General features: G+C 40.2%; 50 protein-coding genes and 1 riboswitch. Of the genes, 16 read left to right on the forward strand and 34 right to left on the reverse strand.

Features of this window, described 5'->3' with window-relative positions; translation table 11 throughout:
* Positions 1–174: 174 nt before the first annotated feature.
* The 3 genes from yfkAB (at position 175) to H9649_RS15085 (ending at position 2,393) form a co-directional block, all read left to right on the forward strand.
* On the forward strand, positions 175–1,314 hold the full coding sequence (gene yfkAB / locus H9649_RS15075; RefSeq protein ID WP_225229926.1) for a radical SAM/CxCxxxxC motif protein YfkAB: 1,140 nt from the start codon (positions 175–177) through the stop codon (positions 1,312–1,314).
* A 68-nt stretch (positions 1,315–1,382) separates the two neighbouring features.
* On the forward strand, positions 1,383–2,096 hold the full coding sequence (locus H9649_RS15080; protein ID WP_191695723.1) for a YwaF family protein: 714 nt from the start codon (positions 1,383–1,385) through the stop codon (positions 2,094–2,096).
* A gap of 120 nt (positions 2,097–2,216) precedes the next feature.
* Positions 2,217–2,393 carry a hypothetical protein gene (locus H9649_RS15085; RefSeq protein ID WP_191695724.1) on the forward strand — a complete coding sequence of 59 codons (177 nt, stop codon included), beginning with the start codon at positions 2,217–2,219 and terminating at the stop codon, positions 2,391–2,393.
* A 59-nt stretch (positions 2,394–2,452) separates the two neighbouring features.
* Here the strand turns inward: H9649_RS15085 and ribH are convergent, their stop codons facing one another.
* Genes ribH through ribD form a run of 4 tightly spaced genes read right to left on the reverse strand, consistent with a single transcriptional unit; the run spans position 2,453 to position 5,880 of the window.
* On the reverse strand, positions 2,453–2,920 hold the full coding sequence (gene ribH, locus H9649_RS15090; RefSeq protein WP_191695725.1) for a 6,7-dimethyl-8-ribityllumazine synthase: 468 nt from the start codon (positions 2,918–2,920) through the stop codon (positions 2,453–2,455).
* 13 nt (positions 2,921–2,933) lie between these two features.
* Positions 2,934–4,127, reverse strand: coding sequence for a bifunctional 3,4-dihydroxy-2-butanone-4-phosphate synthase/GTP cyclohydrolase II (locus tag H9649_RS15095; RefSeq protein WP_191695726.1), 1,194 nt, complete (start codon positions 4,125–4,127; stop codon positions 2,934–2,936).
* 13 nt (positions 4,128–4,140) lie between these two features.
* On the reverse strand, positions 4,141–4,791 hold the full coding sequence (gene ribE / locus H9649_RS15100; RefSeq protein ID WP_191695727.1) for a riboflavin synthase: 651 nt from the start codon (positions 4,789–4,791) through the stop codon (positions 4,141–4,143).
* Positions 4,792–5,880: a bifunctional diaminohydroxyphosphoribosylaminopyrimidine deaminase/5-amino-6-(5-phosphoribosylamino)uracil reductase RibD gene (gene ribD, locus H9649_RS15105; protein ID WP_191695728.1), complete on the reverse strand. Its 1,089-nt coding sequence runs from the start codon at positions 5,878–5,880 to the stop codon at positions 4,792–4,794.
* Positions 5,881–5,939: 59 nt separating this feature from the next.
* Positions 5,940–6,087: riboswitch (FMN riboswitch) on the reverse strand.
* Between the two features lie 428 nt (positions 6,088–6,515).
* Between ribD and mvk the strand changes: the two genes are divergently transcribed.
* From mvk to H9649_RS15135, 6 genes are all read left to right on the forward strand, one after another.
* Entirely contained in the window at positions 6,516–7,466 is a 951-nt protein-coding gene (gene mvk, locus H9649_RS15110; RefSeq protein ID WP_191695729.1) for a mevalonate kinase, read from the forward strand.
* Positions 7,467–7,501: 35 nt separating this feature from the next.
* Entirely contained in the window at positions 7,502–8,482 is a 981-nt protein-coding gene (gene mvaD, locus H9649_RS15115; protein ID WP_191695730.1) for a diphosphomevalonate decarboxylase, read from the forward strand.
* Between the two features lie 18 nt (positions 8,483–8,500).
* A complete protein-coding gene (locus H9649_RS15120) occupies positions 8,501–9,625 on the forward strand; it encodes a phosphomevalonate kinase (protein ID WP_191695731.1) in 1,125 nt (374 codons plus the stop codon).
* Positions 9,618–10,652, forward strand: coding sequence for a type 2 isopentenyl-diphosphate Delta-isomerase (gene fni / locus H9649_RS15125; RefSeq protein WP_191695732.1), 1,035 nt, complete (start codon positions 9,618–9,620; stop codon positions 10,650–10,652). Before H9649_RS15120 ends, fni begins: the two co-directional genes overlap by 8 nt.
* A gap of 137 nt (positions 10,653–10,789) precedes the next feature.
* Positions 10,790–11,572 carry an LAGLIDADG family homing endonuclease gene (locus H9649_RS15130; protein ID WP_191695733.1) on the forward strand — a complete coding sequence of 261 codons (783 nt, stop codon included), beginning with the start codon at positions 10,790–10,792 and terminating at the stop codon, positions 11,570–11,572.
* Between the two features lie 11 nt (positions 11,573–11,583).
* A complete protein-coding gene (locus H9649_RS15135) occupies positions 11,584–11,964 on the forward strand; it encodes an rRNA methyltransferase (RefSeq protein WP_191695734.1) in 381 nt (126 codons plus the stop codon).
* Positions 11,965–12,098: 134 nt separating this feature from the next.
* On the opposite strand, the gene H9649_RS15140 is transcribed toward H9649_RS15135, so the two are convergent.
* The 3 genes from H9649_RS15140 to parE form a co-directional block, all read right to left on the reverse strand.
* Complete coding sequence (locus H9649_RS15140; RefSeq protein WP_191695735.1) at positions 12,099–13,334, reverse strand: MFS transporter; 1,236 nt, start codon at positions 13,332–13,334, stop codon at positions 12,099–12,101.
* A 142-nt stretch (positions 13,335–13,476) separates the two neighbouring features.
* A complete protein-coding gene (parC, locus tag H9649_RS15145) occupies positions 13,477–15,906 on the reverse strand; it encodes a DNA topoisomerase IV subunit A (RefSeq protein WP_191695736.1) in 2,430 nt (809 codons plus the stop codon).
* Positions 15,903–17,873, reverse strand: a complete 1,971-nt coding sequence (gene parE / locus H9649_RS15150; protein WP_191695737.1) for a DNA topoisomerase IV subunit B — start codon at positions 17,871–17,873, stop codon at positions 15,903–15,905. Before parE ends, parC begins: the two co-directional genes overlap by 4 nt.
* A 272-nt stretch (positions 17,874–18,145) precedes the next feature.
* Between parE and plsY the strand changes: the two genes are divergently transcribed.
* The 3 genes from plsY (at position 18,146) to H9649_RS15165 (ending at position 20,641) form a co-directional block, all read left to right on the forward strand.
* The gene (gene plsY, locus H9649_RS15155) at positions 18,146–18,748 is read left to right on the forward strand and encodes a glycerol-3-phosphate 1-O-acyltransferase PlsY (RefSeq protein ID WP_191695738.1); all 603 of its coding nucleotides are present in this window, start codon (positions 18,146–18,148) and stop codon (positions 18,746–18,748) included.
* Positions 18,749–18,773: 25 nt separating this feature from the next.
* Entirely contained in the window at positions 18,774–19,067 is a 294-nt protein-coding gene (locus H9649_RS15160) for a HesB/YadR/YfhF family protein (RefSeq protein WP_191695739.1), read from the forward strand.
* Between the two features lie 203 nt (positions 19,068–19,270).
* Positions 19,271–20,641: a C40 family peptidase gene (locus tag H9649_RS15165; protein WP_191695740.1), complete on the forward strand. Its 1,371-nt coding sequence runs from the start codon at positions 19,271–19,273 to the stop codon at positions 20,639–20,641.
* Between the two features lie 44 nt (positions 20,642–20,685).
* Here the strand turns inward: H9649_RS15165 and H9649_RS15170 are convergent, their stop codons facing one another.
* The 4 genes from H9649_RS15170 to H9649_RS15185 form a co-directional block, all read right to left on the reverse strand.
* On the reverse strand, positions 20,686–22,068 hold the full coding sequence (locus tag H9649_RS15170) for a Mur ligase family protein (protein ID WP_191695741.1): 1,383 nt from the start codon (positions 22,066–22,068) through the stop codon (positions 20,686–20,688).
* A 16-nt stretch (positions 22,069–22,084) separates the two neighbouring features.
* Entirely contained in the window at positions 22,085–23,416 is a 1,332-nt protein-coding gene (locus tag H9649_RS15175) for a YheC/YheD family protein (protein WP_191695742.1), read from the reverse strand.
* Positions 23,417–23,424: 8 nt separating this feature from the next.
* Positions 23,425–23,862 (reverse strand): hypothetical protein, encoded by a 438-nt coding sequence (locus H9649_RS15180; RefSeq protein ID WP_191695743.1) that lies wholly within the window; start codon positions 23,860–23,862, stop codon positions 23,425–23,427.
* 111 nt (positions 23,863–23,973) lie between these two features.
* Positions 23,974–25,374 carry a Mur ligase family protein gene (locus H9649_RS15185; RefSeq protein WP_318241705.1) on the reverse strand — a complete coding sequence of 467 codons (1,401 nt, stop codon included), beginning with the start codon at positions 25,372–25,374 and terminating at the stop codon, positions 23,974–23,976.
* A 168-nt stretch (positions 25,375–25,542) separates the two neighbouring features.
* Here H9649_RS15185 and H9649_RS15190 point away from each other — a divergent pair, with 168 nt between their 5' ends.
* Positions 25,543–26,763: an ATP-grasp domain-containing protein gene (locus H9649_RS15190; protein ID WP_225229927.1), complete on the forward strand. Its 1,221-nt coding sequence runs from the start codon at positions 25,543–25,545 to the stop codon at positions 26,761–26,763.
* 36 nt (positions 26,764–26,799) lie between these two features.
* Here the strand turns inward: H9649_RS15190 and H9649_RS15195 are convergent, their stop codons facing one another.
* The 9 genes from H9649_RS15195 to H9649_RS15230 all read right to left on the reverse strand — a co-directional run bounded on the left by H9649_RS15195 (position 26,800) and on the right by H9649_RS15230 (position 37,165).
* Positions 26,800–28,965, reverse strand: a complete 2,166-nt coding sequence (locus H9649_RS15195) for a YheC/YheD family protein (RefSeq protein WP_191695746.1) — start codon at positions 28,963–28,965, stop codon at positions 26,800–26,802.
* Between the two features lie 92 nt (positions 28,966–29,057).
* Positions 29,058–29,468 (reverse strand): CotY/CotZ family spore coat protein, encoded by a 411-nt coding sequence (locus H9649_RS15200; RefSeq protein WP_191695747.1) that lies wholly within the window; start codon positions 29,466–29,468, stop codon positions 29,058–29,060.
* Positions 29,469–29,499: 31 nt separating this feature from the next.
* Positions 29,500–30,720, reverse strand: coding sequence for an ATP-grasp domain-containing protein (locus tag H9649_RS15205; protein WP_191695748.1), 1,221 nt, complete (start codon positions 30,718–30,720; stop codon positions 29,500–29,502).
* A gap of 189 nt (positions 30,721–30,909) precedes the next feature.
* Positions 30,910–31,254 (reverse strand): hypothetical protein, encoded by a 345-nt coding sequence (locus H9649_RS15210; protein ID WP_191695749.1) that lies wholly within the window; start codon positions 31,252–31,254, stop codon positions 30,910–30,912.
* Positions 31,254–31,679: an acyl-CoA thioesterase gene (locus H9649_RS15215; protein ID WP_191695750.1), complete on the reverse strand. Its 426-nt coding sequence runs from the start codon at positions 31,677–31,679 to the stop codon at positions 31,254–31,256. Before H9649_RS15215 ends, H9649_RS15210 begins: the two co-directional genes overlap by 1 nt.
* A gap of 153 nt (positions 31,680–31,832) precedes the next feature.
* Entirely contained in the window at positions 31,833–34,547 is a 2,715-nt protein-coding gene (gene acnA / locus H9649_RS15220; protein WP_191695751.1) for an aconitate hydratase AcnA, read from the reverse strand.
* A gap of 142 nt (positions 34,548–34,689) precedes the next feature.
* Positions 34,690–35,019 (reverse strand): D-arabinono-1,4-lactone oxidase, encoded by a 330-nt coding sequence (locus tag H9649_RS17995; protein ID WP_404828777.1) that lies wholly within the window; start codon positions 35,017–35,019, stop codon positions 34,690–34,692.
* A complete protein-coding gene (locus H9649_RS15225) occupies positions 35,016–36,005 on the reverse strand; it encodes an FAD-binding protein (protein WP_263614431.1) in 990 nt (329 codons plus the stop codon). Before H9649_RS15225 ends, H9649_RS17995 begins: the two co-directional genes overlap by 4 nt.
* Positions 35,993–37,165, reverse strand: coding sequence for an alanine racemase (locus H9649_RS15230; RefSeq protein WP_191695752.1), 1,173 nt, complete (start codon positions 37,163–37,165; stop codon positions 35,993–35,995). The genes H9649_RS15225 and H9649_RS15230 overlap by 13 nt, the downstream gene beginning before the upstream one ends.
* Before the next feature lie 155 nt (positions 37,166–37,320).
* Here H9649_RS15230 and H9649_RS15235 point away from each other — a divergent pair, with 155 nt between their 5' ends.
* Both H9649_RS15235 and H9649_RS15240 read left to right on the forward strand, forming a co-directional pair.
* A complete protein-coding gene (locus H9649_RS15235; RefSeq protein ID WP_191695753.1) occupies positions 37,321–37,866 on the forward strand; it encodes a cysteine hydrolase family protein in 546 nt (181 codons plus the stop codon).
* A 112-nt stretch (positions 37,867–37,978) separates the two neighbouring features.
* Positions 37,979–38,233 (forward strand): GlsB/YeaQ/YmgE family stress response membrane protein, encoded by a 255-nt coding sequence (locus tag H9649_RS15240; protein ID WP_191695754.1) that lies wholly within the window; start codon positions 37,979–37,981, stop codon positions 38,231–38,233.
* Positions 38,234–38,277: 44 nt separating this feature from the next.
* Here the strand turns inward: H9649_RS15240 and H9649_RS15245 are convergent, their stop codons facing one another.
* From H9649_RS15245 to H9649_RS15265, 5 genes are all read right to left on the reverse strand, one after another.
* The gene (locus tag H9649_RS15245; RefSeq protein ID WP_318241706.1) at positions 38,278–38,964 is read right to left on the reverse strand and encodes a lytic transglycosylase domain-containing protein; all 687 of its coding nucleotides are present in this window, start codon (positions 38,962–38,964) and stop codon (positions 38,278–38,280) included.
* 25 nt (positions 38,965–38,989) lie between these two features.
* Complete coding sequence (locus H9649_RS15250) at positions 38,990–39,592, reverse strand: SCO family protein (protein WP_191695755.1); 603 nt, start codon at positions 39,590–39,592, stop codon at positions 38,990–38,992.
* A gap of 109 nt (positions 39,593–39,701) precedes the next feature.
* The gene (locus tag H9649_RS15255) at positions 39,702–39,830 is read right to left on the reverse strand and encodes a YvrJ family protein (protein ID WP_191695756.1); all 129 of its coding nucleotides are present in this window, start codon (positions 39,828–39,830) and stop codon (positions 39,702–39,704) included.
* A gap of 65 nt (positions 39,831–39,895) precedes the next feature.
* Positions 39,896–40,108, reverse strand: a complete 213-nt coding sequence (locus H9649_RS15260) for a DUF2922 domain-containing protein (protein ID WP_191695757.1) — start codon at positions 40,106–40,108, stop codon at positions 39,896–39,898.
* Between the two features lie 19 nt (positions 40,109–40,127).
* On the reverse strand, positions 40,128–40,346 hold the full coding sequence (locus H9649_RS15265) for a DUF1659 domain-containing protein (protein ID WP_191695758.1): 219 nt from the start codon (positions 40,344–40,346) through the stop codon (positions 40,128–40,130).
* Positions 40,347–40,432: 86 nt separating this feature from the next.
* Between H9649_RS15265 and H9649_RS15270 the strand changes: the two genes are divergently transcribed.
* Entirely contained in the window at positions 40,433–40,885 is a 453-nt protein-coding gene (locus H9649_RS15270) for a DUF2621 domain-containing protein (RefSeq protein ID WP_225229930.1), read from the forward strand.
* Positions 40,886–40,935: 50 nt separating this feature from the next.
* Here H9649_RS15270 and H9649_RS15275 read toward each other — a convergent pair whose 3' ends face one another.
* The 9 genes from H9649_RS15275 to menC all read right to left on the reverse strand — a co-directional run bounded on the left by H9649_RS15275 (position 40,936) and on the right by menC (position 50,151).
* The gene (locus H9649_RS15275) at positions 40,936–41,448 is read right to left on the reverse strand and encodes a CcdC family protein (RefSeq protein ID WP_225229931.1); all 513 of its coding nucleotides are present in this window, start codon (positions 41,446–41,448) and stop codon (positions 40,936–40,938) included.
* Entirely contained in the window at positions 41,441–41,770 is a 330-nt protein-coding gene (locus tag H9649_RS15280) for a thioredoxin family protein (RefSeq protein WP_191695759.1), read from the reverse strand. Before H9649_RS15280 ends, H9649_RS15275 begins: the two co-directional genes overlap by 8 nt.
* An 88-nt stretch (positions 41,771–41,858) precedes the next feature.
* Positions 41,859–42,569 carry a cytochrome c biogenesis CcdA family protein gene (locus H9649_RS15285; RefSeq protein ID WP_191695760.1) on the reverse strand — a complete coding sequence of 237 codons (711 nt, stop codon included), beginning with the start codon at positions 42,567–42,569 and terminating at the stop codon, positions 41,859–41,861.
* A gap of 159 nt (positions 42,570–42,728) precedes the next feature.
* The gene (locus tag H9649_RS15290; RefSeq protein WP_191695770.1) at positions 42,729–44,510 is read right to left on the reverse strand and encodes an ABC transporter ATP-binding protein; all 1,782 of its coding nucleotides are present in this window, start codon (positions 44,508–44,510) and stop codon (positions 42,729–42,731) included.
* 8 nt (positions 44,511–44,518) lie between these two features.
* Positions 44,519–46,273 carry an ABC transporter ATP-binding protein gene (locus H9649_RS15295; protein ID WP_191695761.1) on the reverse strand — a complete coding sequence of 585 codons (1,755 nt, stop codon included), beginning with the start codon at positions 46,271–46,273 and terminating at the stop codon, positions 44,519–44,521.
* Positions 46,274–46,352: 79 nt separating this feature from the next.
* Positions 46,353–46,685 (reverse strand): YolD-like family protein, encoded by a 333-nt coding sequence (locus H9649_RS15300; protein WP_191695762.1) that lies wholly within the window; start codon positions 46,683–46,685, stop codon positions 46,353–46,355.
* A gap of 15 nt (positions 46,686–46,700) precedes the next feature.
* Entirely contained in the window at positions 46,701–47,954 is a 1,254-nt protein-coding gene (locus tag H9649_RS15305) for a Y-family DNA polymerase (RefSeq protein WP_191695763.1), read from the reverse strand.
* Positions 47,955–48,119: 165 nt separating this feature from the next.
* Positions 48,120–48,923, reverse strand: coding sequence for a DUF6612 family protein (locus H9649_RS15310; RefSeq protein ID WP_191695764.1), 804 nt, complete (start codon positions 48,921–48,923; stop codon positions 48,120–48,122).
* 118 nt (positions 48,924–49,041) lie between these two features.
* Positions 49,042–50,151, reverse strand: a complete 1,110-nt coding sequence (gene menC, locus H9649_RS15315; RefSeq protein WP_191695765.1) for an o-succinylbenzoate synthase — start codon at positions 50,149–50,151, stop codon at positions 49,042–49,044.
* Positions 50,152–50,262: the final 111 nt, after the last annotated feature.

Genomic DNA, 50,262 nt, shown 5'->3' on the forward strand with positions numbered 1-50,262 from the left:
AAATCATCCGTATATTTAACCACAATAAAACACCCCAAAAGTTAGATTTTCTACTCTAACTTTTGGGGTGCACTTCATTTTCAGATAAGGTGTTTTTCATTTTGTCCTTGAATAACTCGGATTACAAGTACATACTTATTTAGTTACTTATACTTTTTAGGAGTTTTGATAAAAATGACAAAAATCGCTGAGATTATTACAAAGAACAACGAAATGACGCCATTTCATGATCCGTGGGAAGCTTATCTGGACATGAAAGAACATGGAAAAATGACGTTATCGAGTATCGAATTCACGACTACTTATTTATGTAATATGCGTTGTGAGCATTGCGCTGTAGGTTATATGTTGCAGCCTAAGGATCCCGACGCTTTACCGATTGAGCTACTAACTGCCCGATTAGATGAAATTCCACATCTGCGCACGATTAGTATTACAGGTGGAGAGCCGATGTTTTCAAAGAAATCTGTTGAGAATGTAGTACTTCCTTTATTGAAATACGCCCATCAGCGTGGAGTTAAAACACAATTGAATTCGAACTTGACGATGCCACTTGACCGGTATGAAATGATTGCACCTTACTTAGATGTATTACATATCTCGCATAACTGGGGAACAGCGGACGATTTCGTGGACGGCGGATTCGCCAATATGGAGAGACAACCACCTCGGAAACGAAGAGCAGAACAATTTGAGCGTATGATCGATAATAGCAGAGCTTTGGCTGAAATGGGGGTTATGGTTTCCGCTGAAACGATGTTGAACAAACGGACATTGCCGCATTTGAAATCGATCCATAAACAAGTTGTCGAAGAGATGAAGTGTGCTCGACATGAAATACATCCAATGTATCCAAGTGATTTTGCAAGTTCATTAGAAGTGTTGTCACTCGAGGAAACCCGTAATGCGCTACATGACATATTGGATGTTCGTGATGAACAGACTTGGATGCTCTTCGGGACATTGCCATTTTATCCATGCAGCCCAAAAGAAGAAGACACAACCTTATTAAACCGCATTTATAGCAGTAAAAATGTTTCGGTTCGAAATGATCCTGATGGACGATCACGTTTAAACGTCAATATTTTTACAGGAGATGTGATTGTCACCGATTTTGGTGACACACCACCTATGGGCAACATTTCAACTGATTCGCTTCCGAGCATGCTGGACCGTTGGTTGGAAAGCCCACTCGCCAAAACGATTAGTTGCCATTGTCCAGCTGTTCAATGTTTAGGGCCAAATCTGCTTGTCAAAGATGCTTATTATGAGGAAGTCGATTTTACAACTAGGAAATCTGTAATAAAACGCTAGGAAACGAACCCTTTATTTATTATTTCGTCTATTGTTATTGAGAGAGAAGGTTATAAGGGGTGTTGCTGATGAATGAACCATTTGTCATGTTTTCTACTGTCCATCTAGTTGCCCTCAGCGTTTTCTTAGCCGCAGTTATACTTCTGTATCGCTATCGGAAAAAGTTGAGAGTAGCACCAATCAACGCGAAACGATTTGAACGCATCGCAGCTATATCATTATTCGTCATTGATGGTTTATACTACTTATGGATGATTCAAACGGATAGATGGGGCTTGGCGTCTTCTTTACCGCTTGAGCTTTGTAGTATATCATTGTTAGCAACAATATTATTGTTATGGACGGGAAACAGGCATTTCATAGATTTTGTTTTGTTCGCAGGTATTGGCGGAGCTTTTCAAGCAATGCTTACTCCTGATTTAGATATGAATTTTCCACATTTCCGCTTTTTTCATTTTTTCTTTACACATGCAGGAATTATTCTAACTGGACTTTATTATGTTTGGGTGAGGGGCTATAAGCCAACGTTCAAAAGTGTAGTGAAAGCATTTATTATCATTAATGCGCTAGTGCCTGCTATTATGATCGTCAACTGGTTAGTAGATGGAAATTATATGTTTTTACAAATGAAGCCAGTGAATGGAAGTTTATTGGACTTTTTAGGGCCATATCCATGGTACCTACTATCACTTGAAGTAGTAGCCTTTTGCATGTTTACGTTACTTTGGTTAGTTCTTCGTCAATGGAGAATTGATAGTGCGAACGGTTCGAAAGAAAAATGAAGATTTAAGTTGCAGAGGAGCTGGAGGGAAAATCCGTGTTACTGTGTAGACAATCTCATACATTAAATGGTACGATTTAGAAACCAATAAGAAAACACTGTCCACTAAGGAGGAAAAGCAATGTCTGAACCAAAAGGGAAAATTAGTTTGAAAGATGCAGTCAAGCAACAGCTTGAAGCGAAAAAGAATAAGAATGCAACAAACAAGCCAAAAGGAAACCCAATGCAACAAGGACCTAAAATGAAAAGCCAACAATCAAAACCAGTAACACAATCAAGTAGAAAAATGGGTGTCTAATTCGTTATTGGCATCAAAAAAGGTAGAGGGGAATCAAATCCCTTCTACCTTTTTGTTTCTTAATCCATTTGTTTTAACAAGTTTGCCATTTCAATAGCAGCTATTCCAACGTCCCAACCTTTATTGCCGGCTTTCGTACCTGCCCGCTCTACAGCTTGTTCAATCGTTTCAGTCGTCAAAATACCAAATAATACTGGAATACCTTCTGTCATATTCAGTGAGGCAACACCCTTTGATACTTCACTGCAGACGTAGTCAAAGTGAGGTGTTGCTCCTCTTATCACTGTACCCAAAGTGATAATCGCATCATATTTTTTTGACGATGCCATTTTTTTTGCAACGATCGGTATTTCAAACGCACCTGGTACCCAGGCGATTTCAATATTGTTCGTTGACACCCCGTGTCTAATTAACGCATCTTGCGCTCCGCCAAGCAGTTTTCCTGTAATGAATTCATTAAATCTGGATACGACTATTCCTATTCGCAAATCCGTTCCAATTAAATGGCCTTCATACGTAACGTTCATGCCCATTTCCCCCTCATAAATTCAATAAATGACCCATCTTAATTTGCTTTGTATGCATGTATTTTTCATTAGCTTGTTGTACAGGTACTTCCAATTGTATGCGTTTTGTAATTGTAATTCCGAATGTTTGTAGACTTTTTATTTTCCGCGGGTTATTTGTTAGCAATTTTATTTGCGTACATGATAGATCTGTTAATATTTGAGCGCTCAAGTAGTACTCTCGCAAATCATCATCGAATCCTAATAAGGCGTTTGCCTCGACTGTGTCATAGCCTTGTTCTTGAAGTTTATAAGCTTTCATTTTATTGACGAGTCCGATGCCTCGTCCTTCTTGACGCATATAGAGCAAAACGCCGACTCCTGCTTCTTCTATGTGCTCGAGAGCTGCATGTAGCTGAGGACCGCAATCACAACGGCATGAACCAAAAACGTCACCTGTCAAACACTCAGAATGTATTCTGACGAGAGGGGAGTCGGCACTCTTCAAACAACCTTTTACGAAAGCAATATGCTCTTTACCCGTCAATTTTTCAACATACGTATACGCTGTGAAATCTCCAAATGCAGTCGGTAAATGAGTATCGACGATCCGTTCAATAAGTACTTCATTTTTTTTCCGGTAAGCGACTATTTGTTCGATCGTTAAAATAACTAAATCATGCTTGTTTGCGATTTTTTCAAGTGCCTCACCTGTAGCCATTGTGCCATCCGCATTCATAATTTCACAAATGACTCCAGCAGGCTGTGCACCTGATAAAATTGCCAAGTCGACAGCTGCTTCTGTATGTCCAGCACGTGTTAACACGCCGCCTTCCTTGGCCATTAAAGGGAAAATATGTCCTGGTCGTCTAAAATCTGTCGGTTTGAGTGTTTGATCTAGCATTCTTAAAATGGTTTCCGATCGTTCAAATGCGGATATTCCTGTATGCACATCTGCATGATCAATACTCACTGTAAAGGCAGTGCCATGCACATCGGTATTAGCTGAAACCATAGGAATTAACGCTAACTGATCACATTTTTGTTGATTAATCGGCACACATATTAACCCTCTGCCTTCAGTCGCCATAAAGTTAATCATTTCAGGTGTTGCAAATTCTGCCAACGCTACAAAATCGCCTTCATTTTCGCGGTTTTCGTCATCCACTACAATAATAGCTTTACCTTGTCTCAATTCTTCAATTGCTTTTTCAACAGTAGCAAACATCCCTCACACATCCTCATCCTATAAATCCATTCATAGTAAGTGACTCCATAGTCAACCCGCCATCCGAATGCGTTTTCTGTTTCATAAGTATTCGTTCTATATATTTCGCTAAAATATCACATTCAATATTTACATAGTCTCCTATACGTCTCTGTCCAATAATCGAATCAATTTGTGTAGTTGGAATAAGTGAAATCGTAAAACCTTTGTCAAATACATTAATAATTGTCAATGAAGTTCCGTCAACAGTAACTGATCCTTTCGGCACAAGATAGATAAGGAGACTATCATCGATATGGATATCCACGTAAAGTGCATTTTCTTTTTTGCGTAAATCTGCAATCTTTCCTATCGAGTCGATATGTCCTGACACAATATGTCCACCGAAGCGACCGTTAGCAGGCATAGCTCGCTCTAAATTCACAGCATTTCCACGCTTCATGTATGATAATGTCGTAGCTTTAAAAGTCTCAGGCATTATATCAGCAATGAAGTGCGTTGCCGTATACGTTGAGACTGTGAGACAGACACCGTTTACAGAAATACTATCGCCTTTGGTCACATCAGACAGTACTTTTGAGCATCCTATAACGAGTTGCATACAAGATGAGCCCCTAGTTATTGCATTCACCATTCCTATTTCTTCTACAATACCTGTAAACAATCATTGTTCACCCCCATCTGAAAAAAGAGCGTGAATTCGAATGTCGTTATCAAAGTTTTTTACATCAATGATATTCAGATATACAGATTCAGATATGAGAGAGCGTGAATTATCCATGAATAGGGAAGGGCCATTACCAATTAGCTTGGGTGCCATATACAAATACACTTCATTCGCTAAACACGCGTCGATAAAACTAGAATGGATTTGACTGCCTCCTTCAATGAGCAGTTTCATCACATTTTTTTGTCCAAGACGTTTAACAACTTCGCATAAAAAATCTACATCAGAAGGAATGCTCTCAATAGTGACGAGCGGGAATTCCTCATAGCGATGACTAGTTTCAATGGATTCATTCGTGAAAATGATGGTTTCAGCAGCTTTGTCCATAATGACATGTGCACTGGTCGGCGTCCTAAGACGCCTGTCTAAAATAACTCGTATTGGGTTCTTTCCACCATGGGGCAAACGGGTGGTGAGGAAAGGATTATCGTGAAGAATCGTATTTACACCTACAACAATTGCATCATGGGTATGGCGGAGGGTATGGACGTCCAATCTTGACTGTTCTGAAGTAATCCATTTGCTATCCCCGGTATGCGTTGCTAGACGACCGTCTAGAGTAGTGGCGGCCTTCAATGTAATATACGGTTGTTTGTTTTTACTAAAATGAAAATATGCCCGATTAATAAAATCTGCCTCTTCTTTGCACACATTTACAATCACTTCGATTCCTGCAGCTCTAAGAAGCCTTATCCCTCGACCATTGACGAGAGGATTAGGATCTGTAGATGCGATGAAAACACGGCGAATACCGCTATTGATAATAGCATTTGTACACGGCGGCGTTTTCCCGGTATGTGCACACGGCTCAAGTGTAACGTAGAGGTCAGCTTCACTTGCATGAATGCCTGCCATTACTAAAGCATGCACTTCAGCATGAGGCATTCCAGCTTGAATATGCATGCCTATCCCTACAACTTGGCCATTCTTGACACATACTGCCCCGACTAGTGGGTTTGGAGAAGTATGGCCTTCTGCTGTTTTCGCAAGGTCAACTGCCAATTTCATATAATCTTCATGATTCATCGCTTTTCCCCCTTTCTTAATTGAAAGGGCAGATAGTAAAGGGCATGGCGAATAAACACTAACAACTTCTCCCATCCAGACTTTAACTGTCGGTGCCGGAGTTACACCAGCTCCACCGTCTTCATAGTAGAAGAACGGGTCACGGACTAACGAGCTAAATGCTCGATCACCGCCGGTAAGGAATTTCACCTTGCCCCGAAGTGTTGGTTTATTATGCCGATTCAAATTTAGCATACATTCTTTCGTAAGCCAACTACGCCTCTTTAATCCATGTTCGCTAAAGTATGAATTTAAATCGTTCTTACGCGCTTTACATGATAATATAAAGTGTAAACCGTGATTTTAAGCATGCAAAACTCGAACAAATTCTCCAATCTGTAGGACAAATACAGTAAAACTAAAATGAATCGATTGAAATAATCATATTGAAAAAATCTCTTTGTTTTTGAACCAGTTATTTTGAATACAATAACGATAAGACGGGCAATCATTTTTTCATATGCTAGTAATGTATCAAAGAAGCGACGAAATAAGCCAAATAGCTGAAAAGAAGCTGTATGTGCCCTATAATGAAAAAGAATTAATTCGCATTAAATGATCTCAATCGTTAATTTTTTAAGAAGTGAGGGACACGCATGTCCAGAAGAGCAGAAGGAATAGCCCATGGAAAGGTAATCTTGATTGGGGAACATTCAGTTGTATACGATAAGCCTGCGATCGCCATCCCTTTTCATGAAGTGAATGTAAAAGCGATCGTTGGGCAAGGTGAATTGACCGATGGGAAAAACACAATATGGTTTTCAAGCAAATATTTCAACGGTGTTCTTCTCGATGCACCTGATGAGCTTTCCGGCATTAAAGCAAGTGTGGATGAAACATTTGAACTGTTGAATGTATCACCTGCCAATTTGGCTATTCATATCGAGTCAACGATTCCGTCAGGGAGAGGCCTAGGATCGAGTGCAGCGGTTGCGCATGCTGTCGTAAAAGCCATTTTCAATTATTATGATGCACCGCTAAGGAAAGATGTTCAAATGCATCTCGTCCAGATTGCAGAAACACATGCTCATGGTAATCCTAGTGGCATCGACATGGAAGCAACATGTAATAATTCTCCGATTTGGTTCCAAAAAGGTAAAGAAACAAAATCGTTAATGATTGAAAAACCGATACATATCGTGGTTGCTGATTCCGGACAATTTGGTGATACGCGTACAGCTGTAGAAAATATCCGATCCATGTATCGGAATAACTTAGCAGTTGCGCGGAAATCGATAGATCTGTTAGGGGACTATACATTTGAATGCCAACAAGCTTTAGCAGTTGGTGACTTGTCTCAAGTGGGAACGTGTCTGAATCTCGCACAACAGGAACTGTCCATACTCGGAGTAAGTGATAAAGTGTTGGACAAGCTTATTATGAACGCAAGAAACAATGGCGCGCTAGGTGCAAAATTGACTGGAGGCGGCAGAGGCGGATGTATTCTTGCACTCGCGAAAGACGAGCAGCATGCTGAAGTTTTAAGTGCTTCCTTGAAAGAAGCAGGTGCTTATCAAACCTGGAAGAGCGTAATAGCTCGTCATTAAGAAGTTCTAGAAGAGAATGAAGTGAGGGGAACAAAATGAAGGCAACTGCGCGAGCGCATACAAATATAGCATTAATTAAATACTGGGGAAAAAGAGACGAACAATTGTTCTTACCGATGAATAATAGCATTTCCATCACACTTGATCGCTTTTACACAACTACTTCAGTCACATTTAGAGATGATTTACAGGCGGATGTTTTCGTTTTAGATGGAAAAGAATTAGGTGGAGATGAACTAGGAAAGATTTCACGTTTTCTAGATCTTGTTAGACGTACTGCGAATTACCGCGGGTTTGCAATTGTAGATTCGTTAAATGACGTTCCGACTGCAGCTGGTTTTGCTTCGTCTGCATCCGGTTTTGCTGCATTAGCGGCGGCATCGACAAAAGCACTTGGATTCGACATTTCTAATGAGGGCTTATCCATACTCGCTCGACAAGGATCAGGCTCAGCTAGCCGTTCCATCTACGGAGGTTATGCAGAGTGGCATAAAGGTGTTCGACAAGACGGCACCGATTCGTTTGCAACGCAGATAATGCCTGAAAGCTTTTGGGATCTGAGTGTTCTGTCTGTCATGGTGGAGGCGAAACAGAAGAAGGTCCTTAGTAGAGAAGGAATGAGAAGGACTGTTGAAACTTCTCCATTCTATACCGGCTGGTTAGATTCATTAGAATCAGATTTGTCTTCTGCGAGAGAAGCAATACATACGCAAGACTTTGAACGACTTGGCACAGTTCTAGAACGAAATGCGATGAAAATGCACGCAACTACATTAGGCGCACAACCGCCATTCCTTTATTGGACAGGTGCAACAATTGACGTCATGCAAGCTGTGCAGGAAATGCGTGAGAATGGCATATTAGCCTATTTCACAATCGACGCTGGTCCTAATGTCAAAGTGATTTGCCAGCCTGCAGATGAGGACGTTGTAAAGATGCGACTACTGCAACTGGAATGTGTGCGCAACATCTTCCCATGCCATCCAGGCCCAGGAATTCAATACTTGAATACATAAGTGAAAGGACGTGCATACATGGACACATCTTCATATGAAATCCGTGTACCTGGTAAACTGTTTATCGCAGGAGAGTACGCTGTCCTTGAACCCGAAGGTGAATGTATCGTTGCAGCAGTTAACCGGTATGTATATGCCACTGGCAAAGTTAGTGGCCATAATCACGTAGACTTGCCGCAACTCGGTCTTTCTGCGATTACTTGGGAAGAATTGGACGGCAAGTTGCTATTCAGTGAAAATGCACCAAAGCTAAGGTTCATTCAAAATGCTATTACTTTATGCCATCAATATGTTAGTGCTGCGGGCTTGAAATCTGTCCCGTTCACGTTATCGATTAGAAGTGAACTGGATGATGTATCAGGCAAAAAATATGGACTCGGCTCTAGTGCGGCGGTCGTAGTAGCTGTAATTGCTTCAGTTTTACATTGCCACAAAGAGGTTGGTGTAAAGCCTACGAAAGAATTGATATATAAATTAGCTTCCATTGCACATTTTATGACTCAAGGAAATGGATCGTGTGCAGATATCGCTGCCTCAACTTTTGGTGGTTGGTTACATTACAGCACATTCGATCCAGAGTGGCTATTGAGAAATTTGCAAGGGGACTCGAATATATATACGCTCGTTCACGAAAAGTGGCCAGGTTTACAGTTGAATTCCATCGTTCCGCCTACTGATTTACTTCTATGCGTCGGCTGGACAGGTAGTGAAATGTCAACATCCAAAATGATAGTGAAAATCCGGCAACTTCAAGAAAAAAAACCTCATTTATTCGATAAATTCATTAACGAAAGTATACATTCTGTTTCCGATATGGTAAATAGCTTCAAAAATGTTAACGTCAATGGTGCATTGCAAAGTCTAAAAAGAAACCGTCTAGCGCTTCAACAATTAGGCTATGAAGCGAATGCGAAAATTGAGACGACGAAACTTGAAGAATTAATACGTATTGCGGACTGCTATGGAGCGGGAAAGACTTCCGGAGCTGGTGGAGGAGATTGCGGTATCGCTTTCATGGATAGTCCGAAAAATGCAGAGGTTGTAAAGAACAAGTGGAAACTTGCGCAAATCGAGCCATTGGATTTGACTGTTTCTATGGAAGGTGTTTGTTTGATGGGGAAGGAGAGACTGACGAATGACTGATTCAATCCATAAACGTAAAGCAGAACATATCGACATTACATTGAATGAAAAAGTAACAGGAAATAATATTTCGACGGGACTTGAGAGAGTACATTTTATCCATAATGCCCTTCCTGAAATCGACTTTAACGACATTTCTATTAAAAGTAAATTCCTTGGAGAAGCGCGTCCAACTCCTTTCGTCATTAGCTCGATGACTGGCGGCGCTGCATTTGCGGAGACGATTAACAGAAACCTAGCGATGGCAGCAGAAGAAAGAGGATGGGTACTTGCTCTTGGCTCGATGCGTGCATTAATTGAAAGTGAAGAACATCGATCTTCTTTCCAAGTGAGAAAATACGCTCCGAATGTACCAATTATTGCAAACCTCGGAGCAGTGCAGTTGAATTACGGATTCAATATTGATAAATGTAAACAAATCATTGAAATGAGCGATGCAAATGCTCTTGTACTCCATCTGAATACGATTCAGGAAGTCATTCAACCAAGTGGAGATTTGAATTTTAAGGATTTATTAGGAAAAATCGAGGAATTGACGAACGGACTTGGTGTACCAGTCGGTGTCAAAGAAGTCGGTTGGGGTATAGACGGTGTCACTGCAAAGAAGTTATGTGAAGTCGGCATCGCATTTGTGGATGTTGCAGGGGCTGGAGGGACGTCGTGGAGCCAAGTCGAGAAGTTCCGTTCCAAGGAACCTGTAAAACGAGCTGCAGCTGAAACATTCAGCGATTGGGGAAATCCGACTGTTGACTGTGTTGTGTCTGTGCGTGAAAGTATAAATGAACAATCAATTATTGCTAGTGGCGGTATGTATAATGGCTTAGATGCTGCTAAAACGATTGCTCTTGGTGCACATATGGTCGGTTTTGGCCGTTCCATTTTGAAAGAAGCGACGCAATCTGTTGAAGAGGTCATGTCAGTAATGGAAACGAAGGAATTGGAACTGCGTATGGCTATGTTCGGCGTAGGCGCAGCAACTATTGGGCAATTACAATCGACCGATCGAGTTACATATACAAAACGATAATATACGAACAGCTATTCATCTTATCGGTGGGTGGCTGTTTTCGTTTGTTTTTCTATTCTGTTAATTAGTTGACAACACGAACATATATTTGTATAGTGGGTTTAATAGCAAGTTCTAACTAAGGAGGGGAAGGGGAATTGGCAAGAGTTCGAGGTGTCACCGATGAAATGATCATTGAACTTTATAGAAGTGGTTTGTCTTATGAAAAAATTTGTCCGATAGTCGGTTTAACTGATCGGGCAATTCGAAATGTCATGAAAAAGCATGGAATCGAGAGAAGATCTACTGGCAGGCCTAGAATCCATAAAGTGAATGAGGCCTTTTTTCAGACGTGGACAGCAGAAATGGCTTGGGTTTTAGGGTTAATTATAACAGATGGCCATGTTAGTAAGACAAATAACAGTGTTTATCTATCACAAAAAGATGAAACACTGTTACAGAAAGTTGCCTTTCTGATGGATGCGGAACCTATCATTGCAGAACCTATTGGTACGAGAACAATACCAATGCTCATTATAAATTCCAAGATGATACAGCTAAATCTTGAGCAACTAGGCGTCACATCAAATAAATCCTATACAGTTGGGTTTCCTGATGTTCCAGAACCGTTCTTACCAGCATTTATAAGAGGTGTTATTGATGGCGATGGCTGGGTCCAAGACCGAGGATATGTCATGAATATAACAACTGCAAGCGAGCCGTTTGCAGATGGTTTAATGGAAGTTTTTCGAAAATGGAAATTGCGTACTGAAATTACAACAGAAATAACTGTTAAAGGAAAAAATATCTTCCGTATTTGGGTAAAAGGAAAACAAGATTTGCCTAAACTGGCTTCTATCATATATTATGGAGCTGATGATCTCCTTAATGAAAACAAACGATTAAGAATGGTTCAGCATGCTATTAAAATTAAAAAGTAGGAGATGTTATTATGTGGAAATTAGAAAATGGTAGATTACATCAGACTGTAGATGAAAGTCGAATCGAATTCAGAACTACAATAAGCAAAACACTAATTGATGAATTGGCCGTTTTGGCTAAAAATAATAATACACATATCAATTATTTATTGGAAAGTGGATTTATCAACTTATTGGATTGTGATACAGAGATATCATTTGATAAGAAACTTAGACCTAAGGATCGTAAACACTACAAGACAACATATGACAAAGAACTATTCGAAGAAATAAAAACAATAGCAGCAGACAATAATCTCTTCATAAATGACGTAATTGAATACAGCATGCAATTCATCGATGTAGAGGACTGCAAGAATAAAGACTACCGATACAGAATAGAGGTCAAATAAGCTCTATAGTTTTTAGTGCCGTGGTCATAATATACATTTGAGGAAGTTAAGTATCATTTATAAGTATACTTGAAACATTGAGACAAAATCGTTTTTTTGTTGCATATGAAAAAAATAAAACCTGCAACGGTCGTTTACACGTTTTCCGCTGCAGGTTTATTTATAAGTTCAATTGCTGGTTCTTCCAAAATGATATTCCTTCGCTTCATCTGAATGAAAAAAATACCCGTCATACTTAAACTAATTAGACCAAAAATGATAACCATTGTCTGCAAGCCTACAATATCCAAAAAAGCTCCAGTACTTAACAAAACGACTTGGAACATGACCCTTTCTAACATATTGCGGAATGAGAAAAATCTACCGTGATATTCCTTTGGCATTTGTTTCTGAAAAATAACCATTGCTGTCGGAAAAAAGCAACCTAAAGCGAATCCTAACACCGCAAATGCACTAAGTGTAATGATCATGCTGCTAGCAAAAAACAGCATAAACTCAGCAACAGCTACCATTGTTGCAAAGAAAAATAAGATGACAGTCGTTTTCCATTTGCGCGCGATATATTTAACAGCAAATGAACCGATCATAAATGCGATTCCTTCAAATGTGTAAACTAGCCCTTTTATGGATGAAGAATCTTGAATCTCACTCAGATTGATGACGATTAAGTTAAATGATCCAAGAAATAATAAAGGAATCATTGTCATGACTAATGTCATCCCGACCGATGGAAAAGCTTTCAAAACAGGAAATACATCCATGAATCCACTTTTCGCGCGCGTCGCGTCGCCAGAATCACTACTCCCCTTCCCTTCATCAATCTTCAATGCCATTGTAAACAGTAGCAGTAGCCCATAAGCGATTAAAGAAATCCAATATAAAGATGCTAACGACCAATAAACTAGCATGACACCGGCGAGTGCCGTACCAGCAACACGGGCAATCGTTGCAACGTTCATATGCATACCATTCATCGCTAGTAAGTGTTTATCCTTCACAACAAGCGGGATTGCAGATTGTAAGGCTGGAAAGTAAAATGTTGCAGATAGCTGTATTGATACGATGAATGCGATCATCCACCAAACAGACCCTGTAGATATCGCCAACAACATGAATAGTACGCTTACTAATCTTCCTAGCCCAGCTATAAGTAAGACTGTTTTTTTGCGTGACTGGTCAATAATTCTTCCAGCTGTCGGACCTGCGACAATACCTGCAAGTAAGCCAATTGACAAAATAACTGCTTTCACAAAATCAGATGGAATCTTTTCTTGCAGAAACTCAAGATTGCCGATAATTCCGGTCCATAAACCAAGCCCAGCTATCATTTCTCCACTAAGAATAATCCAAACGTTACGGTTTTTCCACATGTCTCTTCCCCGATCGTATATATATTTCGATTGTCGAATTAGTATACGATAGGTGACTTATAAAGTCACGACAATTTTTCAAATGTCGCACAAAAAAGCATACCAATCTGCAAGTTGGTATGCAGATTGGTATGCTAAACAATTATTTCGTTTCAGCTTTTATTTCTTTATAAACTGCCACTACTTGGCCGTCTTTACTTTCATTCATTACAGCACTTCCGTTTGACAATCGATCAACAAGCCGTAACGCGCCAGCCTCTATTGGTACTTTGCTATCCTTACTAGTCGCTAATATAACCGTTTCACCAGGTTTGACTAAAGCAGTTCCGACTATACGATGCGGGTTGCTCTTCAGCTCTTTTAACACTACGAGCCCTCGTTGCGCTCTTGCTGCACGATCAATCTCTTTCATTGCAATTCGTTTCACAGAACCTCTTTGGGTCGCAATTAAAACAGATTCATTTTCATCTTTTACAACGAGCATAGAAACAAGCTTATCTTCAGGTTTCAGATTAATCCCTTTGACACCTGAAGTTCGTACGCCTGTCAACGATAACTCTGTCAAGGAGAAACGTAATGCATAGGCTTGCTCAGTGAACAGAATGACGTCTTCTTCACCATTTACAAGTTGAACATCTACCATGCGGTCGCCTTTTTTCACATTCATTGCTTTAAATGTCCTTGAATAACGCTGAACTTGATAATCTGCCAGTTTAGACAGTTTTATATTACCGTTATCAGACGTTGTGAGAACAGCTGTTTGTTCGTTGAAGTTTTCAATACCGATTGCACTAATAATCTCTTCATTTGGCTCCAAAGAAATGATACTAGATATATGTTGGCCGAGGTCGCGCCAACGGATATCTGGTAATTCATGCACCGGTTGGTATAGATAGTTGCCGTGAGAAGTAAATAGCAACAAATGGTGTTGAGTATTCATGACAGCTTCCAAAAGGCTGAAATCGGAATCTTTCATATCCTGACCAGTGCCGTTTGAAGCACTGAACGAACGGATGCTCGTCCTTTTCACATAACCGTCTTTCGTTACGGAAACAACAACATCTTCGCTCGGAACTAAAATATCAAGATCAACTTTAATATTCTCGATTTTTTCTTCTATTACTGACCTTCTAGGTTCAGAAAACTGTTTTCGAATTTCCAAAAGTTCTTTTTTAATGACGTTTGATAGTTTTTTGTCACTCTTTAAAATGGCATCCAGTTTCTCAATAAGCTTTCGCAATTCAGCATCTTCCGCTTTCAATTCGGTAATGTCTGTATTTGTCAATCTGTATAATTGGAGAGAGACAATTGCTTCAGCTTGGATTTCAGTGAAATTAAACAATGAAATGATATTGTTCTTCGCATCCCGTTTATCTTTAGAAGCTCGTATCGCTTTAATAACTTCATCCAAAATTGATAAAGCTTTCATAAGGCCTTCTACAATATGGAGACGGTCCTTTGCTTTTTGAATATCAAACATCGATCTTCTCGTGATGACATCTTTTTGATGACCAATATACGCATCAAGTAGCATTGGAAGAGACATTAACGTAGGTCGTCTATCTGATATTGCGACCATGTTAAAATTGTAAGTGATTTGGAGATCAGTATTTTTCAATAAATATTGAAGGATTGCATTGCCATCCATATCTTTTTTCATTTCAATGACAATCCGAAGTCCTGTACGGTCTGATTCGTCCCGTACATCTGCAATACCGTCAAGTTTGCGATCATGCCGTAGTTCATCGATTTTTTTGACTAAGTTGGCTTTATTGACGTCATATGGGATTTCCGTAATAACAATTTGTGATTTCCCGGCTTTAAGCTGTTCAATCTCCGATTTTGCCCGGATAATGAAACGCCCTTTTCCCGTCTCGTAAGCGGTTTTAATTCCATCTGTTCCTTGAATGATTGCGCCAGTCGGAAAATCAGGTCCTTTTATGACAGTCATCAGTTCTTCCACGGAAACATCAGCATTTTCCATTCTCATCAGCACTGCATCAATCACTTCGTGAAGAGCATGCGGAGGAATATCGGTTGCATATCCTGCTGAAATACCTGTGGAACCGTTAACAAGCAAATTAGGAAAACGAGCTGGTAAAACGGTCGGCTCAGGTTCAGTATCGTCAAAGTTTGGTATGAATTCGACTGTATCTTTATTAATATCACGCAACATTTCCGATGCAATTGCAGACAACCTTGCTTCTGTATAACGCATTGCTGCAGCAGAATCACCGTCCACAGAACCATTGTTCCCATGCATATCAACCATCAGATGGCGAAGTTTCCAATCCTGGCTCATACGTACCATTGCATCATATACAGATGTGTCACCGTGTGGATGGTAGTTACCGATGACGTTACCGACCGTCTTTGCAGACTTCCGGAATGCCTTCTCATGCGTATTCCCTTCATGGTACATCGCATACAGAATTCTTCGTTGAACAGGCTTCAAGCCGTCCCTTGCGTCAGGCAAGGCACGGTCCTGAATAATGTATTTACTGTATCTTCCAAAACGATCCCCGATTACCTCTTCTAAAGGGAGATCTTGAAAACGCTCCGTTGAAGTCATTCAAACTCCCCCTCAACATGTATAAATTCATTTTCTAAAATGTTTTTATCTTCCGTACCGAAATCGACATTGCTTTCAATCCATTTTCTTCTTGGTTCAACTTTATCACCCATCAATGTTGTAACACGTCTTTCGGATTGAGCACCATCTTCGATTGTAACCCGAATTAACGTGCGAGTTTCTGGATTCATAGTTGTTTCCCAAAGCTGATCAGCGTTCATCTCACCTAAACCTTTATAACGCTGTAACATATAGCCCCGTCCTATTTTCCCGATCGCTTCATTCAAATCTGCTTCCGTCCAGGCATACGCGAGTTTTTCACTTTTACCTGTTCCTTTAAATACTTTATAAAGCGGAGGCAATGCGATAAACACTTTGCCTGCTTCAATGAGTGGTTTCATGTATCTGTAGAAGAATGTCAATAATAATACTTGAATATGTGCTCCGTCCGTATCCGCATCTGTCATGATGATGACTTTATCATAAGCGATATCATCAATTTGAAAATCCGCTCCGACGCCGCCACCGATTGCATGGATAATCGTATTGATTTCTTCGTTTTTCATAATATCTTCTAATTTTGCTTTTTCGGTATTAATGACTTTACCACGCAATGGCAAGATTGCTTGGAAAGTACGATCTCGTCCTTGCTTGGCCGAACCACCTGCTGAGTCACCTTCGACTAAATACAATTCGTTTTTAGCGGAATTACGAGATTGTGCAGGTGTTAATTTACCTGTCAGCAAAGTATCCGAACGACGACGTTTTTTACCCGAACGAGCATCTTCACGTGCTTTTCGTGCTGCTTCTCTCGCTTGATGAGCCCTGATGGCTTTACGGATAAGGTTTCCACTCAATTCAGCATTCTCTTCTAGGAAATAGAGTAATTGCTGAGAAATGATAGCGTCAGTAGCTGTACGCGCTTCACTCGTTCCAAGCTTCCCTTTCGTCTGTCCTTCGAACTGAAGAATTTCTTCAGGGATCCGAACTGAAATAATTGCTGATATACCTTCACGAATATCAGAGCCATCAAGATTTTTATCCTTTTCTTTCAATATGCCCGTTTTACGCGCATATTCATTAAATACACGTGTCATTGCCGTTTTGGCACCGGTTTCATGTGTGCCGCCATCTTTTGTCCGTACGTTATTTACGAATGACAAAATCGTCTCGGAATAGCCGTCTGTAAATTGGAATGCAAACTCCACTTCTATCTCTTCAGATACACCTTCTAGATACGCCACGTCATGCATGACATCTTTCTCTTCATTCAAATAGGAAATGAAGGCTTGGATACCAGTTTCATAATGAAAGGTGTCGTGTTTGTCTGTTCCTTCTTCTTGTAAGACGATTTTCAGACCTTTTAATAAGAAAGCCGATTCCCGCAGACGTTCAGATAACAATTCATATTGGTATTTTACAGATGAAAAGATTGTCGGATCCGGTTTGAAATGAATCAGTGTGCCTTTTTCTTTTGTTGTACCAATTTCCTCAAGCGTTGTCACTGGTTTACCGCCATTCTCAAAACGCTGTCGGAACTTTTTCCCGTCGCGGAAAATCGTTACTTCAAGCCATTCGGATAGTGCATTAACGACAGATGCTCCAACACCGTGCAAGCCGCCACTTGTTTTATAACCACCTTGTCCAAATTTACCTCCGGCATGAAGAACGGTTAAAATCACTTCTGTCGTCGGCTTTCCTGTTTTATGCATACCTGTTGGCATTCCGCGTCCAAAGTCTCGCACACCGATGCTGCCGTCTTTGTGTATCGTCACATCAATTTCTGATCCAAACCCTGCCAGCGCCTCATCGACAGCATTGTCGACGATTTCGTACACTAGATGGTGTAGGCCTCTGGAGTCGGTCGAACCGATATACATCCCTGGTCTTTTCCTGACTGCATCAAGTCCTTCAAGTATTTGAATTGAATCATCATCATACGTATATACTTCTTCTTTCTTCGTCAAATCGCAACCCCCATCAAACGAATGTTCTCTTTGTTAGTTATATAATATCGTATCGCTTCCTGTAAAGCTTGTCAAATCAACGTTTCAAGAAGCTCGCTCAATTAATTGTATAGAAGAAATGGTTTTAATGCAATTAGATGTGGAAAATGTTTACTCACGATGCATTGTCCGTTTATCATTTGTCCATTTACTAACGACCGAACTTGCATTGTGGGACGTTACAACTTCTGCTAAACTGAGAATACGTATTATTATAGTAAAAGGAGAGCGTTATGGAAATTATTCTACTTATTTTATTCGCTTACTTACTTGGCTCCATCCCTTCTGCACTTTGGATCGGTAAGCTATTTTACAACACGGATGTCCGTCAACACGGCAGTGGAAACCTTGGTGCGACGAATACGTTCCGCGTTCTCGGTAAAACGGCTGGTCTTGTCGTAACTGCTATTGATATTCTTAAGGGTACTGCAGCAGTCCTTCTTGCATTGATGCCTTTTTTCAGCTCTGCCGGCATACACCCACTACTAGTTGGTGTAGTAGCGGTAATTGGTCACATGTTCCCTGTTTTCGCAAATTTCAAGGGTGGAAAAGCGGTTGCTACATCTGGAGGTGTCTTACTCGGGTATAACTGGCCAATTTTCATTCTCGTTCTACTAACATTTTTAGTTGCATTGAAAATTACTAAAATGGTTTCTTTATCATCCATGATAGTTGCGGTGGTCGGTTTCATTTACTGTATCGGTTATTATGTATGGACTGGCGATTTCTATCTAATGATTGTTGTTGGATTGATGGGCATTTTCATTTTTTATCGTCATCGTGCCAACATTACACGCATTAAAGCAGGTACGGAGCCGAAAGTGAAATGGTTATAATACAATTATAAAAGGCGGGATGGCAATGAACATCGTATTATCGGAAGAAGCGATCGAATGGTTCCATAAAGAAATGGAAGCAAAAACGGGAGATTATATTAAGTTTTTTGCAAGATACGGAGGTTCTAGTCCATTGCACGAAGGATTTTCACTCGGTATTACAAAAGAGCTTCCAGATGAAATGAAAGTTCATGTTGAACAAAAAGGAATACACTTCTACATTGAGGCCAGGGACTATTGGTATTTTGATAATCACGACTTATATGTAAGCGTCAATCCAAATGTAAATGAACTTGTTTATTCATATGAAAAAGCATGAAAGCCCATCGCTTCATGCTTTTTTTATGCATATTTTTCCCTATTTCGGCCTGTAATGTAATTGTAAAATAGTCGATGTAGCGTTATCCCAGCAAGGTTTGTACAATGAGCTGTAAGGCATTGGTGAAAATTCCCTCCAAAAAAGGTTTGTCAATCGTGCTACGATCGTTCACGAGATAGCAAATCGATACTTGGAGGTAAAGTATGAATAAAAAAATACTAACTGCAGCTCTTGTCACTTGTTTGAGTGTCAGCTCACTCACTATCCCGTCTTTGGATCAGTCATCTACTGTATCCGCCGCCACTGTCACGAATCAAGCGAGTCAACAAGTGGTCAATGCTAAAGCTGACCAACTCATTCAGACTGCTAAAAGTTTAATTGGCAAATCTACGTACAGCACAGCAGTCTATAAACCGACCTATCCGTATAAATTTTCTTGCGCTACATTCCTTATGTATGTATTTGAGAAAAACGGTGTGGACTTGGCAACGTATAACGAAAATTACATGATGCAACAAGGTACCCCTGTTGCTAAAGGCAAATGGCAAAAAGGCGACCTGTTGTTTTTCAAGAGTAAAACGACTGGTACTGATCCTGATCATGTAGCTATGTATATTGGTGATAATAAAGTTATTCATATGGCGGATTCTAAGCAAAATATCGTCATTTCTGATATGGACAGTAAACCGTATTATACTGATACCTACGTGGGGGCAAGAAGAGTAATCCCAAGTTTACTTCCTTCAAATCCAGCGACGCAAGCTGATAATATTGTCAGTTTGGCTTATGATTTAAAAGACACTGCAACAATCGGTACGATCAATAACGAAAACGCTAAAAAGTTTACTAGTACTGGTTTTGTCAATTATATTCACAAGAAAAATGGCGTTACATTAGGTGCTACAACTCTAAGTTCTTTACAGTCAAAAGGAACAACGGTTTCTCGCTCTAACCTTCAAAAAGGAGACCTTGTATTCTTTAACAGCGTAAAAGGCTCCAAAAATCCTAGCTTAGTCGGGATTTATGCAGGTGAACACCGTGTAGTCATCCCAAATTCAGATGGAGTTATTAGTCGTGTATTATTCGTCGACTATTATAAAGATCATTACATTACTGCAAAACGGGTTATTAATACGAAAACAGAGTCAACACCTATAGAACAAGTGCCGCCAACTTCAACTGGTACAACATCTGCGGATAAAGTCATCAATTTCGCAACAAGTTTAACGAACAAAGCGAAATTCGGTTACGTCTATAATGAAAAAACGTTAACGTTTACGGGTGCAGGTTTTACGTATTATGTATTTCATAAACAAGGAATTGACTTAAAATATAAAACGGCTAGCCAACAAGCGAAAATAGGTTCTTCTGTACTGAAATCCAATTTACAAAAAGGCGATGTGCTTTTCTTCTCTACAGATAACAAACGCACAACAATTACGCAAACGGGTATTTTTATCGGTGGCAACCAATTCATTACTCTATCTACTTCGGGTGATGTGGAAAAACAGAGCCTTTCATCGTCATGGGCAAAGTTAAACTATGTCCAGGCTAGACGAGTCCTCTCAAAATAACGAAAAAGAAGCTACTTAACATATCGTTAGGTGCTTCTTTTTCATTATTTTTTTAAACTCTCCGCGAGTGCAATCATTGCGCGACTAGACATAGGTCCTTTTATGAGCACTAGAGAGTTTTCGTCTACTATTTCGTTAACGTAATTTCCGATGTCATTTGCACTTTCGAATATTTTTATCGTTGCATCGCTACCATCTTTTGCAGCTTGTCGCGCAATTTCTTCGGCTTTTTTACCAATTGTTATGAGGGTGTGTACCTTTTTCGTTGCAACTAAGCTTCCAATTTCACGATGGTATTTCTTCTCGAAATTCCCTAACCGATTAATGTCACCTAAAATTAGAATGACTTTTTTTTCTTGGCCAATCGAGTCAACAACTTGCAAAGCCGCTTTGACGGATGTAGGATTATTGGTCCACGTATCATCGATGATTATACTTCCCTTTAATCCTTTTGACATTTCTAAATGGCGTTTCATTTCCCTGTACGTTTTTAAACGTCGTATAGCGATTTCAATGTCTATCCCCATCTCCTGCATAGCAGCAAGCGCTGCAAGGGCATTGCTAACTTGATGGTCTCCTAATCCAGGCACAAACGCTTTAAATGCTTTCCCTTCATAATGGACGACAAAATTCATCCCTTTATTACCAAATTCGATATTACTTGCTCTCAAAGATGCCTTTGGTCCAGTTCCTACAAATATAATTTTCCCTTTAAATTTGTTAAGACGTACTTTTTTTGTATTTTCATCATCTGCATTTAAGATGAGTGTTCCTCCACTACGTATTCCTTCTACAATTTCTTCTTTCGCTTTTATATACCCTTCCAAATTCAAACACCCATCTAAGTGGTGTACACCAATATTTGTAATTATCCCGATTGTTGGTTGGTATATCATACACTGGTGTTTAATGTTACCTGAATTACCGAGTCCATGTTCAAAAACAGCTGCCTCTGTATGTTCATCAATTCCGACTAAGTATGGAAAAGATCGCCGAGGTTCATTTTTACTACTTATAGATGTTTGTACATTCTTATCAAAACTCAACATATGCTTTAGCATTTCCTTCGTTGTCGTTTTGCCGCATGTACCTGTTATTGTGACAACTGGAATATCAAATAGATTTCGATAATAATTGATGAATGTCCAATACGACTGAACAAGACTCGCTACTTTCATAACGGTAGTATTCGATAATACTGCTTGTAACTCTTCTAACGGCTTGTCTGTAATGACGAGAGACGGACCTTTCGCGTCTATTGACTTCCAGTCTACTTCATCCCTTCTACTAACAAATAACAGCGTATTTTGTTTTGTATGATCATGCCTCTTATAATAGATAGCTTCAGTAACGGTCCAGTTGGCATGACCACTGATAATTTTCCCTTTGAATAACTCTTTTATGTCGCTTACAACTATCGGTTTCACAATTCCTATCTCCTTTCTATTTTGGTTTTTTATTCATACAAATAAAGTGGTTGATAGTAGTATGCGCTTCATTGTCTTCAAATCCATAGAACATAGCAAGCGCTGGTACATAATTCGCTTCGATCATCCAAAGCTTCCCATATACATCCATTCCAATATCAAAACCGATAATTGAAATACCTTCAACACTTTCCTCGAGTATGTTAGAAGCTCGCATGCAAAGCTTTTCAATTGATTGCTTCTTTCTTTTACTCTTCCAATCACTCGTAGTATTGCGTAAAACCTTTTCTAGCGTAAGTAATTGCTGGGCCCTATTCGTAACGAAATAGTCAGTTGCGGCTAATTTAACTAGCATCCCTGTAACATACCATTGTTCTTTATCTTTTTGTGTTATGACTCGAATATCATATGGGCAATTATTGACCGATTCTAAAGTGATAAACTGTTGAATGATATAATATTTTTTTGTTAAATAGGTGCGTTTAATATACTTATATAACTCCTCATACGTTTGTATCGCATTTCTTTTATTCCTTTCGTGTATCTCAAAAGAAGTTAAAGATTTAGCACTAATTTTGATTATTCCTTTCCCTTGTTGGCCGATACATGGTTTTAGTATGACTTGACGGTATTTTTTTAAGAATCTTTCCAGATTCTGATGTGTACATAACTCCGTTTTAGGGACAAATGAACGTAACGATTTTTTTATGGAAAGGCTATTGTATTGACTCCACTTACTGTTTCGGTCATGTAAAATTGTGTCTACACACCAAAACTGTCCATTCATAATAATCATTTCAATTACGATTGTGTGGCAAGTAGGGAAAGCATCCCCAAGCTTTTCGGCGATAGAAAGAAGTACATCAGTCAATTTCCATTGTTGAAATGTATTATTCATTTTTTGAAATAAACCATCTTCAATTGTCGAACGGTTGGCAATTTGCCAATATGAAGAAGTTGATTTTCTTTGAAGTGTAAAATAGGAATGTTGTGTTAGAGGTATACTTTGTGGAAGTAATTGAATAATATACGGTCTTTTCACCAAAAGTTTCTTCGTTAAATGATTATACAATTCATCGCTCGTTGTAAAATTTCCTTGGCTTTCACAAGTTATCAGTTCATAGAGTCCACCACGTCGTTTCACTTCAATTATTTGCGGTCCTAGTATAGGTTTGATGGCTAGTAGATTAGATTTCCTCAGTAATAAATTTAATTTGTCTTTAAAGAATAGGTGGGTTTCTACTAAGTGACGTTTGCACTTCTCATCTTTTTGCAATACTTGATATTGTCCGTAACGACCTCTGATAGGTTGGATAGCACTTCCTCCTTCCTCCTTTACACGAATCATCCGCCATCTTAGTCACAGCCTAGAGCAATAATGGAACCTTGTTCAACCGGAGCTGCACCATTTTGGTCAAAGAAACTAGTAATAACAAAACTTTGGACGATATCAACATTGGCCATTGCTGTTTGATCGACAAAAACTGCAGTGAATGGGTACTGTATATTATTTACAACACCTGTTCCGGTGACAGTCACTTTGCAATTTTGTCCTTGTTGTTCACACATGACATTTGTTATTGCATCTGATACAAACAAAAAGCTATTCACCCCTCCGCAGGTTTCTGTATCCTCAAAATCCAACGATAAAAATGAAGCACCTAGTGTCGTTACACAAACATTTGCATAGTAGCTTAAATCTCCTCTAACTGTTCCTAACTGTCCGTAAAACATGACATTGTTATTGCATGACACAGCATCCACTTTAGCCCCACAAAGACATTCTAATCCCATACCTATTCCATTCCCTTCGATTGTGATGTATTTTACTATATTATTACGATGGTACATTGAACTTGGTGTTTGTCTCAATAACTATGAAAAAATCATTGTTTCTTTAAAGTTTTATTGATCATCATTATTTTTCTTTCTTGCTAGTTTAGCTAATTCTTTTATAGAATCACTATACATATCCCCTTTTATGAGCGTAATCGTATTTTTGTTCGTAAGTATTTTTAACAACTCATACGCTCGATGATGATTGGTGCACGCATACACTTCACTTACTGTGTTGCACATTTCCACATAATCCGCCATAATCCGTGCATGTTCTCCTATTGTTATCAAAACGTCGATTTCACTTTTAGCTAGTATTTTTCCTGCATGTTCATGAATGATATATCCCCATGACCCCAAATCCGTTATCGTACCAATGACTGCAATTTTCTTTTTTGATGTACCTACCGCTTTCAACACTTTTAATGCTGCTGCTAATGAAGTAGTGGTAATGCTCCATGTATCATCAATGATTATCGAATTGTTTATGCCTTCCACGACTTGTATTTGCTTATTCATCGGCTCAAACGTTTTTAATCGTTCTGTAAGACTAGAAATTTTAATGCCTATACAATTTACAGCTGCTATTGCAGCAAGTGCATTATAAACTTGATGCTCGCCTAGTCCAGGCACATACATTTTATATTGCTTATTCAGATGTATTACCGTCATGAACATACCGTTAGAAGAGAATGAAATGTCGCGAGCTTGAAAATCGCTTCTAGCATGTAAACCGAATGTAATCAGTTTTCCAGTAAAGTTCTTTAAATCCAACGTGCGAATATTTTTATCATCCGCATTTACGATTAAAGTACCATTAGGCTCTAACGCTTTACATAGCTCTCCTTTTGCTGCAATATATCCTTCAATCGTTTTGCAGTAATTCAAGTGGTGTTCACCGATATTTGTTATGATCCCGATTGTTGGCTTTAAATAAGCCGAGGCATTCGTTAAATCTCCAGGAGCCCCCACCGCAGTTTCAAACACAGCTACTTCAGTTTCCGGGCCCATACTAAGCAAATGTTTTAAATGCTCGGTTCTAGAGTTATTCGTACTATTCGTATGGGCTACGTTAAGTTTCTCTGACAATAAATGGTATATTATTTCTTTTGTCGTTGTTTTACCCGATGTGCCTGTTACTGCAATAACCGGGATATCAATCATTGCCCGATAGGCATGTATGAATCTCCAATACGATGCGTCTAGGTCATCCACTTTAATAATAGTCACATTTTGCATGTCAGTTTTTAACTCGATAGGCTTATCTGAAACAATGACAATCGGGAAGTAAGGTTTTAAGGTGTCCCAATTCACTATTTTCCTTTTCACGAAAAGGATTGTATGTTGATGTCGAACTTGTTTTAATCGATACGCTCCATGTTTTATAATCATTTCGTCACTACCTTGTGTCAAAGTCCCTTGTAGCAATTGTCGTATATATCCTGTCGTTAGTATTTTCACTCGTTTCACTTCCTTCCCTTCTATTATCATATGTTCGTACCTGCAAGTTAGCTTGTACGGTACACCCGAGCAAATAAAACCAACTTAAGTAAGTTGCCTATAGGGTTTATAACCATACAGAAAATTTTTTTACTCATAACCTATATAGACTGTCTTACTATGAAGGGGTTGAAATGCTTGAAAACGATTATTTTTATCGGCACAAACAAATCAGGATCGAGTAGAGAAGCAATCAAGGCGGCTGAAATGCTTGGATACTTCACTGTTTTGTTTACAAATAAGGAAAGACAGATTGAACAGCGTCACTTATATGTAGACGTCCATGAAATGATTTTCATTGATACGACAAATGTACCGGCTATGAAAAATGAAATTATTTCTTTACAATCAAAAGGGAACGAAATTATGACGATTGTCAGTTTCATCGACGCCCATGTTGCTACTGCATTGAAATTATGTAAAGAATTTTGTCCAAATGACTTATCCTCTATAGCTGCTGAAGTGATGGAAAATAAAGCACAGACACGTATTTTGTTAGATGGATTGCCGTGTTCACCAAAATTCACAACTGTCAAACCTGGTGAACATGTGGATGCAAAGGTGATCGATACTTTTAATGGCTTCCCTCTAATCGTAAAATCTTCTTCATCCACTGGATCCAAGGATGTATTACGTGCATCTGATATAGATCAGTTGCATCAACATATTACGAAATTACATGAGAAAGATCCAGAAGACCACGTCATTATTGAAGAGTTTATTGAAGGCGATCAATATTTAGTTGAAGCGATTATTTACAATAAAGAAATTCATATCGCAGGCATTATTGAACAAGAAATCACATACGGAAAACGATTTATTATTACAGGATATGGTGTACTTGCAACAGTTCCTAGACCGTTATCAGAAGGAATCGAAGAAGTATTAAAGTCGATCATAGATAAATTTTCAATTACCCATGCCGCGTTACATCTTGAAATGAGATTATCAAATAATAAATGGCGTTTAATCGAAATAAATCCGAGAATTTCAGGCGGTGCGATGAATAAGATGCTCCATGCGGCATTCGGTTATAATTTAGCTGAAGAAACACTTAAACTATACTTAGGTGAAAAGCCTGTTTTGGAACAAAAACAATCTAACTTCATTTTCACTCAATATGTTATTGTCGATAAAAAAGGGATTCTTGAACGCGTTACTGGTAAAAATCGTGCTCGGAAAATTGAAGGCGTTGTAGAGGTCTATGTGAAACCGAAAAAAGGGACTCTTCTAGTGCCCCCCCTTTCCATGGGGCATAGATACGCTTATGTCATCGCACGTGGACGGACGATGAGCAGTGCCAAAGTCATTGCAAAAAGGGCGGCAAAAGAATTGCAATTCCATTTAATAGAAACGTAAAAGAGAGGACTCCAACTGACAAGGAGTCCTCTCTTTTTAGCTGTAATTCCGATCGATAAATTGTACTGTTTCAAACATATTTGTTTTACTAGCTCCTTTGATTAGAATTGTATCTTCTTCTTGAATGAGCTCTTTTAAATGTGTATGGAGTTTATCGCGATCTGTAAAATGAAAGATATTACTTGCACCCATTCCCTTAGATTTGGCTTGCGCTCCTATTTCTTCTGTCCTGAAGCCATATGTTAGTAAAATATCTATGCCTAATTGTTGTACGTAATCTCCGACTTTACGGTATTCTGTTTCCCTTAGGTCTCCTAGCTCTCTCATTTGTCCGATAATCGCGATCTTTCTCTTCTTCGCTATATTAGAAAGTACATCAAGTGCGGCGCGAACTCCTTCAGGGTGAGAGTGCACAGTATCGTCTATCAGTGTTATATTGTCTTTGCAATTATAAATTGTCAATCGACGTGGTGGCTTTTTAAAAAGAAGCCCCGTCTTGATCTCCATCGGTGAAAAACCTAAATGATCAGCAATCGCGATTGCTGATAGTGCATTGTATACATGATGTTCTCCAAAAATCGGAATGAACAGCTCGATTTCTTCGTTTTTAAGCTTCATCTTAAAACTCATTCCGTTTTCCGCATATTGGACATCATAGGCACGGTAATTTGCATTTCGTTTTATACCGACAGTCAGAATTTTTCCTTTAAAATTCTCGGTTTCCAAAAACTTCGAATTATCGTTATCACGATTAATACATAGAACCCCTTGCTGATCCATCCCGTGAATCAATTCTGATTTTGCTTTGGCCACTCCTTTAGGATCCCCGTTGAAATTTCCTACGTGCGCCAATCCTATATTCGTGACGATACTAATAGTTGGTTGGATGATTTTACAATGTTCTGTAATGACACCGGGATATGCCATCCCATATTCCAAAACGACTGCTTGATGAGAAGCATTAATTTCAGCAGCATGTTTTTTCGTATGTTCCGTTGTATTCCAATAATCTTTGGATTCAAAGACATTCCACTTTTTTGAGAGAATTGAGGAGAGAAAGGCTTTTGTTGTTGTTTTACCGGCACTTCCCGTAATCCCGATAATTGGTACTTGTTCCGTTTGTTTCTGACGCTTCCGTTTCACATCACGAATTTTGTTTTGGATCGCTTTTTGATTGTTCGCGATATACATGGCGTACTGCACTGTATACTTCACAACATCCATTTCTAAGTAAAACGTTGGAGGACAACCAGGTCGCCAGTTCACTTCATAAATCCAAAGTTTATGATTTTCATCCATTCCAATATCAACACCGATTTCATCAATCACTTCACCGAATTTCTCCATTTGAAGCTCATCCATATGTTTTGCTAGCGTAAGTGAAAAGTACTCTAATTTCTTCTTAATATTATAAGCGTCTTGTTTAAATTCTTGTTCCAGAAAGGGGTCTAAATAATTCGTATATCCGCCACTATTAATGTTCGCAATAATTGAGCCTCTAGGGGCGACGCGAGGGTAGATTGTCGTTATGACCCATTCTCCATTCCCATCTTTTTGCACATGTAATCTAAAGTCAAACACTTGACCACTCTTTGTAATTGATTGAATATACGGCTGTACGATGAACGTTTCATTTTCTAATTTCTGTGTAATAAATTCTTCTACTTGTATCCTTGAAAAGTTGCGATAGTAACCATTGCCCCTTACAACAAACTGTTCATCTTCTTTCACAATGAAAAATATCCCTTGCCCTTTCCTACCATCAATCGGTTTAAACACGACTTTATCAAAGGCGCTAATATAATGATGAAAATGATCAGCGTTTTTAACAACCTCTGTAGGAATCAAATAACTCGCAAAATCTTTTGCTTCTTTTAGACGCCTGTTAACGCTCCACTTATTTCCAATTGAATGTGTTGTAAAAGGAATTTCATTTTTCATCTTTTTCATAATCTCTTTGGATTTTGATAATTTCTCAGGACTTCCTGCATTATAAATTACATCTGGAAAAGGCATGATTTTTGTAGACCATTTCCCATTTGCATATACTTGTCCTTTAATAGTTCGATTGACAAAATTGACTTCTCCAGGCGTAAAATAAAAAAATTGTGCACCTTCTGCCGCCGCAATTGCCGCAAATGCATACGCTTTTACAACGGTTTCTGGATCCTTACGATGGTGCAGCATTCCAATGATCGTCATTCGTAAACTCCCTTTCTTGTTAACAGCTCCTTCTAGTACATGCAAGAGTTTGCGTATATGACAAGGACACACGCATAGAGGAGGAAACTTTCCTATACTTTCACTTCAATGAAAGGTGGCGTTCTGTCGACAAATTGAGGCGCTAATGGTTCAATTGCAATGAAGCAGCAAATATTGACATAAATACATACATCGGTCTTCTGCAAGGCATACAACTCACTGACGCAATTCGTATAACGACCATAAAGATTGGAAGGCTTCAGCAATCGAAGTTTTGCGCAGCAAGTTGAAGGGATCAAGCTTTCTATTCTGAAAAAAGGTGTCAGTCCTTTGTTGTATATCGCTTGGAAGTTGCTAAACTTGTCGGTACTGACTAACATGAATGGAATTGTATCCATCTTTTTGGGTAGCTGCAAGTACCGGCAATCTTTCCCGAAGTTTTCCAAAAGCTTTTGTTCTTCCAGCAACTTCTCCATTTCTTTGCAAATACAACAACTATTCATCGTATATCCCTCCGCTTCTATGTATGGGTGTTTACTCGATAGGTTCTAAATAAAACGTCAGTAAGTTCGCTGCATGTTCAGCACGATTTTTCGCTTCTTCTTGAGTGTTCCCTTCCGCCATGACATACCCATAGCGGTACCCCATCGATAATGCAGGCTTCATAAGTGAGCCAATCGCTGCAGATACGTTCAACTCAATTATTCCTGGTGTCATTTTCGCTTTGTCTGTACCATCTATTTGTAATAAATAGCCCGCCTTCGCAAGCGTAATATAAGATGTATAAACGGGTTGTAGCTTCTTCTTACGAAAATCCGGTTTTTCACCGATAAACAACTTTATCGTTTCCTCCACTATCGAAATACCGAAAGCTTCCTCCACCATACGGTTCATCGCCCCACCCGCGATTCTTGGATTTATTTCAATGAGGTTCCATCCCCTATCTGTATAGCGCATTTCTAAGTGGCAGGTTCCGTGATGCAAACCAATATCACGGATAATTTCATCAACCGCGGTAGATAACTCTTCATCCATTTTCGGTTCAATCGTCACACATACTTCATAACCGGTTACGACAAACGTGACGTCAAGTGTAATTTGCTGTTGAACGATTGCAATAATGATTGGAATTCCTTTGCATACAGCCAACTCGATAATGTATTGCGTTCCTTCTATATACTCTTCAAGAAGCCATTGTTCATGGCCACCAATCGTCAGTATTTGATCAATTGCCGTTTCCATTTGCTCTGCTGTTGCAATTATATAGACATCTTTTGAACCGTTTGAGGTAGCTTTCTTCAGTATTTGAGGATATTTTCTAACGGTCGTATAAAATGAAGGAGCGATTCCATAAGGAGTGAAGGCTTCATAACGAATCGAAGCAGCATTTGTTCGCAAAACGTTCCTCGTTTCACACTTATTTTCTAGGACGCTCAACGCCTCTACTGAAATAGCGGTTTGGCAATATTCATTTGAAAGTGTAGCCGCCAATGAGACATACGGATCAACAAAGCTTATAATCGCACGAAAAGTATAGCCTTTTTGCCGATGTTTATGAATGGTGTCACGAATGGAGGATTCATTGATTTGTTCTACAAAACAGATTTTGAGACTTGAATGAGTTGTATTCAACTGACGTGAAAATCGCTTTTTACGTGTGAGCAGGACGGGTGTGAAACCTAAGCGAGTAGCTGCCGCTAATGCTTCATGGCTTGAACCCGACCGCGCCGATTCGATAAATAAAATCGATTCCATTCAGACAACACCTTTCAGTAGGACATTCGCCTTTATTTAATCGTATGCGGCGCATATTTTAACAATTAGGCGAATTACTCGGGAAGAAATGCGGACAAATGAAAAAAAGCACAAAGGTTGCTCCCTTGTACTTTCATCTTCATGCTTGTTATTGTCATTTACAGCAATAAAAATGTGATTTAACGATACTCAGTCATCTAATGAAACGATCTGACAGTCCGTCTCTTGTGTTTCAAGCAAGTTAAAACGAGCAATTTGCTCCTCAAGCCCTTCGTCATGCAATACTTGAAGCTCTACATTTCCAAACAAATCAAAATGAGGATAGCCAGGTTTATAATCGATCCATTCAGGTTTCAACCCGTACGTCTTTCCCCACTCCATTAGTTTTTCCACATTTACACAACCGGCTTTTGTAACGGTTTTGCAACCTGGAAAACGATCATCTAGCCAGTAATGTGTTAAAAAAGCCATATCGCCAGACCGTACCGACAATTTCCATTTTCTCAACTCTTCTCGATCAATGCCGAACGCCATCAGTCAGCATTCCTACAGATTTCTACATATTTTGCATCCCATGCAGGATCAATCTTTCGTAAAGAAACTGGACGAAAACTATCTTTTTTCACAAGCACATGCTCGGAAGTTGCCGTAGCAGCCACTGTTTTATCCTCATGTAAAATTTCATAGCCATAGACTGTCCGCAATTTCCCATGTGATTCAACCCATGTCCGCACTGTTGCCGTCTGTCCATACTTCATTGCTGCCTTATATTGAATCGATAAATCGATGACGGGAGAGAGATACCCTTCTGTTTCAAGCCCTGCATAAGTGAATCCTAAATCTTTAATCAGATTTGTCCGTCCGATTTCCATCCATACTAAATAGTTCGCATGATAGACGACACCCATTTGGTCCGTCTCCGCATACCTGATTTCAATTTCTTTTTCACTGATAAACACTGTCTTCACCTCTTTACCCATTATACAAAAGAGAAGAGAAAAATGCTGTTCATTCAGCCTGTGAACAGTCCTATCGCATTTAACTGGTATTTAACCTACTTTAGCTAAATTAAAAAGGCACCCGATTAATCCCGGATGCCTTTTCTTTTTAGATTAATTATTTTTCATCTTATCACGAAGAACCATTTGAAGGATTCCGCCGTGTCGGTAGTAGTCTACTTCAACATCTGAATCGAAACGTGCAAGAACGTCGAATTCTTTAACAGAACCGTCTTTCGCAGTTGCAGTTACTTTCAAGATGTCGCGTGGTTTTACGCCTTCCGCGATGTTAACGCTAATTGCTTCTTCACCTGTTAGACCAAGTGTTTCTGCGCTATCGCCATTCAAGAATTGAAGTGGAAGAACGCCCATCATTACAAGGTTTGAACGGTGGATACGCTCATAACTTTCAGCGATAACTGTTTTAATGCCGAGCAGGGATGTACCTTTTGCAGCCCAGTCACGTGAAGAACCCATTCCGTAATCTTTACCTGTAATGATTGCAAGACCAGTGCCTTCTTCTTGATACTTCATAGCAGCATCATAAATTGGCATAATTTCTTTTGTCGGCCAGTACGTAGTGAATCCACCTTCTGTACCTTTTGCAATTTGGTTACGGATACGGATGTTAGCGAATGTACCGCGCATCATGACTTCATGGTTACCACGACGGGAACCGTATGAGTTGAAGTAGCGAGGCTCTACGCCGCGCTCACGCAAGTATTTACCAGCTGGTGTATCTTTACCGATTGCACCTGCAGGTGAGATATGGTCCGTTGTAATTGAATCACCGAATTTACCGATGACGCGAAGTCCAGCAAGTGCCTGGATATCAGCAGGTTCAGTTGAAAGACCTTCAAAGAACGGTGGGTTTTGGATATATGTTGAGTTTTCATCGAAATCGTACAATGAATCATCAGTTGTTTCGATTGCGTTCCATGCTTCGTTTTCAGTGAATACACGTGCGTATTCTTTACGGAATAGCTCAGGCGTTACTGTCGATTTCACAACTTCATTGATTTCTTCAGTTGTCGGCCAGATATCTTTGAAGAAGACGTCAGTGCCGTCTTTACCTTTACCAATTGGATCTTTATCGAAATCGATATCGACTGTACCTGCAAGTGCATAAGCAACAACTAGTGGCGGAGAAGCCAAGTAGTTCGCTTTCACGAGTGGGTGGATACGTCCTTCAAAGTTACGATTACCTGAAAGTACAGAAGAAACCAATAGATCGTTATCAATGATCGTCTTCTCGATTTCAGGAAGAAGCGGACCGGAGTTACCGATACATGTCGTACAACCATAACCGACTGTATTAAATCCGATTTGATCTAAGAATTCATTCAGACCTGAATCATTCAAATAGCCAGTAACGACTTTTGAACCTGGTGCAAGTGATGTTTTCACGTATGCAGGAGGTGTCAATCCTTTTTCAACTGCCTTCTTCGCAACAAGTCCAGCACCTAACATAACGTAAGGGTTAGAAGTGTTTGTACAAGAAGTGATTGCAGCAATAGCAAGGTCGCCTGTTTTCATGCCTACTGAACGGCCATCTTCAAAAGCAACTGTCGCTTTTTTGTCGAATTCTTTAGGCGTTAAACCAAAGCCCTCGTTCCCTTCAGGCGCTACAACTGAATCTTTGAAAGAACGTTGTAGTTCTGTAAGTGGAATCATATCTTGTGGACGCTTTGGACCAGCAAGATTTGCTACGATTTTAGAAAGGTCGATTTCGACAACTTCTGTATACGTAGGTTCTTCATTATCTACTGTGAAGAACATATCGTTTTCAATCAAGTATTGCTTGACGACTTGGATGTGGTCTTCGTCACGTCCAGTTAGACGCATATAGTCAAGTGACTCATCGTCAACCGGGAAGAAACCACAAGTTGCGCCATATTCAGGTGCCATGTTGGCAATTGTTGCACGGTCTGCAAGTGGAAGTTTTGCTACACCTGGTCCGAAGAACTCGACGAATTTACCAACAACTCCGTGTGCACGAAGCGTTTGAGTTACTTTAAGTGCAAGGTCAGTTGCAGTCGTTCCGTTTGGAAGTTCGCCAACAAGTTTCACACCGATAACTTCAGGAATCGGGAAATATGATGGTTGACCAAGCATTCCAGCTTCAGCTTCAATACCACCAACACCCCATCCTAGAACACCGATACCGTTAATCATTGTTGTATGTGAGTCAGTTCCAACTAACGTATCTGGATACGTTTCGAAAGTTCCGTCTTCGTTTTTAACAGCATGAACAACATTTGCCAGATATTCAAGGTTAACTTGGTGAACAATACCTGTTGCAGGTGGAACCGCACGGTAATTGTCATACGCTTTTTGTGCCCAGCTTAGGAATTGGTAACGTTCAGCGTTACGTTCGAATTCTAGTTCCATATTCAAACGTAGTGCATCGTCAGAACCATAACGGTCAACTTGTACCGAGTGGTCAATAACGAGGTCAACCGGAATTTCCGGATTGATCTTATCCGGATTTCCACCCATTTTTGCCATAGCGGAACGAAGAGCTGCAAGGTCTACAACGACAGGAACACCTGTGAAGTCTTGAAGGATTACGCGTGAAGGTTTGAATGGAACTTCAGCATCTTTGTCTGCGTCTTTGCCCCATTTTGCCAAGTTTTCAACGTGGTCGTCATTGATGACATAACCGTCATGTTGACGCAGGACGGATTCAAGTAGCACTTTTACTGAGTAAGGCAATTTTGATACATTAGCAATGCCCGCTTCTTCTAGAGCTTTAATATGATAATAGTTATACGTTTTACCATTCAGCTCGAATGACTTGCGGCTGTTATGCAAATTACTTTTAGCCATGTGTATATTCCTCCTTTATCTACTGAAAAGGCCGTAAATAAGCATCTTTTCTCTATTACATCATAATACAGCTAGGTTCATAAGTAAAATACTTATAAATTATAGTCTTTCATAAGAAAATGTAATGACCTAAGAAAACATCTCAAAAAAGCAGATTCCGCATATATTGTGTCAAGAACACATCTTTAGGATCAAGTTTTTTCCTTATTTCATGAAAACGTTCAATCTTCGGATAAAGCGCTTTTGTTTTCTCGCCGTCCAGCTTGTTCATCTTACCGAAATGCGGTCTCCCTCCATATTTCTCCATAAGGGCTTCCACCCATTGAAAATAGGGGTCGTCATCCATTCCTTTGTACATATGAAAGGCGAGAAAAGCGGAAGGTTCTCCTTGTGTAGGACTGAGCATGCCATGTTCTCCCGCTGTTACACGGCATTCAATTGGAAAATGGACGTAAAAGGGATGTGCTTTCAAAACTTATGCATTTCTTCCATGCATGGCTGAAAACGAGCAAGAGGAATCCCATACTCGCACTCTGTGAATCTGACTAATCTCGGGGTCGGCAATATTTCATGATAGTAACCACTTTTAGTGCCATTCGGAATGGCAGAAGCGGCGATATGAGTCATTTTTTTCGCAAGACGCGGTTTTAAACGCACCATTTCTGACATAACCTTGAAACCGACCGTTTCAATAATGCCTTCTTTTACGAAATCCATCGATTTTGAACGCCAATGCTGTTTCGTCAATGGCGTCTCATTCATCGTTTTCACTTGTACCGTATCGGAACCGGGAAAGTAAAACCATTCTAGATGCCTTTGTTCTAGCAACTCGGTTGACCATTCCTCTTTTGCCTGTTGAAATGGCTTTCGTTCATTTTTCACAGTCAGACTATAAAGAGGCACTGTACGAATTGTCACTTTCACAAGAACCCCGAGCAATCCTAGAGACACGCTTAAAGCTTTCGACAGGTCATCATCCCTGCGGCGGTGATGTCGTACTTGCCCGTTGCCATCTACCCAGGTCCAGGCGACGACTTGATCGGATAATGAAGCAAACCTGATACCTGTTCCATGCGTTCCTGTACTGATTGCACCGGCGATCGTCTGCTGTTGGATATCCCCCATATTCTCAAAAGCCATGCCGACAGAAGCGAGCAATGGAGCCGCTTCATACAAATATGTACCTGCCCAGAAGGTGGCTTCCATTGCCGGCAGGTCCACTGACAGCAATCCTCTCATTTCATATAGAGACAGCGCCTCATCATCCGGTTTGGCAACAGCGCTAAATGAATGTCCGGCACCAATCACTTTTAACGTTTTACGCCTGATCCGGCAACTATCGACGATTTGTTGAACCTCTTGTATCGTCGATGGATAATGAAAAATATCTGGTTTTGCGTGCACGTTGCCAGACCAATTACTCCACGTTACATTACTACTCCGAATTATAGGAAGCATGCCCCATCTCCTCTATATGTTTTAAACGTTTTGACGTAACGGTTTCCCCTTCTTGCATGAATTTCATTAAACTGTTCGCAAAGTTCACCTGCTTTGGCATGTCGAAAAAACACAGTATCTCCAATTTTCAATGTCCTATCCTTATCAAGAAGAGGCGTTTGCACTTCTCCTGCTCCTTCGTTTTTTAATAATGATAAATTTTTAGGCCATACAGGAATAGGGCTTTTATCTGCACTAATAGCACCGGAAGAAACATATCCTCCACCATGACAAACCGCAATGTCGTCACCGGGCTTTCTAGTTACACGTAAAGCAAACGACATAGCAGGTTCAAACGGCGCCTGGTCATATCTTGAGAATAGAGCAGGGAAATAGAACGCAGAGCCAATTGTCAATTCAGTCACTTCCACTGCACGACTTGTGAAGCAAATACTCCCTGAACCACCTCCATTTACAAAACGGAGAGCAGGACACACTTCGAGAATTTCACGAACAGCATCCTTCCTGTACGTGCCAAGTTTCTTTTGTGAGTTATGTTTCAAAAAGCGAACAAGGGGCTTTTGCCATTTTGCAACTGGCGTATCTGGAACTCCTGCAATTTGGGCTTCATACCCCATTACTCCGACAAGTTCAGTAAATGGATAGTCGTTGAGTTTCACAATAAGCTCTCGGACATCTTTTATATTCTTCAATGAAGAGCGTTGCGTACCAAAATAGAGCAACTTGAAATCGGTGGATAAGTTGATGTCCATACAGATTTCAATATTCACATCAAATCCTTCACCAATACGGTTCAACAGGCTTATTTGCTCTAAACTATCCACCATAAAAACTACTTTTGAGCCATTTGCAATATAGGGGATAAGTAGAACAATAGCTTCCTTTTCCATCTGCGGATAACCGATCAGTAAATCATTAAAACCTCTTTCAAGCAAAAACTGTGTTTCTTCACAATCATATGTCATCCAGCCACAATGATTGGGCAATCTTTCGGCGATATAGCGTAAAAGGTCTACAGAGCGGACAGATTTGGTCGCTACGCGGATTTTTTTGTCGCCTGTCAACCTGTTTACCATACTAATATTCCAATCAAGCGCTTCCATATCGATGCATGCAAAAGGACGCTTCAGATTAGCATATGCCTTTATAGCGTCATTCACTTTTTCCATCTCCCTATGCTGTTTCTCTATAAGTTAAGTATATTCTGATTTTGTTATTAGCGCAAAGCTTAAAGCATTTAAAACTGAATTTTGCTGATATTTTTCTTTCTTTATGGCATGATGAAGAAGTAGCTAATCAAAAGGAGTGGGAAATTATGAAAAGAGCTTTATTGGTTATTGACTATACTTATGATTTTGTTGCTGAAGACGGGGCATTGAATTGCGGAGAGCCTGGAATTGCCTTAGAAGACTATATTACCGTTCTGACACAAAGTTTCCTTGATGAAGGCGAAGTCGTTTTTATGCTTAATGACATCCATGAAAAAGATGATCCTTATCATCCTGAAACAAAATTATTTCCACCTCACAATATAAAAGGAACATCAGGTCGAGATCCGTATGGCAAACTCAAAAATCTTTATGAGGAATATAAGGACGAAATCATTATGTCCGAAAAAACGCGGTACAGCGCTTTTGCAGGAACAGATCTTGACATTCAATTACGTTCACGTGGCATAACAGAGTTGCATCTTTTAGGTGTCTGCACAGATATTTGTATTTTACATACTTCCGTGGATGCGTTTAATAAAGGATACGACATTGTTATTCATGAAAAAGGTGTTGCGAGTTTTGATCCGGAAGGCCACGCTTGGGCTTTGCGTCATTTTAAGAACACACTAGGAGCGAAGATTATTCATTGATTTATCTCTTTTTGTAATTTTTTTTTTGCTGAAAATGTTTGAGCTATCTAAATAACGGATATCTAACTACTACGAAGGCAAATTACAAATTACAAAAAAGGAGATGGCTTACATGAGTTTTATTTGGTTCTTAATTATCGGAGGAATTATCGGTTGGCTTGCAGGTCTTATTTTAGGTAAAGATATTCCAGGTGGAGTTATTGGTAATATTATCGCTGGTATTATTGGTGCATGGATTGGTGGAATGTTACTAGGTTCTTGGGGGCCAAAGATTTCAGACTTCTATATCCTTCCAGCATTGTTAGGCGCAATTATTTTAGTATTCATTGTCAGCTTGATTATGAAGTCCATGCGCAGAGCTGCATAATATAAAAGACCTTCGAATTCAACATAAAAAGACAGTGGAATCGGTTAATCCGTTTCCACTGTCTTTTTTTCTTCCTGCGCAGCTCGTTGGTTTTCAAACTCTTCAAAGAAGAATAAAACGTCTTCCACATATTTCTCACTGTGATTATAATGAAAAATCGCTTTTTCAATATTACCGTCTGCCGCCCCACTTTTCGACAAATAGTTTGCCGCGCTGAATATCGCGTCTTCAATATCAAAAGGATCCGCTATTCCGTCACCATTCGCATCGACTCCATATCCACCATACTTTTTAATAATGGCCGGATTTGTTTTATCCTCTTCAGGAATACTCCCTTTGCCCAAACCTTCACAACCCGGATAAGACCATCCCACAAACGTGCAAGGCATGAATTGCATATGCCCTTCTGCCCCTGCAGGTGACAATAACGGGTCCATCGTTGAAAACCTTGTTTCAATACGATGGTGAGCAGCGAGCAACGTCCAAGGAATATCATATTCTTCTGCAGCGGCCATATAAATTGGAATATATTCCTCAGGTATAGTAGTCGCTGTGTGACGATCTTGAAACTCTAAAATGGTGTTTGCAGATTTTTTAATAAGTTCAGGATTTTGTACAGTTGTCCATACGATAGCGGTCAAAGTGAATGTCGTGACAGCTACTGGCAGAAGCAAAATAAGCATAATAATTTTGGTCTTGTTCGATAACCCTTTTCGCTTCTTTTTTTTCACTGCACCACCCTTTTCTGCTAATCAATTATGATTTTTGGTCAGTTTTGATTAATGCCTTTATGTCTTTAATAATTTGCTCGTAAGGTACATCTTCTGCACCGTTATAACTCTTGACAGAGACACCGTCTTTGTCAACTAGACTAAATGCAGTGCCGTGTATGACTTGGTCATTACCGGGCGTTTTACTGACAAAAGTCTTAAAAGACCCGATTGCAAATTTTTCGATTGTTTCTTGGCTGTAACCCGTCAACATTTCCCAATTACTTTGGTCCACTGGATCGAATGAGTCCAAGTAAGTCTGTAATGCCTCAGGTGTATCCATCTTTGGATCGATACTGAAAGAAACAATTTTATAATCTTCTACTCCCGCATCTTTCAATTGTTGTTGAAGATCGGTCATATTCGCCATCATTGGCAGACAGACTGTTTCACAATTTGTGAAAACGAACTGGGCAATCCATACAGTGCCTTTTAAGTCTTCTAATGAAACTTTTTCATTGTGTTGATTTTCAAATTCAAAGTCTTCGATTTTATAGTTATGATCCGCTTTAAAACCGCCCATCGAACAGGCGCTTAATACAAGCATCATTATAATCATCGATGGCAGTGCAATCAATTTTTTACGCATTTCCAGACTCCTCCACTATCAGTATTTACTTTATCATAGTGGATACATACTTTACAAACAACCACACTATCTATACGTTCTTGTCAAATCTTTGACGGTTCAGTGAAGTTTACTTCACTTTCAATGACACAAGCGCAGAATGGATTGCTTCGAGCTTCGATTCAATACGGTGCAACAGGTAAAATGATACAAAAATCGGAAAGCCGACTTGTTGTATGAGATTTAACCATTGTTCCATTTTGACTCCTCCTTTTCCACAATTAAAGCTCTCCAGCTTGTAACTGGAGAGCTTCAGCTTTATGCTTAGACCAATTCTGTGACTGTGCGTTCTACAATACGAGCACTTTTGACTGCACCAAGTGGAGATCCATCCACTTCAAATGTGCCTGAACCGATGATTTGTTCCATTGCTGCTTGTACTTCGACAGCCGTCAGACCTGCGCGCGGATGATCCACGCTGAGTGATGTCTGCTTTCCTGCAACAGTAGTAAAATTCAATTGCAATGTCTTAGCCATCTTTCATTCCCCCTTTTTATTAGTTCATAATGTCTGCTGTTAGCACTTTTTCAGCTCCGATGAACGGTTGCTCTGATAGTTGTGCCAATTGCGTGAGTGCTGCATACAAGTTTTCTGCCGTTGCGTTTTCTGCAATGTTGCGGTAAGACTTCGACTTACGGATCATTTTGCCGTCTTCAGTCATTCCACCATCAAAATACACTTTCCCTACTGCGTGTCTGAATTCTATTGTCGCCATGTTATCCCCTCCTTTCACACACTATATAGAGTGGAAAATACAAAAAGGATACTTTGTCCGTGTATTTTCTTGAAAAAGATCTTATAATGGACAGTAGAATGGAAGAGGTGAAGAAAGTGCAAGATTTTTTTATGTGGTTCATCTTTTTTTGGTGTATCGTCCTTGTAGGGTTATTCGGCATCGGTGGGTTTTTCATGTTCCGCAAATTTTTGAAAGTTTTTCCGAAGGCAGATGGCAAGTCGACACTGGACTGGGAAGAACATTATGTGAATGAATCCCTTCATCTTTGGAATGACGAAGCGAAGAGTATGTTGAATGAACTCGTCAGCCCAGTTCCGGAATTGTTCCGGGATGTCGCCAAACAGAAAATCGGAGCCAAAATTGGCCAGATCGCTTTGGAAGATCGGGCAAAAACTATAGACTTTGACCATATTATCCGTGGCTATATTATCGCTACTCCAAAAAGGGATCATAATTTCCTGCGGAAAAAGCTCAACTCCATGGAAGTCGACATGACCCCATACGAGCATCTATTTTAAAAGACACGCAAAAGGCTTCCTTCATATGAGGGAAGCCTTTTGCATGTCTTTTATGGTTTCTTCATCACACGAAAGTATTTTACAAGCATGCCGATTCGCCAAGGTAGAATCATGGCAAATGCCAATATCCAAAACATGCCTGCCAGTTCGCCGACATCGATTGAACTGCTTAATACTAGTTTCGCTACTAACCGTATGACTAATAATGTAAGTAGGATGAAAATGAACACTTTAGACTTCTTCACATAGAGGTTATCATCTTTGCGTTCAAAATTTGTTGTTTTGATTAAAATTAACGAAAAAAGCAACCCAACTAATGAAGCTTCTACCACTTGGGCTAATGGAACTCTAAACTCTTCAAAGAAGAACATAAATGCACCTGTCGACATGAAGAGTGGTGGCAATATAATACGCTTTGGTGAAATTGGTCTTTCTGACGCTTTCGATCGGACGATAAACGCCAATATACCCATGACAAAGAATATTATTGTAGAGCCTACTATTAAATAAACAGGAGGAATATCATTGAACACGTACGTGACCAGCTCTTGTAGCTTATTCATATCCATTCCTCCGTTCCACAAGTTCATCCAACCGGTATTTCAATTCGTCCATCGGAACAAACCGAGCAAAACGAGACATTTCGCGTCCGTTTTGGAATAACAAGACTACGGGCGCGCTAAACAAAGATAGCTGCCCAGCCATTTCAGGAACTCTAGCGACATTCACTTTGAAAAATGGAATAGCATACGTTTCCTGTAATGCCTCCACTTGTGGATAAAGACCTTCACAGACAGAACAATTATCTGTTTTGACGAATAGCAACAACTGCGGTTCATTTGTACTTATTTTCAACCAATGCTCAAATGACCCGATTTCTTTCATCGGTATTTCCTCCACTCTTTATCAACTATCCCTCCAGCTGAAGTTGTTGGAGGGAAGTTTTTTGTACGTAATGTAAATGCGCCGATTATTAAAATCCTTGGAAATCTCCGAATATAGGGCTTAGCAAGCTCGTCAAGAATTGGATGCCATCAAAGAAGAGTAATAGGCCGAACGCTATCATTATGTAGCCGCCTACCTTCATGATGAGCTGGCTGTTTCTGCGAATCCAACCAAGTCTTGTAATGAAAAATGATAACACGAAGAAGGGAATCGCAAATCCTAATACATACATCATCATGTATAACATGCTAGAGCCTGGATTTGCTGCCGCAAGTCCTATAATGGCACCAATGATAGGTCCCATACATGGTTGCCATCCTGCTGAAAAGGCAAGGCCGATCAAAGCAGTACCTAAATATCCTGCAGGTCTGTTTTTAAATTGCAGTTTATGCTCTTTCATTAGGAATTTAGGTGTAAATAGGCCAATGACCATCAAACCGAACAATACGATGAATATTGCACCGACTTGTCGTAATAAATCTTTGTACTGTACAAAGAAAGTACCAATAAAAGATGTACTGAATCCTAAAAATACGAATACGACTGAAAATCCTAAAAGGAAAAATAATGTATGCAACATTCCATTTCTGTTCATCCGTTTCGAGTCGGATTTCAATTCATCAATCGACATACCTGTAATGTAGGATATGAAAGCCGGATACAATGGCAAGACGCATGGTGATATGAAACTTAGGAAACCTGCGCCGAATGCCAGGAAAATATTTAAATCTGTCGGCATTGTTCTCTCCCCTTTTATTTTTCTTCCACCATCGTAACAAATTAGGCGGCTAAATACGTTAAATTTGACTGTGAACAGTTTATGAACACGGCAAAAGTTTCGGAAATGTGAAAAGGTCTACATGTCACCGCCAAAACGGTGCATGCAGACCTGAAGCTGTCAAATGGCGTCGTCCACTATGCCATTTTGAAGTTGGTACATCATGAAATATAATCCTTTTTGAGCAAGCAGCTGTTGATGGGTGCCACGCTCTACAATTTCGCCTTTATGCAATACGAGAATGAGTTCTGCATCTTGGATTGTACTTAACCTATGTGCAATCGCAATTGTCGTTCGCCCTTTACGCATTTTTTCAAGACTTGCCTGAATGGCCACTTCCGTTTCTGTATCAATATTGGCTGTCGCTTCATCAAGGACAAGAATTTTCGGGTTAGTTGCGATAGTACGAGCAAATGCTACAAGTTGACGTTGTCCACTTGAGAACGTCGATCCACGTTCCGTCACCTTTTGCGAGTATTTCCCTGGAAGCTTCTCGACAAATTCGTTCGCATGGACAAATTCAGCCGCAGCCCGCACTTCTTCTGAAGTCATGCTTTCATTATGAAGTCGAATGTTACTTTCAATATCTCCGTAGAACAAGAACGGATCTTGTAAAACGAGACCGATTTTATTTCTCAACTCGGCTTTTGGTAACTCTTTCAATGAAATGCCATCGATGAGGATCTCACCTTTGTCATATTCATAAAATCGCATAAGCAAATTGATGATTGAACTTTTTCCGCTCCCTGTATGTCCTACGAGCGCGACAGTTTCACCTGCATTTGCTGTGAAGCTAATATTTTTCAATACATCATTTTTGCCATCATAAGCAAATGTGACATTTTTGAATTCGATTGTTCCTTCTTGCACTTCCTTTTGTTCACTATCCTGTTGTGAAGGTTCCATATCGGGATCATCCATTAACTTGAACACACGAGATGCCGAAACGAGTGCTTGTTGAAAAATGGACATTCTCTGCATCACTTGCTGGACAGGTTGGAAAAGACGACCAATCAACGTTGTAAATGCATAAATGATTCCGACGTCCACTGCACTATCGAGTGACATGAAACCGAAGTAACCAAGGACGAATACAATCGTCAGCGCGTATAAGAGATCGATGAACGGTCCTAACAGGACACTGTCGAACTTAATGTTACGCATACCGGCGCGGTAATGCCCTTCATTAATATCATCGAATTCATCTGCTAAACGTTGTTCTTGCCTGAAAGCCTGCACCATGCCCATGCCTGATAAGGATTCTGCAATTTTAGCATTTAGCTGGCTTAAGCGTTCACGGATATCTTGATAGAAGTCCGCACTGTAACGTCGATAGACAATAATGATCGCCATGAATAACGGCATGAGCACCATTGAAGCGAACGTCAACTTCACGTCCAGAGTAAAGAGTGCTATATAAACGCCTATAATGACGAAGAATGCTTGTAGGAATGTTACGACGACGCTGACGAACATTTCCTTGATGGATTCTGTATCATTTGTTACCCGAGAAACGATACTACCAGCAGGTGTTTGATCGAAATAGCGCATACCGAGCCCTTGCACTTTCGTAAACACGTCGATTCGCATTTGTTGAATGACTTTCAATGCGATATCTTGAAAACGTAACAATTGAAAATAGGATACGACCACGATGAATACTTGCAGTCCGATGTAAGTTAACGCCAATGTCATCACTTCGTTTTTCGGGAACTGAAGAGGTGTCAAATAATCGTCAATGAACGTCTGGATGAGCAATGGTCCGACGATGCTTCCTGTAATTGTAAGTATGAGGAAGAATAATGCTATTGAAATACTTGCTTTATGTGGAATAGCATAGCGCATCAATCGCTTGAACACTTTCCATTGATCTTTTGCTGTTAATTTCGGTTGTTTTTCCATCGGTTGCATTATTCTTCCCCTCCTTGCTCAACAAGAACTTCTAACTGTTGCAAATCATACATCTCTTTGTATTTTCCATCCAACGCAATTAACTCTTCGTGTGTTCCTGATTCGATAATCGCACCTTCATCTAAGACGATGATCTTATGAGCATGTTGAATTGCACTTAAACGATGCGATGTAATGATTGTCGTTTCACCTGTCCGCGTACGCTTCAACGATTCAAGAATCGCCTCTTCCGTCTTCGCGTCTACGGCGGATAACGAGTCATCCAATATAAGCAGTTCAGGCTTCATGATGAGTGCACGTGCGATGGAGACTCGTTGCTTCTGTCCGCCTGATAACGAAACACCTCGTTCGCCTACGACTGTCTCATAACCTTCCGCAAAACCTAAAATATCTTCGTGAATATGAGCCAGTCTTGCTGCTTCATAAATTTCTTCACGGCTGAGCTTCGGATTCGTGAATGCAATATTCTCGCCGATTGTCGTAGAGAACAAGAAATGATCTTGTGGAACATAACCGATTGATTCGCGCAAGCGTTGTTGTTTGTACTGATTGATTGGATGGCCACCATAGATGATCTTCCCTTTGTAGCCTTCGAATTCTCTTAATAGAAGTTTCAAGATAGCCGTCTTACCCGATCCCGTTTTACCGACAATTCCAAGCGTTTCACCACGGTTTAGAGTGAAATGTACATTGTGAAGGGCAGGCGTTTCATCATCCGGGAAATAGAATTCATCGATATCAAATTGCAGATTGCCTTCAGGTCGTTTGTCAATTGCTCCCGTGACATCTTTAATATCCGCATCGACGGATAGCAATTCTGTAATACGGCTGTAAGATGCATTTCCACGTTCTACAATATTGAACAGGAAACCGAAAGCTAGCATCGGCCAAGTTAACAATCCTAGATACGTACCGAATGCGACCATATCCCCAATTGTCATTTCTTCCGCAATGATGAATTTTGTTCCGAAATAGAATGAAAGAATGTAAGATATCGCAAAAATTCCTGATATCGTCGGATCGAACAACGCATCGACTTTTGCGACGCGCATGTTTTTCGCGACAACATCTGTCGACAAATCCGTAAAGTCTTCTATATCTTCCTTCTGTTGGCCAAAGGTTTTAATCACTTTGATGCCAGAAATACTTTCCTGTGTCTTATCATTCAGATTAGAAAACGCCTCTTGTGCAAATCGGAATCTGCGACGCAGCAATCTTCCGTAATAACTTGTCAAGAAAATCATGAATGGAAATGGAATGAGTGCAATCAATGTCAGTTTCCAGTTGATGGTCAATGCCATTGTCAAAATGACGAATCCACCTGTTGAAATGGAGTCGACTAATGTCAAAATCCCCATGCCCGCTGTTTGTTGCACGGCGTTAATATCATTCGTGGCATGTGCCATTAAATCGCCGACCCGTCGCTTTTGATAAAATGACGGTGACATTCGAGTGAAGTGTGTAAATAACTTCTCTCGCATCTGTCTGGAAAGGAGTACGGCGGATCCAAATATCATTACCCTCCAGTAATAACGCGATGTATACATCAAAACTCCTGCGACCGCCAAAATGATGAGCCATGTCGTCAGCTTCGACGCAACCAATGTTCCCTCTGTTATGTCATCGACGATGAAGCCGATAATTTTCGGAGGTAGCAACTGCAATAAGGAAACGAATACGAGTGCTGCAATTCCGAGCCCATATTGTTTCTTCCGTTGTTTAAAAAACCAGCCTAGCTGTAATAAGACTTTCACAGTATTCCCCCTACTCTTTTTCTCTACCCTTGAACAGTCTATCAAAATTCTGAACAATAGAAAAGGTACGAATCTCAAATTATTCGAAATCTGAAATACTTTTTATGTCGACAAATGGGATTCGTTGTGCTAAACCTGCTTCGCTTTTAATGTGGATAATTCCTTCTAGCATATCCGTTTTTTGAATGAAACCCTTTGTTGTCAACACTACGAAACCTTTCCAGTAGTGAATTTCCACTGGCCAGTTTTTTAGAAGTGCTTGTTGAAATTTTAAATTCCATTCTTCCAATTGTTGCTCATCGGGCTGTTGCCGTTGCTCGAAATCATCTTCCTTTTGCCAATCACGCAGTTGTGCAATATGTTCAGGCAGCATCATCGCCGTCCATTTAATACGTCCGCGGTCACGAAGCATACAATCATCTCCTTCTTATTTATAATGACCACCAATCAGTTTTGAACGATGGACAGCTGTTCCGGCATCCGTGTAAGATACTGCGCGCAACACAGCAGTGGAGCCATATTTTTTTCGTAGAGAATCCATCGTTTTACCGAGTTGTCGATTGCGCCATTTATGCTCTTCAAAGAGACTCAGCTGCATTGAATGCTCATCTTCAAGATTGGCGAGACTCACGGCGAGGCGCCGTGCTGGGCGTCCATCATGGAATTCGTCAAGCAGCTCCGTACAAAGGCGGAAGATTGTCAATGTATCATTCGTTGCCTCATGCATCGAACGGGAACGTCCAAACCCACCGCCGAGCGCGTCTTTTGAATAACCTACAGACAGATGAACGGTACGTCCTGCCTTCCCCGCTTCTCTTGCGCGGAAAGCCACGTCTTCACACATTTCAAGCAAAACAGCGAGGATGTCTTCCCGTTTCGTGTAGTCCCGAAAGAGAATCTGCCCTTTACCGTAACTGATTTGCCCCTCTATCAAAGGTGCGCCTAGTTCAGACAAATCAATGCCATGCGCGTGGTGGTATAGCTGGTTGCCCATAATGCCGAATTTTTTTTCTAATCTCTCGAGTGGTGTGTGCGCCAAGTCTCCGATTGAAAATATACCCATCGCGTTAAGATTCTTTTCCATCCTTCCACCAATTCCCCACATCCTGCTTAAAGGCGCTACTGGCCAAAGCCTTGTGGGGACATCCTCATATCTCCAGCGAGCAAACCCCGTCTTCTTTGCGTCAAGATCGAGTGCCAGTTTGGAGAGAAGCATATTCGGTCCCATCCCACATGCCGACCGCAACTGGAATTGGTCGTACAACTCATCCTGGATGCGCCTAATCGTATCTTCAGGATTTCCCCAAAGTCGTTCTGTTCCGTCAAGGTCGATGAAGCTTTCGTCAACCGAATATACATGTATCGATTCTTTTGGTACGTAGCGATTCAGATGACGTGCGATTTCCATCGATACATCGATGTAAAACTGCATTTTCGGCTCAATCAACCGGATGGAGGGATCATCAGGTATTTCATAGAGCCGCATACCTGTCTGTATACCGAAATGTTTTTTCAAAGCAGGTGAAGCCGCAAGCACTACCCCTCCTTTTCGTTTCTTGTCTCCAATTATAGCGATGGGTGTGTCCATGACATCCAGTCCTTCTAGTGTAGCCGCACAACTCGCATAGAAACTCCGCATATCCAGACAGACAATTTTCCGGTCCGGCAACCCTTCATACATTATGCATGCCTCCCGTTAAGAACATTTGTTCTTAACAGTATACCCGAAACAGATAGCGCTATTCAATGGGCTCTCTTACCATTTCACTATAAAATTTGGCAGAAATGTACCTTATTTTCTTAAAAACAAAAAAATCCACCCTCTGCAGGATGGACAAAGATATATTTATTGAGCTACAGCAGCTTTTACTTCTTTAGGCAGTTCAAAATCTTTATTATCATTAAAATAGCTGTAAGTGGCGCTTAACTTCTGACGCGCTCTGTAGGAATTTCCATGGCTGTATGTTTTCATATCTGCAGCCATTTTAAAGCTCGTTACGAAAGAAGTGCTTTTATTAATCGTAATGACAAAATCCATTTTATCGATTAAGAGAAATCCTTCTTCTGAAGGTCCGATTTCAGGGAAAAGCTCTTTGAACTTTTTAAATTCGTTACGATCAAGGGATAACCGCAATGCATAGCCATATTCGATTGGTTCGAGAATGAAATCATCTGCAAATACCTTGAATTTTGATAAATCTAGTATCGGATTTGTAGCAGATACTAACGTGCCGAATGATTCTGCAAGTGGATCGACTGAAGTTTTTTCCCAGTCCTTTTGACGATCGTCCTTGACGATTAATTGTTCTCCGACCGTATACATATCCAAATTCCATTTCTCCACGCCACGCGGTTGAATCTGCACTTGACGATGAATTTTAACGGGTTCAAGGAAGGCTTCCATCGTCATATCGAATTTAGATCCTGATTTCTCATTATTTTCAACATCGCCATCATAGACAATTACGCCATAATCATCATAGGAAATATGGGCACGAACGGACTTCAACGACTTTTGCATCGCCTGCTCGGATTTATCCAACAGCTCAGCTGCGGTCATTTTTTTCTGTGCCTCGCCTGTACTGCTGCTGCAAGCGGCAAGGAATACGATAAGTGTACTAACAGCGAAGATGCTTATTATTTTTTTCAATGTAAACTTCCTTTCTACAAAACCTACATTCATTTTACTGGAATAAGTTCACTTCATCAATGCTATTTGACGGATAGTCCAAGCAAGAAGTTGCATTACATACTAATGTGAAGAAATTTCACTTTGTAAAATGCCATTTTCCTACAGTAAATTCCTCTATTGCCGCAAGATCGGGTACAAAACCGATTCCTTTCGTACTAGGGACTTTAATCTGGCCATCTAGCACAATCACTTCAGGTGTTATAATATCCTTCTCCCAGTAGCGTGAAGAACCCGCTGTATCGCCTGGAAGTATAAAGTTGGGCAAAGACGTCAGTGCGATATTATGGGCGCGGCCGATGCCCGCTTCCAGCATGCCGCCACACCAGACAGGAATGCCATGTGCCATGCAATAGTCATGGATCCTCTTTGCTTCCGACAAGCCCCCAACCCGTCCGATTTTCACATTAATAACTTTTGTACTGCCGAGAGCAATTGCTTTCCGCGCATCCGTTAGAGAATGGATACTTTCGTCAAGACAGATGGGAGTCTTCAGCTCTTGTTGCAAAACGGAATGATCGACAATGTCATCATAGCCGAGCGGCTGCTCAATCATGAGAAGGCCAAATTCATCAAGCTGTTTAAGTAGGCTAGTATCCTCGAGCGTATATGCTGAGTTCGCATCTGCCATAAGTGGAACATCGGGAAATGATGCTCTCAATCCACGGATGAGCTCGATATCTTCGCCAGGTTTAATCTTCACTTTTATCCTTTTATACCCTTCATCCAAATAACTTTGCACCTTTGCAATTAATTGGGGCAAGTCTTGCTGAAGGCCAATACTGATGCCGACCTCTATAGACTGTCTATTTCCACCCAATGCTTTTGCAAGTGAAAGATTGTTGCGTTTAGCGTACAAATCCCAGACTGCCCCTTCCACTGCCGCTTTTGCCATGTTGTTCCCGCGTATCGGCGAGAAAATTTCACCAACTTGGTCAGGATGTGACAATTTTTTTCCGATTAATAACGGAATAAGGAAATCACGAATCATATGCAAATTGGTATCTACAGTTTCTTCCGTATACCATGGGGCTTCGAAAGCGACTGATTCTCCCCAACCTGAATTCCCCAACTCATCCTTTACTTCGATTAATAGAAATTGTTTGTCCTGCAATGTGCCGAAACTCGTTGTAAAAGGTTCTTTCATACGCATTTTCAATCTACGGACTGTGAATTCTTCAATTAGCATTCAAATCCCCCCTCGTAAAAACATCCTGTCGCAGTGATGTGACCCCTAAAAGTTAGAGTTTTATATTACGCAGCTAATTGGCTGGCGTGAAGACGGTACTGAACCGGACTC

It is taken from the genome of Sporosarcina quadrami, from assembly GCF_014836615.1.
In the GTDB taxonomy this organism is placed as follows: domain Bacteria; phylum Bacillota; class Bacilli; order Bacillales_A; family Planococcaceae; genus Sporosarcina; species Sporosarcina quadrami.

Coding starts and splice junctions, on each gene's coding strand:
- menC (WP_191695765.1), bottom strand. CDS start 50,151: ATGCTAATTGAAGAATTCACAGTCCGTAGATTGAAAATGCGTATGAAA.
- H9649_RS15255 (WP_191695756.1), bottom strand. CDS start 39,830: ATGGAACAATGGTTAAATCTCATACAACAAGTCGGCTTTCCGATTTTT.
- H9649_RS15200 (WP_191695747.1), bottom strand. CDS start 29,468: ATGAATAGTTGTTGTATTTGCAAAGAAATGGAGAAGTTGCTGGAAGAA.
- H9649_RS15135 (WP_191695734.1), top strand. CDS start 11,584: ATGTGGAAATTAGAAAATGGTAGATTACATCAGACTGTAGATGAAAGT.
- H9649_RS15280 (WP_191695759.1), bottom strand. CDS start 41,770: ATGAAAGAAATCGGGTCATTTGAGCATTGGTTGAAAATAAGTACAAAT.
- H9649_RS15275 (WP_225229931.1), bottom strand. CDS start 41,448: ATGAATAAGCTACAAGAGCTGGTCACGTACGTGTTCAATGATATTCCT.
- H9649_RS15165 (WP_191695740.1), top strand. CDS start 19,271: ATGAATAAAAAAATACTAACTGCAGCTCTTGTCACTTGTTTGAGTGTC.
- fni (WP_191695732.1), top strand. CDS start 9,618: ATGACTGATTCAATCCATAAACGTAAAGCAGAACATATCGACATTACA.
- H9649_RS15250 (WP_191695755.1), bottom strand. CDS start 39,592: ATGCGTAAAAAATTGATTGCACTGCCATCGATGATTATAATGATGCTT.
- H9649_RS15300 (WP_191695762.1), bottom strand. CDS start 46,685: ATGCTTCGTGACCGCGGACGTATTAAATGGACGGCGATGATGCTGCCT.
- H9649_RS15265 (WP_191695758.1), bottom strand. CDS start 40,346: ATGGCGACAATAGAATTCAGACACGCAGTAGGGAAAGTGTATTTTGAT.
- H9649_RS15085 (WP_191695724.1), top strand. CDS start 2,217: ATGTCTGAACCAAAAGGGAAAATTAGTTTGAAAGATGCAGTCAAGCAA.
- H9649_RS15175 (WP_191695742.1), bottom strand. CDS start 23,416: ATGATTCGTGTAAAGGAGGAAGGAGGAAGTGCTATCCAACCTATCAGA.
- H9649_RS15270 (WP_225229930.1), top strand. CDS start 40,433: ATGGACAGTAGAATGGAAGAGGTGAAGAAAGTGCAAGATTTTTTTATG.
- H9649_RS15080 (WP_191695723.1), top strand. CDS start 1,383: ATGAATGAACCATTTGTCATGTTTTCTACTGTCCATCTAGTTGCCCTC.
- H9649_RS15195 (WP_191695746.1), bottom strand. CDS start 28,965: ATGACGATCATTGGAATGCTGCACCATCGTAAGGATCCAGAAACCGTT.
- H9649_RS15285 (WP_191695760.1), bottom strand. CDS start 42,569: ATGCCGACAGATTTAAATATTTTCCTGGCATTCGGCGCAGGTTTCCTA.
- acnA (WP_191695751.1), bottom strand. CDS start 34,547: ATGGCTAAAAGTAATTTGCATAACAGCCGCAAGTCATTCGAGCTGAAT.
- H9649_RS15240 (WP_191695754.1), top strand. CDS start 37,979: ATGAGTTTTATTTGGTTCTTAATTATCGGAGGAATTATCGGTTGGCTT.
- mvaD (WP_191695730.1), top strand. CDS start 7,502: ATGAAGGCAACTGCGCGAGCGCATACAAATATAGCATTAATTAAATAC.
- H9649_RS15260 (WP_191695757.1), bottom strand. CDS start 40,108: ATGGCTAAGACATTGCAATTGAATTTTACTACTGTTGCAGGAAAGCAG.
- plsY (WP_191695738.1), top strand. CDS start 18,146: ATGGAAATTATTCTACTTATTTTATTCGCTTACTTACTTGGCTCCATC.
- yfkAB (WP_225229926.1), top strand. CDS start 175: ATGACAAAAATCGCTGAGATTATTACAAAGAACAACGAAATGACGCCA.
- H9649_RS15290 (WP_191695770.1), bottom strand. CDS start 44,510: ATGGAAAAACAACCGAAATTAACAGCAAAAGATCAATGGAAAGTGTTC.
- H9649_RS15160 (WP_191695739.1), top strand. CDS start 18,774: ATGAACATCGTATTATCGGAAGAAGCGATCGAATGGTTCCATAAAGAA.
- mvk (WP_191695729.1), top strand. CDS start 6,516: ATGTCCAGAAGAGCAGAAGGAATAGCCCATGGAAAGGTAATCTTGATT.
- H9649_RS15180 (WP_191695743.1), bottom strand. CDS start 23,862: ATGGGATTAGAATGTCTTTGTGGGGCTAAAGTGGATGCTGTGTCATGC.
- H9649_RS15210 (WP_191695749.1), bottom strand. CDS start 31,254: ATGGCGTTCGGCATTGATCGAGAAGAGTTGAGAAAATGGAAATTGTCG.
- H9649_RS15140 (WP_191695735.1), bottom strand. CDS start 13,334: ATGTGGAAAAACCGTAACGTTTGGATTATTCTTAGTGGAGAAATGATA.
- parC (WP_191695736.1), bottom strand. CDS start 15,906: ATGACTTCAACGGAGCGTTTTCAAGATCTCCCTTTAGAAGAGGTAATC.
- H9649_RS15225 (WP_263614431.1), bottom strand. CDS start 36,005: ATGCTTCCTATAATTCGGAGTAGTAATGTAACGTGGAGTAATTGGTCT.
- H9649_RS15095 (WP_191695726.1), bottom strand. CDS start 4,127: ATGTTTGCTACTGTTGAAAAAGCAATTGAAGAATTGAGACAAGGTAAA.
- ribD (WP_191695728.1), bottom strand. CDS start 5,880: ATGAATCATGAAGATTATATGAAATTGGCAGTTGACCTTGCGAAAACA.
- H9649_RS15120 (WP_191695731.1), top strand. CDS start 8,501: ATGGACACATCTTCATATGAAATCCGTGTACCTGGTAAACTGTTTATC.
- H9649_RS15305 (WP_191695763.1), bottom strand. CDS start 47,954: ATGTATGAAGGGTTGCCGGACCGGAAAATTGTCTGTCTGGATATGCGG.
- H9649_RS15235 (WP_191695753.1), top strand. CDS start 37,321: ATGAAAAGAGCTTTATTGGTTATTGACTATACTTATGATTTTGTTGCT.
- H9649_RS15205 (WP_191695748.1), bottom strand. CDS start 30,720: ATGGAATCGATTTTATTTATCGAATCGGCGCGGTCGGGTTCAAGCCAT.
- ribH (WP_191695725.1), bottom strand. CDS start 2,920: ATGAACGTTACGTATGAAGGCCATTTAATTGGAACGGATTTGCGAATA.